The sequence below is a fragment of the Brevundimonas nasdae genome, assembly GCF_016654005.1.
Taxonomy (GTDB): domain Bacteria; phylum Pseudomonadota; class Alphaproteobacteria; order Caulobacterales; family Caulobacteraceae; genus Brevundimonas; species Brevundimonas nasdae.
The window spans coordinates 283,733-338,217 of sequence record NZ_JAEPWN010000003.1 but is presented as its reverse complement, the minus strand read 5'-3'; the positions used below and the strand labels follow the sequence as shown (position 1 = coordinate 338,217).

The 54,485-nt window shown below is 67.4% G+C and carries 57 protein-coding genes and 1 riboswitch (1 of these 58 cut by a window edge); of the genes, 35 read left to right on the top strand and 22 right to left on the bottom strand.

The features are described from left to right. Positions 1-56 precede the first annotated feature (56 nt). Positions 57-1,295 (top strand): argininosuccinate synthase, encoded by a 1,239-nt coding sequence (locus JKF87_RS07300; RefSeq protein WP_201098850.1) that lies wholly within the window; start codon positions 57-59, stop codon positions 1,293-1,295. A 109-nt stretch (positions 1,296-1,404) separates the two neighbouring features. Here the strand turns inward: JKF87_RS07300 and JKF87_RS07295 are convergent, their stop codons facing one another. Beyond that, positions 1,405-2,721, bottom strand: coding sequence for a PQQ-dependent sugar dehydrogenase (locus JKF87_RS07295; RefSeq protein WP_236261177.1), 1,317 nt, complete (start codon positions 2,719-2,721; stop codon positions 1,405-1,407). Positions 2,722-2,852: 131 nt separating this feature from the next. Here JKF87_RS07295 and JKF87_RS07290 point away from each other — a divergent pair, with 131 nt between their 5' ends. The 4 genes from JKF87_RS07290 (at position 2,853) to JKF87_RS07275 (ending at position 5,302) form a co-directional block, all read left to right on the top strand. Continuing rightward, a complete protein-coding gene (locus tag JKF87_RS07290; RefSeq protein WP_201098836.1) occupies positions 2,853-3,311 on the top strand; it encodes a translation initiation factor IF-2 in 459 nt (152 codons plus the stop codon). Between the two features lie 78 nt (positions 3,312-3,389). Next, positions 3,390-3,947, top strand: a complete 558-nt coding sequence (locus JKF87_RS07285; protein ID WP_201098834.1) for a hypothetical protein — start codon at positions 3,390-3,392, stop codon at positions 3,945-3,947. 60 nt (positions 3,948-4,007) lie between these two features. After that, a complete protein-coding gene (locus tag JKF87_RS07280) occupies positions 4,008-4,640 on the top strand; it encodes a LysE family translocator (RefSeq protein ID WP_201098832.1) in 633 nt (210 codons plus the stop codon). Positions 4,641-4,738: 98 nt separating this feature from the next. Then, positions 4,739-5,302 carry a CC0125/CC1285 family lipoprotein gene (locus tag JKF87_RS07275; protein ID WP_201098830.1) on the top strand — a complete coding sequence of 188 codons (564 nt, stop codon included), beginning with the start codon at positions 4,739-4,741 and terminating at the stop codon, positions 5,300-5,302. Between the two features lie 61 nt (positions 5,303-5,363). On the opposite strand, the gene JKF87_RS07270 is transcribed toward JKF87_RS07275, so the two are convergent. Continuing rightward, positions 5,364-6,104 carry a DUF6065 family protein gene (locus JKF87_RS07270; protein ID WP_201098923.1) on the bottom strand — a complete coding sequence of 247 codons (741 nt, stop codon included), beginning with the start codon at positions 6,102-6,104 and terminating at the stop codon, positions 5,364-5,366. A gap of 163 nt (positions 6,105-6,267) precedes the next feature. Between JKF87_RS07270 and JKF87_RS07265 the strand changes: the two genes are divergently transcribed. Beyond that, positions 6,268-6,735, top strand: a complete 468-nt coding sequence (locus JKF87_RS07265) for a prolyl-tRNA synthetase associated domain-containing protein (protein ID WP_236261200.1) — start codon at positions 6,268-6,270, stop codon at positions 6,733-6,735. Between the two features lie 420 nt (positions 6,736-7,155). On the opposite strand, the gene JKF87_RS07260 is transcribed toward JKF87_RS07265, so the two are convergent. Beyond that, positions 7,156-8,559 (bottom strand): alpha/beta hydrolase family protein, encoded by a 1,404-nt coding sequence (locus JKF87_RS07260; protein WP_201098826.1) that lies wholly within the window; start codon positions 8,557-8,559, stop codon positions 7,156-7,158. A 122-nt stretch (positions 8,560-8,681) separates the two neighbouring features. On the opposite strand from JKF87_RS07260, the gene JKF87_RS07255 reads away from it, so the two are divergent. From JKF87_RS07255 to JKF87_RS07220, 8 genes are all read left to right on the top strand, one after another. Continuing rightward, complete coding sequence (locus JKF87_RS07255) at positions 8,682-9,506, top strand: LytTR family DNA-binding domain-containing protein (RefSeq protein ID WP_201098824.1); 825 nt, start codon at positions 8,682-8,684, stop codon at positions 9,504-9,506. Positions 9,507-9,534: 28 nt separating this feature from the next. After that, entirely contained in the window at positions 9,535-10,440 is a 906-nt protein-coding gene (trxA, locus tag JKF87_RS07250) for a thioredoxin (RefSeq protein ID WP_201098822.1), read from the top strand. 14 nt (positions 10,441-10,454) lie between these two features. Beyond that, entirely contained in the window at positions 10,455-11,111 is a 657-nt protein-coding gene (locus JKF87_RS07245) for an LON peptidase substrate-binding domain-containing protein (protein WP_201098820.1), read from the top strand. Between the two features lie 62 nt (positions 11,112-11,173). Further along, positions 11,174-11,368: a Trm112 family protein gene (locus JKF87_RS07240; protein WP_201098812.1), complete on the top strand. Its 195-nt coding sequence runs from the start codon at positions 11,174-11,176 to the stop codon at positions 11,366-11,368. 92 nt (positions 11,369-11,460) lie between these two features. Then, complete coding sequence (gene gshB / locus JKF87_RS07235) at positions 11,461-12,417, top strand: glutathione synthase (protein WP_201098810.1); 957 nt, start codon at positions 11,461-11,463, stop codon at positions 12,415-12,417. Between the two features lie 60 nt (positions 12,418-12,477). Next, a complete protein-coding gene (locus JKF87_RS07230) occupies positions 12,478-14,097 on the top strand; it encodes a YifB family Mg chelatase-like AAA ATPase (protein WP_201098808.1) in 1,620 nt (539 codons plus the stop codon). Between the two features lie 67 nt (positions 14,098-14,164). Then, positions 14,165-15,685, top strand: a complete 1,521-nt coding sequence (locus tag JKF87_RS07225; RefSeq protein ID WP_201098799.1) for a response regulator — start codon at positions 14,165-14,167, stop codon at positions 15,683-15,685. 39 nt (positions 15,686-15,724) lie between these two features. After that, entirely contained in the window at positions 15,725-17,410 is a 1,686-nt protein-coding gene (locus JKF87_RS07220; protein WP_201098797.1) for an AmpG family muropeptide MFS transporter, read from the top strand. Here the strand turns inward: JKF87_RS07220 and JKF87_RS07215 are convergent. After that, complete coding sequence (locus JKF87_RS07215; protein WP_201098795.1) at positions 17,400-17,801, bottom strand: YidB family protein; 402 nt, start codon at positions 17,799-17,801, stop codon at positions 17,400-17,402. The genes JKF87_RS07220 and JKF87_RS07215 overlap by 11 nt on opposite strands. A gap of 103 nt (positions 17,802-17,904) precedes the next feature. Continuing rightward, positions 17,905-18,042 (bottom strand): entericidin A/B family lipoprotein, encoded by a 138-nt coding sequence (locus tag JKF87_RS07210; protein ID WP_201098793.1) that lies wholly within the window; start codon positions 18,040-18,042, stop codon positions 17,905-17,907. A gap of 172 nt (positions 18,043-18,214) precedes the next feature. Here JKF87_RS07210 and JKF87_RS07205 point away from each other — a divergent pair, with 172 nt between their 5' ends. After that, a complete protein-coding gene (locus JKF87_RS07205; RefSeq protein WP_201098791.1) occupies positions 18,215-20,050 on the top strand; it encodes a DUF885 domain-containing protein in 1,836 nt (611 codons plus the stop codon). Positions 20,051-20,098: 48 nt separating this feature from the next. Here the strand turns inward: JKF87_RS07205 and JKF87_RS07200 are convergent, their stop codons facing one another. Next, positions 20,099-20,575 (bottom strand): hypothetical protein, encoded by a 477-nt coding sequence (locus JKF87_RS07200; RefSeq protein ID WP_201098789.1) that lies wholly within the window; start codon positions 20,573-20,575, stop codon positions 20,099-20,101. Between the two features lie 100 nt (positions 20,576-20,675). On the opposite strand from JKF87_RS07200, the gene pgi reads away from it, so the two are divergent. Further along, the gene (gene pgi, locus JKF87_RS07195) at positions 20,676-22,295 is read left to right on the top strand and encodes a glucose-6-phosphate isomerase (protein WP_201098787.1); all 1,620 of its coding nucleotides are present in this window, start codon (positions 20,676-20,678) and stop codon (positions 22,293-22,295) included. A 58-nt stretch (positions 22,296-22,353) separates the two neighbouring features. On the opposite strand, the gene JKF87_RS07190 is transcribed toward pgi, so the two are convergent. After that, entirely contained in the window at positions 22,354-22,815 is a 462-nt protein-coding gene (locus tag JKF87_RS07190; RefSeq protein ID WP_244999526.1) for a hypothetical protein, read from the bottom strand. A 346-nt stretch (positions 22,816-23,161) separates the two neighbouring features. On the opposite strand from JKF87_RS07190, the gene groES reads away from it, so the two are divergent. Both groES and groL read left to right on the top strand, forming a co-directional pair. After that, positions 23,162-23,449, top strand: a complete 288-nt coding sequence (gene groES, locus JKF87_RS07185) for a co-chaperone GroES (protein ID WP_123288102.1) — start codon at positions 23,162-23,164, stop codon at positions 23,447-23,449. A gap of 52 nt (positions 23,450-23,501) precedes the next feature. Next, the gene (gene groL / locus JKF87_RS07180) at positions 23,502-25,148 is read left to right on the top strand and encodes a chaperonin GroEL (RefSeq protein ID WP_201098785.1); all 1,647 of its coding nucleotides are present in this window, start codon (positions 23,502-23,504) and stop codon (positions 25,146-25,148) included. A 65-nt stretch (positions 25,149-25,213) separates the two neighbouring features. On the opposite strand, the gene JKF87_RS07175 is transcribed toward groL, so the two are convergent. Further along, the gene (locus JKF87_RS07175; RefSeq protein ID WP_201098777.1) at positions 25,214-26,158 is read right to left on the bottom strand and encodes a LysR substrate-binding domain-containing protein; all 945 of its coding nucleotides are present in this window, start codon (positions 26,156-26,158) and stop codon (positions 25,214-25,216) included. A 96-nt stretch (positions 26,159-26,254) separates the two neighbouring features. On the opposite strand from JKF87_RS07175, the gene JKF87_RS07170 reads away from it, so the two are divergent. The 5 genes from JKF87_RS07170 (at position 26,255) to JKF87_RS07150 (ending at position 29,650) form a co-directional block, all read left to right on the top strand. After that, a complete protein-coding gene (locus JKF87_RS07170) occupies positions 26,255-26,422 on the top strand; it encodes a hypothetical protein (protein WP_201098775.1) in 168 nt (55 codons plus the stop codon). Positions 26,423-26,503: 81 nt separating this feature from the next. Further along, on the top strand, positions 26,504-27,631 hold the full coding sequence (locus JKF87_RS07165; protein WP_201098773.1) for an acyltransferase family protein: 1,128 nt from the start codon (positions 26,504-26,506) through the stop codon (positions 27,629-27,631). Positions 27,632-27,679: 48 nt separating this feature from the next. Next, positions 27,680-28,228 carry a CHAP domain-containing protein gene (locus JKF87_RS07160; protein ID WP_201098765.1) on the top strand — a complete coding sequence of 183 codons (549 nt, stop codon included), beginning with the start codon at positions 27,680-27,682 and terminating at the stop codon, positions 28,226-28,228. A 42-nt stretch (positions 28,229-28,270) separates the two neighbouring features. Beyond that, a complete protein-coding gene (locus JKF87_RS07155; protein ID WP_201098763.1) occupies positions 28,271-29,068 on the top strand; it encodes a tryptophan 2,3-dioxygenase in 798 nt (265 codons plus the stop codon). A gap of 96 nt (positions 29,069-29,164) precedes the next feature. Beyond that, positions 29,165-29,650 (top strand): PA2169 family four-helix-bundle protein, encoded by a 486-nt coding sequence (locus JKF87_RS07150; RefSeq protein ID WP_201098761.1) that lies wholly within the window; start codon positions 29,165-29,167, stop codon positions 29,648-29,650. A gap of 75 nt (positions 29,651-29,725) precedes the next feature. Here JKF87_RS07150 and rplS read toward each other — a convergent pair whose 3' ends face one another. From rplS to JKF87_RS07120, 6 genes are all read right to left on the bottom strand, one after another. After that, positions 29,726-30,151, bottom strand: coding sequence for a 50S ribosomal protein L19 (rplS, locus tag JKF87_RS07145; RefSeq protein WP_201098759.1), 426 nt, complete (start codon positions 30,149-30,151; stop codon positions 29,726-29,728). Position 30,152: 1 nt separating this feature from the next. Then, entirely contained in the window at positions 30,153-30,893 is a 741-nt protein-coding gene (gene trmD / locus JKF87_RS07140; protein ID WP_201098757.1) for a tRNA (guanosine(37)-N1)-methyltransferase TrmD, read from the bottom strand. Positions 30,894-30,979: 86 nt separating this feature from the next. Further along, on the bottom strand, positions 30,980-31,633 hold the full coding sequence (locus JKF87_RS07135; protein ID WP_201098755.1) for a thioredoxin family protein: 654 nt from the start codon (positions 31,631-31,633) through the stop codon (positions 30,980-30,982). 30 nt (positions 31,634-31,663) lie between these two features. Beyond that, positions 31,664-33,859 (bottom strand): protein-disulfide reductase DsbD family protein, encoded by a 2,196-nt coding sequence (locus JKF87_RS07130; protein ID WP_236261176.1) that lies wholly within the window; start codon positions 33,857-33,859, stop codon positions 31,664-31,666. A gap of 75 nt (positions 33,860-33,934) precedes the next feature. Then, positions 33,935-34,375: an OmpA family protein gene (locus tag JKF87_RS07125; protein ID WP_201098753.1), complete on the bottom strand. Its 441-nt coding sequence runs from the start codon at positions 34,373-34,375 to the stop codon at positions 33,935-33,937. A gap of 97 nt (positions 34,376-34,472) precedes the next feature. Then, positions 34,473-34,826 (bottom strand): YMGG-like glycine zipper-containing protein, encoded by a 354-nt coding sequence (locus JKF87_RS07120; RefSeq protein WP_201098751.1) that lies wholly within the window; start codon positions 34,824-34,826, stop codon positions 34,473-34,475. Between the two features lie 247 nt (positions 34,827-35,073). Between JKF87_RS07120 and JKF87_RS07115 the strand changes: the two genes are divergently transcribed. Beyond that, positions 35,074-36,015, top strand: coding sequence for a diacylglycerol/lipid kinase family protein (locus JKF87_RS07115; RefSeq protein WP_201098749.1), 942 nt, complete (start codon positions 35,074-35,076; stop codon positions 36,013-36,015). Continuing rightward, positions 36,015-36,866 (top strand): metallophosphoesterase family protein, encoded by an 852-nt coding sequence (locus tag JKF87_RS07110; RefSeq protein WP_201098741.1) that lies wholly within the window; start codon positions 36,015-36,017, stop codon positions 36,864-36,866. Before JKF87_RS07115 ends, JKF87_RS07110 begins: the two co-directional genes overlap by 1 nt. Before the next feature lie 87 nt (positions 36,867-36,953). On the opposite strand, the gene JKF87_RS07105 is transcribed toward JKF87_RS07110, so the two are convergent. From JKF87_RS07105 to JKF87_RS07095, 3 genes are all read right to left on the bottom strand, one after another. After that, entirely contained in the window at positions 36,954-37,130 is a 177-nt protein-coding gene (locus tag JKF87_RS07105) for a DUF1328 domain-containing protein (RefSeq protein WP_201098739.1), read from the bottom strand. Positions 37,131-37,243: 113 nt separating this feature from the next. Next, the gene (locus JKF87_RS07100) at positions 37,244-37,654 is read right to left on the bottom strand and encodes a hypothetical protein (protein WP_201098737.1); all 411 of its coding nucleotides are present in this window, start codon (positions 37,652-37,654) and stop codon (positions 37,244-37,246) included. After that, entirely contained in the window at positions 37,654-37,998 is a 345-nt protein-coding gene (locus JKF87_RS07095) for a DUF883 family protein (protein ID WP_201098735.1), read from the bottom strand. The genes JKF87_RS07100 and JKF87_RS07095 overlap by 1 nt, the downstream gene beginning before the upstream one ends. 138 nt (positions 37,999-38,136) lie before the next feature. Between JKF87_RS07095 and JKF87_RS07090 the strand changes: the two genes are divergently transcribed. Then, a complete protein-coding gene (locus JKF87_RS07090; protein WP_201098733.1) occupies positions 38,137-38,790 on the top strand; it encodes a fumarylacetoacetate hydrolase family protein in 654 nt (217 codons plus the stop codon). Beyond that, positions 38,790-39,425 (top strand): maleylacetoacetate isomerase, encoded by a 636-nt coding sequence (maiA, locus tag JKF87_RS07085; RefSeq protein WP_201098731.1) that lies wholly within the window; start codon positions 38,790-38,792, stop codon positions 39,423-39,425. The genes JKF87_RS07090 and maiA overlap by 1 nt, the downstream gene beginning before the upstream one ends. A 68-nt stretch (positions 39,426-39,493) precedes the next feature. Here maiA and JKF87_RS18575 read toward each other — a convergent pair whose 3' ends face one another. Then, entirely contained in the window at positions 39,494-39,637 is a 144-nt protein-coding gene (locus tag JKF87_RS18575; protein ID WP_244999768.1) for a hypothetical protein, read from the bottom strand. Between JKF87_RS18575 and JKF87_RS07080 the strand changes: the two genes are divergently transcribed. After that, the gene (locus tag JKF87_RS07080; RefSeq protein WP_307417616.1) at positions 39,570-40,427 is read left to right on the top strand and encodes an aldo/keto reductase; all 858 of its coding nucleotides are present in this window, start codon (positions 39,570-39,572) and stop codon (positions 40,425-40,427) included. The genes JKF87_RS18575 and JKF87_RS07080 overlap by 68 nt on opposite strands. Here JKF87_RS07080 and JKF87_RS07075 read toward each other — a convergent pair. Then, complete coding sequence (locus JKF87_RS07075) at positions 40,411-42,237, bottom strand: TonB-dependent receptor plug domain-containing protein (protein ID WP_201098727.1); 1,827 nt, start codon at positions 42,235-42,237, stop codon at positions 40,411-40,413. The two genes, JKF87_RS07080 and JKF87_RS07075, sit on opposite strands and share 17 nt — an antisense overlap. A gap of 147 nt (positions 42,238-42,384) precedes the next feature. Further along, positions 42,385-42,573, bottom strand: a riboswitch (cobalamin riboswitch). Between the two features lie 75 nt (positions 42,574-42,648). Here JKF87_RS07075 and mutS point away from each other — a divergent pair. The 6 genes from mutS (at position 42,649) to JKF87_RS07045 (ending at position 52,128) form a co-directional block, all read left to right on the top strand. After that, complete coding sequence (gene mutS, locus JKF87_RS07070; protein WP_201098726.1) at positions 42,649-45,330, top strand: DNA mismatch repair protein MutS; 2,682 nt, start codon at positions 42,649-42,651, stop codon at positions 45,328-45,330. A 43-nt stretch (positions 45,331-45,373) separates the two neighbouring features. After that, positions 45,374-48,082 (top strand): [protein-PII] uridylyltransferase, encoded by a 2,709-nt coding sequence (gene glnD / locus JKF87_RS07065; RefSeq protein WP_201098724.1) that lies wholly within the window; start codon positions 45,374-45,376, stop codon positions 48,080-48,082. A gap of 35 nt (positions 48,083-48,117) precedes the next feature. Continuing rightward, on the top strand, positions 48,118-49,713 hold the full coding sequence (gene murJ / locus JKF87_RS07060; RefSeq protein ID WP_201098722.1) for a murein biosynthesis integral membrane protein MurJ: 1,596 nt from the start codon (positions 48,118-48,120) through the stop codon (positions 49,711-49,713). A gap of 123 nt (positions 49,714-49,836) precedes the next feature. Continuing rightward, on the top strand, positions 49,837-50,883 hold the full coding sequence (gene trpS, locus JKF87_RS07055) for a tryptophan--tRNA ligase (RefSeq protein ID WP_201098720.1): 1,047 nt from the start codon (positions 49,837-49,839) through the stop codon (positions 50,881-50,883). Between the two features lie 75 nt (positions 50,884-50,958). Then, positions 50,959-51,651 (top strand): GNAT family N-acetyltransferase, encoded by a 693-nt coding sequence (locus JKF87_RS07050; protein WP_201098717.1) that lies wholly within the window; start codon positions 50,959-50,961, stop codon positions 51,649-51,651. Between the two features lie 12 nt (positions 51,652-51,663). Beyond that, positions 51,664-52,128, top strand: a complete 465-nt coding sequence (locus tag JKF87_RS07045) for an OsmC family protein (RefSeq protein WP_201098716.1) — start codon at positions 51,664-51,666, stop codon at positions 52,126-52,128. On the opposite strand, the gene JKF87_RS07040 is transcribed toward JKF87_RS07045, so the two are convergent. Genes JKF87_RS07040 through JKF87_RS07030 form a run of 3 tightly spaced genes read right to left on the bottom strand, consistent with a single transcriptional unit; the run spans position 52,125 to position 54,322 of the window. Next, a complete protein-coding gene (locus tag JKF87_RS07040; RefSeq protein WP_236261175.1) occupies positions 52,125-53,057 on the bottom strand; it encodes an NAD(P)/FAD-dependent oxidoreductase in 933 nt (310 codons plus the stop codon). The two genes, JKF87_RS07045 and JKF87_RS07040, sit on opposite strands and share 4 nt — an antisense overlap. Further along, entirely contained in the window at positions 53,035-53,514 is a 480-nt protein-coding gene (locus JKF87_RS07035; RefSeq protein ID WP_201098714.1) for an Rrf2 family transcriptional regulator, read from the bottom strand. Before JKF87_RS07035 ends, JKF87_RS07040 begins: the two co-directional genes overlap by 23 nt. A gap of 58 nt (positions 53,515-53,572) precedes the next feature. Then, the gene (locus JKF87_RS07030) at positions 53,573-54,322 is read right to left on the bottom strand and encodes a dienelactone hydrolase family protein (RefSeq protein ID WP_201098712.1); all 750 of its coding nucleotides are present in this window, start codon (positions 54,320-54,322) and stop codon (positions 53,573-53,575) included. A 109-nt stretch (positions 54,323-54,431) separates the two neighbouring features. Here JKF87_RS07030 and JKF87_RS07025 point away from each other — a divergent pair, with 109 nt between their 5' ends. Next, a protein-coding gene (locus tag JKF87_RS07025) for a PadR family transcriptional regulator (RefSeq protein WP_201098711.1) crosses the window boundary here: on the top strand, positions 54,432-54,485 show its 5' portion. Its footprint extends 567 nt past the window's final position; the window shows 54 of its 621 coding nt (coding positions 1-54); the start codon lies at positions 54,432-54,434; the stop codon falls past the right edge of the window.

Below are 54,485 nucleotides of genomic sequence, written 5' to 3'. Positions count from 1 at the left end.
CGCCCCCCCGGTCTTATGCGCGCGTCAACTTCCCGAACGCTTGCAAAAGAGTTGCCATGTCCGCCCCTGCCGACAAGCCCGTCAAAAAGGTCGTTCTCGCCTATTCGGGCGGTCTCGACACCTCGATCATCCTGAAGTGGCTTCAGACCGAATATAACGCCGAGGTCGTGACCTTCACGGCGGACCTGGGCCAGGGCGAGGAGCTTGGCCCGGCGCGCGAGAAGGCCCTGAAGCTGGGCATCAAGCCCGAGAACATCTTCATCGACGACCTGCGCGAAGAGTTCGTGCGCGACTTCGTCTTCCCGATGTTCCGCGCCAACGCCCTGTATGAAGGCCAGTATCTGCTGGGCACCTCCATCGCCCGCCCGCTGATCGCCAAGCGCCAGATCGAGATCGCCAAACAGGTCGGCGCCGACGCCGTCTGTCACGGCGCCACCGGCAAGGGCAACGACCAGGTGCGGTTCGAGCTGGGCTACTACGCCCTGAACCCCGACATCCACGTCATCGCCCCCTGGCGCGAGTGGGAGTTCCGCAGCCGCGAGGCCCTGCTGGACTTCGCAGAGAAGAACCAGATCCCGATCGCCAAGGACAAGCGCGGCGAGGCTCCCTTCTCGGTCGACGCCAACCTTCTGCACTCCTCGTCCGAGGGCAAGGTGCTGGAAGACCCGGCGGTCGAGGCGCCCGAGTTCGTGCACCAGCGCACCATCTCGCCGGAAGACGCGCCGGATACGCCGACCGTCATCGAGATCGGCTTCGAAAAGGGCGACGCCGTGTCGATCAACGGCGAAGCGATGTCGCCCGCCACCCTGCTGACCGCGCTGAACCAGTACGGCCACGACAACGGCATCGGCCGTCTGGACCTGGTCGAGAACCGCTTCGTCGGCATGAAGTCGCGCGGCGTCTATGAGACCCCCGGCGGCACGATCCTGCTGGCGGCGCACCGCGGCATCGAGTCGATCACCCTGGATCGCGGCGCCATGCACCTGAAGGACGAACTGGCGGTCAAATACGCCCACCTCGTCTATAACGGCTTCTGGTTCTCGCCCGAGCGCGAGATGCTGCAGGCCGCCGTCGACAAGAGCCAGGAAAAGGTCTCCGGCACGGTCAAGGTCAAGCTCTACAAGGGCAACACCACCGTCATCGGCCGCGAAAGCCCCTACAGCCTGTACGATCAGGATCTGGTCACCTTCGAAGAAGGCGTCCAGGCCTATGACCACCACGACGCCGAGGGCTTCATCAAGCTGAACGCCCTGCGCCTGCGCGTCCTCGCCAAGCGCGACGCCCGCAAGGGGTAAGTCCAATCGACATTCGGTTGGCCGACGTTAAGCCGTCATTCCGGGTTCTTCGCTTCGCTCAGCCTCGGAATGACAGCTTCGGACTGAATGTCGACCGAGCCTAGGCCATCTAAGGCCGGGCGATCCTCAGGATCGCCCGGTTCTTGTCGTCGGTCACCCAGATCGACCCGTCCCGCGCCACGGCCATGACCACCGGCGCGCCCTGCGGCTGACGGTCCGCAATCCTGTTCCAGCCCGGCGTCAGCACCCTGCCCCGAATACTGGGCGCCCCCGCCGGATAGGCCAGCGACCCGCGCGGATAGATGGCGTAGCGCCCGCCGCGATCCACCAGCGGCACGCCCTGCCCGTCCGTCTCCGCCGCCACGATGCGTCCGCCCGCCCGGCGATAGCCGTGCCAGGTCATCAGCAGACGCCCGCGCAGCTCCGGGAACATGGTCCCCTCATAATAGATCAGGTCCAGCGGCGCCGCGTGCGGCGGCAGCAGGGCGACGGGGCTGGCGCGCTGGCTGCAGCGTGACTGGGCCGCGCTCCATCCTGGCAGGGGCGTCGCCAGATCCACGCAATAGGGCCAGCCGTAGTCGCCGCCCTGACGTAGCACATTGATCTCGTCATACGGATGATCCGGCGTGGTCAGATCGACCGAGTTCTCGCCCTGCAGGATCGTGCCGGACGGATGCCGCACCAGGGCGATGGAGTTGCGCAGACCAGACGCGAAGACCGTGCTGTCCTCAGACCAGCGCCCGCGTCCCAGATAGGCGTGTCGGCGCACCTGGGCCGTCGCTGCGCTGTCGATGCAGGCGCCGGTGGCGTCGACCAGCGGCTTGCCGGATGGATCGACGCAGCGATCCGTCGGCGCGCCCACATTGACCAGCAGATCGCCGTTGCCGTTGAAGACGAAGCTGGACAGCGGGTGGCGGTTGTCGTGCAGCTGGTTGTCCGGCAGGCCGCCGATCACCGTGCGGACGCTGGCGGCCGGATCAGCGGCGTCGGGGTCCAGGGTCAGGATGCGGTTCATCTCCGACACATAGATGCGTCCGTCCGGCCCGCGTGCCACGGTGTGGGGCATGCTCAGGCCGCGCGCCAGCCGTCGCCAGCTGGCTGCGCCGTCGCTGCCTACGCTCAGCCGCCAGACCGCGCCCCGACCTGCAGTCCAGGCGCCCAGATCGGTCACCAGCCAGTCGCCGTCGGCCAGCTGCATCAGGCCGCGCGGCATCAGCGGTCCGTCGGCGCCCGCCCCCTGCCAGACCAGCCCCAGACAATAGTTCGGGGCCATCCGCACCGTCGTGGCGGGCGTTCCGGCGCACTGGCCCTCGGTCACATACTGACGCCGCGCGGCGGTCTGCGCCTGCGGACTTGAGGCGGCGCCGACGACCCCGGCGAAGGCCAGAGCGGCGGCGAGAAGCGGGGTCAGTTTTCGCATCGTCATGACCGGATTCATGCGACCCCAGGCGGCGCTCTGGCAAGGGCGCCCGCCCCGGAACGAACGAATGCCGCAATACGGGCTTGCCACCGCCGTCATAGGCCTTGAGGTTGTGCGCCTGAAAATTGGAGTTTCAAATGCGCCTTCTGACCCCGCTGGCCGCCGCAGCCGCCCTCGCCTTCGCCGCTCCGGCCTTCGCCCAGAGCACGCCCCCAGCCCCCCCGGCAGCTCAAGTCGTGAGCCCCGAGGAAGCCGCCATCGAAGCCAAGGGGCAGGCCTTCGAGGCGGTCATCAACCAGATGAACGCCGAGCTGGAGGCCATTCTGAAGGACGAGAGCAAGAGCGCCGCAGCGGTCACCGCCGAAACCAACGCCGTGATCGACCGTCGCGCCGCCGACATCAACACCTTCGCCAATGAGGTCGAAGCCTTCATCAAGGCCGAAGCCGCCAAGCCCGAACACGCGGCCCAGAAGGACGAAATGATCGCCGGCGCCGCCCAGACCCAACAAGCCATCGCCAGCATTCCGGACCAGATCCGCGCCGGCGTTCAACAGGCTCTGGCCGCACGCGCCGCCGCTCCGGCCCGGCCCCAGTAAGTCCGCCTTACCGCGATTTCACTTGAGACAGGGCGGCGTTGGGCACAGGTTCGGCGGGTCAACAAAGGGGTTCCTCCCATGATCCGCATGCTCAGCCTGACGGCCGCCCTGGCCCTGCTGCCCCTCTCGTCGGCCCTGGCGCAGGAGGCGACGCCCGCACCCGGTTCCGCCGAAGCCCGCCTTCAGGCCGCCTCCAGCGCCTTTGAGCAGCGGATGGAGCGTTTCGGCCAGCGCGCCGAGGCCCTGTCGCTGGACAACAGTCTTCCCGAACTCGAAAAAACCGCGCGCATGGCCGCCTTGTGGGCCGAGTATGCGCCGGACGTGACCGCCTTCACCGCCGAGGCCACGCGCCAGGCCTCCCAGATCGCCGCCGAGGCGCTGAAGGACATCGACGTCAACGCCCTGGTCGCCGAAGCCCTGAACGATCCTGATGTGCAGGAAGCGATGCAGAGCGGCGCCGCCGCCGGGACCGGCATCGCCCGCAACAGCGCCTGGACCAACCCCAGCCCTGAACAGATCGAGACCTACGGCCTGATCGCCCAGTACGCGCTGGACCAGGCGCAGGACGCCGTCGGCCCCTCGGATCAGGCGGACGAAGACGCCGCCAAGGCCAAGCCCGCCGTCCAGCACCCGTAATCGCGCGCTTTCGCCCTCGGCGAACTTGACGCAGGCGACGCTGCGCCCGACACCGCCCCCATGTCCGCCCTGCCCGTTGATCCGCACCTGTATGTCACCTTCCTGGGCGTCATGGTGGTGATGGCCATAACCCCCGGACCGGCAAACCTTTTTGCAGTCGCATCGGGGGTCGAGAAGGGGCACGCCTCGGCCTTGGTCAGCGTGGTCGGCATGAACACGGCCACCCTGGTCTGGTTCGGCGCGGCGGCCCTGGGCCTGGGCGCTTTGGTCAAGGCCTTTCCCGAGGTCTTCCGCATCATCGCCATCCTCGGCGCTCTCTATGTCGCCTGGCTGGGGCTGAAGGCCCTGATGGGCGCCTTCAAGACCGCCGCCCAACCCGATCAGGTCGTGGTGCGCAAGGATCGCGGCGCCTTCCTCGACGGGTTCGCCGTCCAGATCGCCAACCCCAAGGCCATCCTGTTCTTCACCGCCGTCCTGCCGCCCTTCGTGGATGTGAACCGCCCCGTGGCGCCGCAGCTGATCCTGTTCGCCGTCGCCGTCATCGGCATGGATATGATGTCGATGAGCGCCTACGCCCTGTCGGGCGCCGCGCTGTCACGACGCATGCAGGAGCCGCGTTTCAAACGCGGTTTTGGGCTATTCGTCGGCATCCTGCTGCTCACCGCCGCCGTCCTGATCGTGTTACGCCTCTAGACGCGGCGGAGCTTCATCCCAGATTGGCGTGGAACGGGCCGTTCATGCGTCGTTCAGCCGTCAGCGCGCCCAATTGGGCAACAAGGAGTGTGATCTACATGCGTGCCCTACCTCTGAAGACCTTGGCGGTGACTTTGGCCGCTGGACTCGCGCTGGCCGCCTGCGCCACCGCCACGCCCTATCAGCCCGCAGGCCTCAACGGACAGCGCGGCGGCTATGCCGAACAGCGTCTGGAGAACAACCGCTTCCGCGTCAGCTTCTCCGGCAACTCGGTGACCTCGCGCGATCAGGTCGAGATGTCCCTGCTGCTGCGTTCGGCCGAACTGACGGTCGAGAACGGCTTCGACTGGTTCGCCACCGTCAACCGCGCCACCGACCGCGACACCCGCTTCGTCTCGACGCCGGATCCGTTCTACTCGCGCTACAACAGCTTCTATGGCCCCTACTGGGGTCCGTCGTGGCGCTACTACCGCAGCGGATTCTGGAGCCCGTGGGATCGTTGGGGCGCCAATGACTTCGACGTTCGCCAGGTCGACCGCTACGAAGCCAATGCGGAAATCATCATGGGTCGCGGTCCCAAGCCCGCCAATGATCCGAACGCCTTCGACGCCCGCGAAGTCGTCCAGAACCTGAGCACCCGCGTCACCCGCCCCGGCGCCTGACCCATAAATGCGAAGGGCGGCCTGAGACTTCGGTCCCGGGCCGCCCTTTTTCTTTTTGAACTCAGCCGACGCGCGGCGTCTTCAGGCGCCGCTTGTTGGCGTGCGTCGCCGGGGCGGCGCCCAGGTCCTCCGGGATTTCCCCCTTGAAGTAGAAGCGCTGCCACGCCTCCTTGGCCGCATCGGGATCGCCCGAGGCCAAGCGGGTGTTGAAGTCGGTGCGCGCCCGGTTCCAGGCCTCGAACTGGCCCTTCATCACCGGATTGGATTCCAGGGTGCGGATCACCGGCTGGAACTGCTCGACCTTCTTGTGCTCGACCAGATTGATGAAGCAGAAGGGCTCGCCCTTCTCGAACTTCACCCGGCCTGGACGCGTGAACAGCCAGTTCATCGTGAAGGGGAAAGGCAGCCAGTCCGTCTCGATCAGGCCGACCAGAGGCTGGATGCCGTCCTTCATATGGTTGGGCGAGCCCGAGCAGATCATCCCCCAGCCGGGCGGCGTGCGGAACAGATACTGCGGATGCATGGTCAGAACCCCGCGCGAGAAATGCGAGGTGACGAAATGGTCCAGGTCCGCCTGCGGGCGGTCCGGCGTGATGGTGATGTCGTCCTGGCGTGGGCCGCCGTTCCATTCCGCCGTAAAGCCGAACGGGCACAGGATCTCCCACCCCGTCGTATTGGCCATGTTCAGCGGCAGACAGCGATAGGGGTGGCGGCTGGCGAAGGCGTCCATCCAGTTCCGCGACTGGCGCCCGGGCACCAGATCCGGGGGCCGCGACGACATCGGATAGCATTCCAGTTCCAGCGGGCGGGTGTTCGCGGTATCGACCATGACCCTCTCCTACCGCCCTGTTTGCGACGGCTCAACCATGACTGACCAGCCCGCCCCCGACGCCGCCCCCGACCTCGCCCCCGCCGACCTCCCCGCCGACCTCCCCGCCTACGACCGGGATCGCCTGACTGCCTGGATGGCCGAAAACGACGTGGCCCACGTCACCCACGACCACCCCGCCGTATTCCGCGTCGAGGAGGGGCTGGAGCTGAAGGCGGGCCTGCCCGGCGCCCACACCAAGAACCTGTTCCTTAAGGACCAGAAGGGCCGCCTGTGGCTGATCTCGGCGCGTCAGGACACGGTGATCGACCTGAAGCGCGCGGCGGGCGTGATCGGCGCGGCCAAGCTGTCGTTCGGCAACGAGGCCCTGATGTGGGAGACCCTGGGCGTGCGCCCCGGCTCGGTCACGGCCCTGGGCCTGATCAACGACACGGACCACCGTGTGACCTTCGTGCTGGATCAGCGCCTGTGGGACGCCGACATCGTCAACTTCCACCCCCTGACCAACACCGCCACCACCGCCCTGGATCAGACGGCGTTCCGGCGGGTGCTGGAGCTGTTGGGACGAGCGCCGATCGTGGTGGATTTCGAGACGCTGGGCTGAATTCGAAGCCGTGACGAAGCGGTGTTCATGCAAGCTGAATTTCGGCTTTGCGTGCAGGCGTAAAAACCTGCTTTCGACCCGTTGCGGACAACCTGATCGGACTGCCAATATGAAATCATGAGAGCATGGATAGCGACGGGATTTTCGGCATCGCTTCTCACTGCGTGTGCGCCACACCATCCCCTGTTGGATATCTACCCAGAACTTCGACGTGTGCCGCAAGGCGCATGGTGTGAAGCAAGAGGCGGGAGTCCAACAGAGATTCTTGAGCCTGACGAAACTGGCCGTCTTAGGGTCAAGATTGTCGGTTGCAGCATACTTCCTCATACGTCTGGCGAAAGTCAGAGGCTAAGCATCCGGGATTGGATCGCCGAAAATGACAAGTCCGGCACGAGCCGCTAAACCTCCGCTATCCCACCCTTAGCGGCCCCTCGAACAGCCCGCTCTCTGCTCCCCCGCACAAGCCAGGACCCGCCCGTCGCCGTAGTCCCCGGTCAGGCGTCCAGTGCGCGCCCAATCCAGAACGGCTTGAAAATAGCCCGGCGGATTGCCCAGCGAGGTGCGGGCGCCGTCGGGGGCGGTTTCGAAACGGGTCAGGCCGTGGTCCGTGCCGGGGTATTGCATCACCGTGATCGGACGCCCCTGCGCCGACAGGTCGATCAGCCGCTGGCGGGTGGCCTCGGGCGGGGCCTTGGTGTCCTCGCCCGCCAGAATCCACAGCATGGGCGTGTTCAACCCGCTCAGCACCGGCAGGGGGTCATAGGTCCATGAGGTGCCGACGTCATACTGGGGCAGGATGGCGCGGATCTGGTCGTTGGTGGCGTTCAGCAACATGCCAGTGAAGCCGCCCTTCACGTCCGCGAACCACGGCGCGGCGCCATATCGGGCGCGTACGGCGTCCAGCCCCTCATAGCCGACCGCGCTGTTGGAGGCGACGAAGGCGCCCATGGCGTCGGTGATGTCGCGCGCCTGGGCCAGGACGTCCGGCCCCCAGCCCCTGGCCTTCAGCCCCTGCGCCACCAGGTCGCTTTCCTGCGCCAGGGGCGAATAGGCCAGTCCATAGTCGACGATGACGAAATCGACGGGCGTGCGGCTGGCAGCCAGGGGGGCGACCCACCCGGCCTGACTGCCGCCATGCAGACCCACTCGGCCCGCGCGCCGACCGGCCAGGCGCCGGGCCTCTGTCACAGCGGCGGCGGCATCATCGGCCAGGATGTCGAAATCCTGGGTGTAGTGCCCCTCGGACCCGCCCGAGCCGCGCTTGGCATAGACAAAGACGCCGACGCCGGAGGCCGGGGCGAACCGCTGGAAGACATTGAAGTCCAGCGCATTGGCGCCTTCCGATCCATGCACCTCGACCATGATCGGCGCGGAGCCCGCGCCCGGCGGCAGGATCAGCCGCCCCGCCAGCCGGGTTCCGCCATGACCTGTGAAGACGACGTCCTGAACCTGCTGGCTGATGCGTCGCCCGGCCTGACCGTCAAAGACGATCCGAGCCTCGCCGCAGGCGCCCAGTTGCGGCTGCGGCCCCTCGACGCGGCGCGTCCCGCCCAGGGTGCTGATCCACAGGCCGTCGGCGCTCTGCGTCATCCGTCCGCTCGATCCGTCCAGACGCCGCCAGCGCAGACCCGCCTCCGGCAGGGGCGCGACATCCACCCAGCCGCCGTCCGCCAGACGATAAAGGCCCACATGACAGGCGACGGCGGGATTGGGGCGCAGATTGACATCGTCGCCCGGAACCTGGGCCAGGGCGGGCGAGGTCGCGATTGATGCGGCCAGGATCAGGCCGCTCAAGGTCAGGGAGAATGGCCGGGGTTGCGACACGGGATTTCCAATCGATAGGGGATGCAGGGCGATCTCCATTGTCGGACGCACGGGCGGCCGCTAGGCCTTCTTCGCGAGCGGCGCCGGAACTGCGTGAACGGGACAGGATGGACAGCGGGGTCATGACGACGGCGATGCGGCGCGGGCTGATCGACCTGGCCATATTGTGCGCCATCGGCCTGTTGATGGGGTTCCTGGCGCCCCTGAGCTGGGACCGCGCCCCCGTTCCGATCCGCTATCTGTACTGGATGATCTGCATTCTGGGCGCAGGCGGGCTGGCCATCACCCTCGACGCCTGGCTGAGCCGACGCATCGGCGTCCTGTGGCGGCGGCTGCTGGCGGTTTCGGTTCTGGCGGCGCCGCCGACGGCCCTGCTGGTGCTGACAGCCCAACACCTGCTGATCGGCGAGGCTTACAGCTGGCCCGCCTATCTGAAACTGTCGTGGCAGGCCTGGCCCATACTGCTGGCGGTGATCACGGTTCGGGCGCTTGTCTGGCGACGCCCGTCCCCGCGCATCCAGACCCGCATCCTCATCGCCCCGCCTTTGCCCGAGGCCGAGGCGGCCTTCCGACGGCGGCTGTCGGCCCGACGCCGCGCCGCGCGCCTGATCGCGGTCGAGGCCCACGACCATTATCTGAAGGTCCACACCGATGCGGGCGAGGAGCTGATCACCCTGCGCTTTACCGACGCACTGGACGAACTGTCGGGCGCCCACGGCTGGCGGGTGCATCGGTCCTGGTGGGTGGCGGCGGAGGCGGTCGAGAGCGTGCGCTGGCGGCGCGGCGCGGGCGAAATCACCCTGACGGGCGGCCTGAAGGCTCCTGTCAGCCGGACCCACGCCCCGGCCCTGAAAGACGCGGGCTGGCGGTCGCGGACCCCGCGTCCGGCGCTTTCGGCCAATTCAACGCTTGATGCCGACGCATCCCGACGCCATCTGGACCGTTGAACCTGACAGACCCTGCACGGACCCCGCCATGACCCTCGTTGATCCGACCCTAGACCCGAACCTCGCAGGCGACCTGATCAAGGAAGGCACCGACGCCTCCTTCATGACCGACGTCATCGAGGCCTCGAAGCACCAGCCGGTCATCGTCGACTTCTGGGCCACCTGGTGCGGCCCGTGCCGCACGCTGGGCCCGGCGCTGGAGAAGGCCGTGCGCGCCGCCAAGGGGGCGGTGAAGATGGTCAAGATCGATGTGGACGCCAACCCGGCCTATGCGGGCCAGCTGCGGGTGCAGTCGATCCCGACGGTCTACGCCTTCGTCAACGGCCAGCCGGTCGACGGTTTCCAGGGCGCCATACCGGACAGCCAGATCAAGGCCTTCATCGACAAGCTGACCGGCGGCCAGGGCGGTTCGACCGAGACGGCGCAGCTGCTGGACCTGGGTGAAGAGTCCCTTAGCCTGAACGATCTGGGCGGCGCCGCCCAGGCCTTCGCCCATGTGCTGCAGATCGAGCCTGAGAACGAAAAGGCCATCGCCGGGATGGCGCGGGTCTATCTGGCCGACGGCGACCGCGAACAGGCGCTGCAGACCATCGCCATGGCCCCGCAGGACTCCAAGGAGCCGACGGTCCAGAGCGTGCGCGCTCAACTGGCCCTGGCCGCGAAAGCCCCCGTCGGCGCCTCTGCCGAGCTGGAGAGCAAGGTCGCCGCAGACCCGAACGACCATCAGGCGCGCTTTGACCTGGCCGAGGCCCAGAGCGCGGCGGGCGACTTCAAGGGCGCGGTCGACAATCTGCTGCACATCATCAAGACCGACCGCGAGTGGAACGAACAGGCGGCGCGCAAGCAGCTGCTGGTCATCTTCGAAGCGGCGGGCCTGAGCTCGGACGTGGCCAAGGACGGGCGACGCCGTCTGTCCTCGATCCTCTTTTCGTAACGGGACGGCGGCCCATGCCCCAAAGCTATGTCAGGGCGCTGGACCTGCCGCAGGTGATCCCGGTCTTTCCGCTGGACCGGGTCATTCTGCTGCCGCGCGGCCAGCTGCCGCTGAACATCTTCGAGCCGCGCTATCTGAACATGATCGACGACGCCATGGCCGGGGACCGGATCATCGGCCTGGTCCAGCCGGTCGGCGGAACCCCCGCCCTGCCCGGTCTGTCGCCGGTCGGATGCGCCGGGCGGATCACCAGCTTCGCCGAAACGTCGGACGGCCGCTATCTGATCACCCTGACCGGGGTGTCGCGGTTCCGCATCGCCGCCGAACTACCGTCCAAGGCCCCCTATCGTCAGGTCCGCGCCGCCTTCGACGCCTATGAGGCCGATCTGGCCTCGCCTCCGGAGGAACCTGACTTCGACCGCCACGCCTTCCTGGACGCCCTGCGCAACTATCTGGCGCACCGGTCGCTGGACATCGACTGGGAGACGGCCGAGAGCGCGCCGATGGAGGCCCTGGTCAACAGCCTGTCCATGGCCCTGCCGTTCGAACCGGCCGAGAAACAAGCGTTGCTGGAGGCCGTCAGCCTTCTGCCGCGCTCGGAGGCCCTGATCGCCCTGATGCGGATCGACGCCGCAGACGGCGGTGACGACGCCTCTCCCTCCATGCAGTAGCGCGATGCGACAAGGCCCCCTACAACGGCCTCAAGCAGAGCAAGACGCGATAGGCCCATACAATGAGTGATGCTTTCAACACCCCCGTCTCGGTCGATCCGCGCCTGCTCGAAGTGCTGGTCTGCCCGGTCACGCGCGGCAAGCTGACCTATGACCGCAACGCCAATGAACTGATCTCGGCGGGCGCCAAGCTGGCCTATCCGATCCGCGAAGGCGTGCCGATCATGCTGGCGGAAGAAGCGCGTCAGATCGACTGACCGACGCGCCCAGCCCTTTCTGACATCCACAGGCCCGAGCGCAGCGCGTCGGACGGGCCCCAAGCAGCGCGACGCGCGATAGGCCCCAGCCCATGACTCTCAAGATCGCCATCCAGATGGACCCGATCGAGGCCGTCGACATCTCCTCGGACACCAGCTTCCTGATGGCCGAGACCGCTCAGGCGCGCGGTCACAAGCAATGGGTCTATGACTTCCGCACCCTGGCGCTGGAGGAGGGCCGTCTCTACTGCCGCGCGCGTGCGATCACCGTGCGGCGCGAGGCCGGCAACCACGTCGATTTCGGCGACTGGGAGACGCTGGATCTGGCTGAGGACGTGGACGTCATCCTGATGCGTCAGGACCCGCCGTTCGACATGGCCTATGTCACCGCCACCTATCTGCTGGAGACGGTCCACCCCAAAACCCTTGTGGTCAACGACCCCGCCCAGGTCCGTTCGGCGCCCGAGAAGCTGATGGTCACGGCTTTCCCCGGCCTGCAGCCCCCGACCCTGATCTCCGCCGATCCCGTCGCCCTGACCGCCTTCCACAAGAAGCATGGCGAGGTGGTGCTGAAGCCCCTGCACGGCAACGGCGGATCGGGCGTGGTCAAGCTGCGCGCCGACGATCCCAATCTGGACGCCCTGATCGAGATTCACGCCGCAGGCAGCCGCGATCCCCTGGTGATCCAGAAATTCATTCCCGCCGTAACCAAGGGCGACAAGCGCATCCTGCTGATCGACGGCGAACCGGTCGGCGCCATCAACCGCGTGCCGGCTGCGGGCGCCGTGCGTTCGAACCTGCACGTCGGCGGCACGGCCATGCCGGTCGAACTGACGCCGCGCGATCTTGAGATCTGCAAGGCCATCGGCCCCACGCTGAAGGAACGCGGCCTGATCTTCGTCGGCATCGACGTGATCGGCGACTATCTGACCGAGATCAACGTCACCTCGCCCACCGGCGCCCAGCAGTTGAAGACCTTCACCGGCATCGACGCCACGGCGCTGATGTGGGACGTCATTGAGAAGAAGTGCGCCGCACAGGTTGCGTGACCGCCACTTGAATTAGATTTCAGTTCGTGTTTCGTTCCCCAGCAACAGCGGGGGAGCAGCATGGTCGCGCGGGTTGTCACGGTCGCCTTTGACGGGGTCGAGGCCCGGCGCGTGGACGTTGAGGTCCAACTGATCGGCAACGACGGGCCGACGATCTTCAATATCGTCGGCCTGCCCGACAAGGCGGTCGCCGAAAGCAAGGAGCGGGTGCGCGGCGCCTTTGCGGGCATCGGCCTGGCCCTGCCCGCCAAACGCATCATCGCCAATCTGGCGCCCGCCGACCTGCCCAAGGAAGGCAGCCATTTCGACCTGCCCATCGCCCTGGCCCTGATGGCGGCCATGGGGGTGATCGCGCCCGACGCCCTGGACGGCTGGGCCGCCATCGGCGAACTGGGTCTGGACGGACAGATCGCGCGCGTGGGCGGCGCCCTGCCCGCCGCCGTCTCCGCCGACGCCATGGGCCTGGGTCTGATCTGCCCCGAGGTTTCAGGGCCAGAGGCGGCCTGGGCGGGCGGCGCGCGCATTCTGGCCCCGCGCTCGCTGATCAGCCTGATCAACCATTTCAAGGGAACCCAGGTGCTGCGGGCGCCGGAACCCGGCCCCCTGGCGTCCGGCGGCGTCGTGCCCGATCTGCGCGAGGTCAAGGGTCAGGAAAGCGCCAAGCGCGCGCTGGAGATCGCGGCGGCGGGCGGTCACAATCTGCTGTTCATCGGCCCGCCGGGATCGGGCAAGTCGATGATGGCGCAACGTCTGCCCGGCCTTTTGCCGCCCCTGACCTCGCAGGAACTGCTGGAGACCTCGATGGTCTGGTCCATCGCGGGCCTGATCGAGCGCGGCGCCCTGACGCGGGACCGCCCCTTCCGCAGTCCGCACCACTCCGCCTCGATGGCGGCCCTGACCGGCGGGGGCCTGCGCGCCAAGCCGGGCGAGGCCTCGTTGGCGCACAACGGCGTGCTGTTCCTGGACGAGTTGCCGGAATATTCGGCCCAGGCGCTGGATTCCCTGCGGCAGCCGCTGGAGACGGGCGAGATCGTGGTGGCCCGCGCCAACGCCCATGTCCGCTATCCCGCGCGGTTCCAGTTGGTGGCGGCCATGAACCCCTGCCGCTGCGGCATGGGCGGGGCCGGGCGCGGCGCCTGCGGCAAGGCCCCGCGTTGTCAGCGCGATTACCAAAACCGCATTTCCGGCCCCATGTTCGACCGCATCGACCTGACCGTGGAGACGCCGCCGGTCACCGCCGCCGACATGGCCCTGCCGCCGCCCGCCGAAGGCACGGCCGAGGCCAGGGCCCGTGTCGCCGCCGCCCGCGCCATGCAGGAGGAGCGGGTGCGGGCCGCAGGGCTCGATCCGGCGCAGGGCCTGAACGCCCGCGCATCCGGCGACACCCTGGACCGGTTCGCCACGCCGGACGAGGCGGGACGGATGCTGCTGATGCGCGCGGGCGAGGCGGGGGCGCTGACGGCGCGCGGCTGGACCCGCACCCTGCGGCTGGCGCGCACCATCGCGGATCTGGACGGAGCGACCGGCGTGCTGCGCCGCCATATCGCCGAGGCCCTGATCTATCGTCGCAACACCGTGGGCGCCGAGGCTGATTTCGACCGCCGTGTCGCCGCGCGCAGCGACGCCGGGTTCGGCGTGCGTGAAGACGAAGGGAAACAGACGCCCTTTCTCCACTCATGATGGAGCCATGGGCGCAGACAATCCTTAACCCGCCCCTCCTATCCTCACCGCCCTACGGAGAGCGGCCATGGCGCGACGGACAACAGCGAACCTGATCGAGGACGGCGCAGCGGACGCCGTCGATCCCGCCCAGCAATTCCTGCGGCTGATGAGCCACGAGATGCGCACGCCCCTGAACGGCGTCATCGGCATGATCAATCTGTTGCAGAACACCCCGCTGAACGGCGCCCAGCGCGCCTATGCCGAAACCGCACGCCAATCGGCGGAGCATCTGCTGGGTCTGGTCAACGACCTGCTCGACTATGCCCGGCTGGAGGCCCACGCGCTGGAGTTCGATCTGGCGCCGGTCGATCTTGAGGGGCTGGTGCGCGGCGTCGCCGAATTGCTCAGCCCCCGCGCCCATGACAAGGGGCTGGAGATCGTCTGGTCCGTCGCCGCTGACACGCCGGACATTCTGGCCGACGAAGGGCGTTTGCGTCAGGTCCTGTTCAATCTGGCGGGCAATGCGGTCAAGTTCACTGAAAACGGCGGGGTGCGGATATCGGTCGAATGCGCAGACACCGATCCAAACCGCCCGCGCCTGGCCTTCATCGTCGACGACACCGGGCCGGGCGTCGCCCCTGAAGCCCGCGACCGCATCTTCGAGGAGTTCGGCCATGCCGATTCGTCGGACGCCGTGCGCCATGACGGCGCGGGCCTGGGTCTGGCGGTCGTGCGCAAACTGGCCGCTGCCATGGACGGATCCGTCCAGGTCGAGGATCGGCCCGACGGCCCCGGCGCCCGTTTCCGCTTCATCGCCCCGTTCGATGTCGTCGCTGCGCCTCGCGGCCGTCCGCTTGAGGGCCAGACCGTGGCCGTGCGCTCGCCTCACCCCTTCATCCTGTCGGCCGCCGTCGAACAGATCGCGGCCTCCGGCGGCTTGGTCGCGGCTGACGCGCCGGTCGCCCTGATCGATCACGCCAGCGCGCCAAAAGCTGGGCTGGCGCCCCATCCCGAGACGGGCCGCGCCATCATCCTGCTGAAACCGTCCGAGCGTGACCTGATCGCCCGTTATCGGTCCGCTGGCTTCCACGGCTATCTGATCAAGCCCCTGCGCCGCGCCTCATTGGTCGAGCGGGTCCTGGCCGCCGTCGGCGACGTCGCCAGCGAAGCCGCAGCCCCCGCCCCTTCGCCCGAAGACGACCGCGTCGCCCCGGCCCGCTTCGCCGGCACGCGGGTGCTTTTAGCCGAAGACAATCCGGTCGGCGCCCTTCTGGCCCGCACCCTGCTGCGCCGCGAGGGCTGCGTTGTCGAAACCGCAGCCACGGGCGCCGAGGCGGTCGAGGCCGTCAGCCGCGCCCGTTATGATCTGGTCTTCATGGACATGCGCATGCCGGGCATGGACGGCCCCGCCGCCGCGCGCGCCATCCGGACCGCGGGTGATTCGACGCCCATCCTGGCCCTGACCGCCAACGCCTTCGCCGAGGACCGCCGGGCCTGTCTGGAGGCCGGAATGAACGACCATCTGGTCAAGCCGCTGGACGCCGCCTCGCTCCGCGCCGCTCTGGCCCGCTGGACGAACGCCGACGGACACGCCAAGGTCGGATGAATACAGGCGTCCGCGTTTTGGACGCCGTCGGAGCCGTGCATGAACGACCAGACATCAACGCCCGCTTCTGAGGTCGCGGCGCTTCGACCTCAACCCAAGGGACTGGGCGTTCTGAAAGCCGCTTTCCGCGAGCGGCGCACCCTGGCCATGCTGCTGCTGGGCTTCTCTTCCGGCCTGCCCTTCGCCATGCTGTTCGGCACGTTGAACGCGTGGTTGACGGCGGTGAACGTGTCGGTGGCCACCATCGGCGTCCTGTCGTGGGTCGGCCTGTTCGGCGCCTTCAAGTTTCTGTGGTCCCCGGCTGTCGGTCTGCGTCTGCCGGGCGTCGGGCGATTGGGGCAGAGACGATCCTGGATGATCGTCTGCCAGATCATTCTGGCTCTGACCTTCGTCGTCATCGCCGTGTCCCACCCCGCCAGCAACGCCATCGGCGCCCTGGCCCTGGCTGCCGCCGTCGGCGCCTTCGTCTCGGCGACGCAGGATATCGTCATCGACACCTGGCGGATCGAGGCGGCGGACGACCGCGCGCCGGTGGACCTGCTGTCCGCAGTCTATCAACTGGGCTTCCGCACGGCGGCCCTTGTCGGCGGCGCGGGCGCCTTGATTCTGGCCGATGTGCTGGGCTGGCCTTCGACCTTCCTGATCGGCGCGGGGCTTATGGGCCTTGGCCTGATCGGCGCGTTCATCGCCCCCGAACCCGAGCGCGAGGCCGCTCAGGCGATCGCGCGGGAGCGGGTTGCGACGCCCGGCCTGCGCCGCGCGGCCCTGATCATCACGCTTGCGGCCTGGGGCTGGGCCGCCTTCATGTTGATCCGTTTCATGGTTTCAGCCCTGACGACCACGCCCGCGCCCAGCGCCGGAACCTTCATCCAGACCTGGGGGCCGCTGATCGTCGCCGCCGCCGTTCTGCTGCCTGCTATCCTGGCGGGCGGCCTGGTCTGGCGCGGGCGCAAGACCGTCGCCCCCGCCTCCGCCGCCCACGGCGGCCTGGGCGAGCGGTTCTATGACGCCATTCTGGCGCCCCTGGTCGAGTTGATGGGACGTCTGGGCTGGGGCGCGGTGATCGTGCTGGGCCTGATCCTCAGCTATCGGATCACCGACGGCGTGTGGGGGCCTTTCGCCTATCCCTTCTATATGGGGACAGAGGGCGGCGCCCTGGGCCACACCATGACCGAGGTCGCACTGGCCTCAAAGACCTTCGGCGTCTTCATGACCCTGCTGGGCATCGCGCTGGGCGGATGGGCCCTGCTGGTCATCGGCCGCATGCCCTGCCTGCTGATCGGCGCCGTCATCAGCGCCGCGACCAATCTGCTGATGATGGATCTGGCGATGGGCGCGCCGGTGATCGACCCCTTCATGCGGGCCACCGGCCTCTATGCCCTGTTCGGAACCTTCGGCGTCGGCGAGCCCCTGGCCCGGCTGATGGCCGCCATCGCGGGCGAGAACATCGCGGGCGGCTTTGCGGGCGCGGCCTTCGTCGCCTATCTGTCGGCGCTGTCGAACCGGTTGTTCGGCGCGGTTCAGTTCGCCGTCTTCACCTCTTTGGCCCTGTTGATCGGCACCCTGGGGCGGGCGCCGCTCGGCGAACTGGTGGATCGGGCAGGGTTTGCGCCCATGTTCCAGTTCGCCGCCGCGCTGGGTCTGATCGCCGTGCTGTTCTGCGCGCTGGAATGGATCAGGCTGACGCTGGAAACCCGCAAGGCGGCCAAGTCCATCAGCGCTTGAGGAAGCCGCCGATCATTCCGCCCAGGCCGCCAAGACCGCCCGGCAGTTTGTTCAACAGGTCATCGGCCCCGGCGGTCTGACCGCCCGGCGTCAGCCGGTCGATGGCCTCGGGCAACAGTCCGGCCAGGGTTTCGCTGGCCTGTTGCGGCGAGATGCCCATCTTGGCGGCGATGTCGGCGATAGGGCCATGGCCGATGACGGCCTGGATCTGCTCGGCCGAAATTGCGGCGTTGGCGCCCTTGCCGACCCAGGAGCCGACCACGTCGCCGAGCCCGGCCTGGTTGAATTTCTCCACCAGACCGCCGACGCCGCCCTGCCCTTTCAGCAGATCGCCCAGACCGCCCGCGGCGTCATCGCCCAGACCGTTCAATACGTTGTCGAGAAAGCCCATAGTCCGTCTCCTGTTGAGGTCAGTCCGAGCATAACACCGTCAGATGACGGCGCCGAGAACGACTGTTCCCGCAGGATCGGCCGGTCGGCAGGGCTCGCCTCGACTATTTCTTGGCGCTCTCGGCGGTCGAGCTGACAGCCGAACCCGCCGCCGCCACATCGCGTCCGACGCCGGAAATGGTGTTGCAGGCCGACACGGCCAGGGCGGCGGCGACGACGGACAGAGCGATGATCTTGCGCATGGAGAGAACCCCTTCTTGTATGGTCAAGCTGTCGAAACGCCGATCGCGGTTTCCGGTTGCATGGCCTCGGCGGCGGACAGCGACGGAACACCGCAAGGCCGAAACGGCGCAGGCCATTGCGCCGGGCGCCGATGGCGTCGAAGCTGCCCGCTTCGCTTCTGAGGGGTTGTTGATGCGTCGTTTCCTGATTTCGTCCGTGGCCGTCATGGCCGTCCTGTCCGGTGCGCCGGCCTTGGCCCAGACCACGCCTGTCGCTCCGGCCGCAGCGGCCCAGAGCGAGGACGCCCGGCTGAACGCCTTCTTCGAACAGGCCTTCCAGGCCCGCATCGCCCTCAGTCCCCAGTCAATGACCGCCCTGGGCCTGAAGACCGACTACGACAAGCTGGATGATGTCTCCGACGCCGCCGCCGACCGGGCCCTGGCGCTGCAGGAGGCGCAACTGGCCCAGATGAAGGCCCAGTTCGATCCGGCCAAGCTCAGCCCGCAGGCGAAACTGTCGTGGCGGATGTTCGAATACGGCGTCGAACAGGCGCGCACCTCCAACCAGTGGCGCAACTGGAGCTTCCAGTTCACGGCCATGGGCAATCCGACGACCAGCCTGCCGATCTTCCTGATCAATAATCACCGCGTCGCCAGCGTCTCGGACGCCGAGGCCTATGTGGCCCGTCTGAACGACGCCGAACGCCAGATGGATCAGGTCGCCGCCACCCTGAAGACGCGCGCCGCCGCCGGCGTCGTCTCGCCCCGGTTCGTCTTCCAGCCCTCGCTGGACAGCACCCGCAACGTCATCACCGGCGCCCCGTTCGACACCGGCCCCGACAACCCGGTCTGGGCCGACTTCCAGAAGAAGGTCGCTGCCCTCGACACGGACCAGGCGGCCAAGGACCGGCTGCTGGCCTCGGCCCGCACCGCCCTGACCGGCTCCTACAAGCGCGGGTTCGAGACGGTCCTGACCGCCCTGACCGAGGTTCAGCCCCAAGCCGACAGCGACGCCGGCGTCTGGCGCCTGCCGGACGGCGAGGCCTATTACAACGCCCGCCTCCAGCTCTCGACCACGACCGACCTGACCGCCGACCAGATCCACCAGACGGGCCTGCAGGAGGTCGCCCGCATCCAGCGCGAGATGGAGGCGGTCAAGGCCCAGATCGGCTTCAACGGCTCGCTGCAGGACTTCTTCGTCTTCCTGAAGACCGATCCGCGCTTCCAGTATCCGAACACGCCGGAGGGCAAGGAGCAGTATCTGACCGACGCCCGCGCCTTCATCGCCCAGGTGATGGACGTGGCGCCGCAGTGGTTCTCGACCCTGCCCAAGGCCGCGCTGGAGGTCCGCGCGGTTGAACCCTTCCGCGAGGCGACGGCGGCCATCGCCTTCTATAACGCCCCCGCCCCTGACGGTTCGCGCCCCGGCATCTATTACGTGAACCTGTCGGACATGACCCAGGTCCTGAAGCCCCAGATCGAGGGCATCAGCTATCACGAGGGCGCGCCGGGCCACCATTTCCAGATCGCCTACGCCCAGGAGATCGAAGGCCTGCCGCGCTTCCGCCGTTTCGGCGGATACGGCGCATACGCCGAGGGTTGGGGACTTTATGCAGAGCGTCTGGGCAAGGAGATGGGCTTCTATCAGGACCCCTATTCCGACTTCGGCCGTCTCTCGACCGAGCTGTGGCGAGCGGTGCGTCTGGTGACCGACACGGGCCTGCACGCCAAACGCTGGAGCCGTGAACAGGCGATCGATTATTTCCGCCAGAACTCGCTGCTGTCGGAGCGCGACATCGTCAAGGAAGTCGAGCGCTACATCACCAACCCCGGCCAGGCGACCAGCTACAAGATCGGCGAACTGAAGATCGAGGAACTGCGCGACAAGGCCCGTGCGTCCCTGGGCGACCGCTTCGACATCAAGGACTTCCACGCCGTTGTGCTGGGTTCCGGCTCCGTGCCGCTGGACGTGCTGGAGGATCAGGTCAACGCCTGGATCGCAGCCGGCGGCGGCGCACCGACGAACTGAACGGCCTCTCCCTCCCTTTCGGGGGAGGGAGGCATTTCGACTAGAGCCTCAGACTTCCGGCTGCGGCGGGGCGGTGATGACTTCGACGTTGTCGTTCAGCAGATAGGACAGCTCCGACAGGGCCACGGCGCGCTCGGCGGGGGTGGCTGCGGCCTGGACGGCGGCGATCTTCTTGGGAATGTCCTCGGAGATGCCGCGCAGGATGCATTTCAGGTCGCCGTCGGTGCCGCGCTCCTTCAGGATCAGGTGGCCCTGCATGTCCAGATCGGCCAAGGCGTCGGCCTGGGTCTTGAAGCCGGTGAAGGCCTGGCTGGTGAAGAAGACGGCGTCATCGGCGGCCTTGGAGGCGGACCAGCCGTCGACGACGGACTTCAACGCGCCGGAGCGGGCGATGATGTCGGCGAACAGCGGCTCGCCCGCCACCGAGACGGGCGCGCCGACCGCTGCGGGGGGCTGTTCGGCGGCAAGCGCCACAGCAGGATTGGACATCGCCAGGGCGATTGTGAGAGCAAGGCCGCAGGACATGGGCTGACTTCCTGTTTCATCGTCGGCTAGGACGTTGAACGGGTGTAACCCTGAGCCGTAAACGAGAGTTTACCTTCTTCGCTCCCCAGAGGACTGCCTGATGACGCGCGCCGACGCCTGGACGACCTTCGACCGCACCGCAGCCGAGACGGCGCGCACGCGCATTGTCGATCAGTTCGCCGCCGATCCCGACCGTCTGACGCGAATGTCGGTCGAGGCGGCAGGCCTGTATCTGGACCTGTCGAAACAGAGCTGGACGCGTGAGGCGTTCGACGCCTGCCTCGATCTGGCGCGCGCCAGCGATGTCGAGGGACGGCGCGCGGCCCTGTTCGCGGGTGAGGCGGTCAATCTGACGGAAGGCCGCGCGGTGCTGCATCCGGCCCTGCGCGCGCCGGTCGGGGCGGACTTCAAGGCTCTGGGCGAGCCGGTGTCGGCGGAAGTGGACGCCGTGCGGGCCGAGATGAAAACCTATGCCGAGGCTGTGCGCGCGGGCGCTGAGGCCGGGGCCACGGGCAAGCGGTTTGAGGCCATCGTCCATGTGGGCATCGGCGGATCGGATCTGGGGCCGCGCGTGATCTGGGACGCGCTTCGCCCGCTGGACCCGGCCATCGACCTGAGATTCGTGGCCAATATCGACCCGCGCGACATGGCCGAGGCCCTGACCGGGCTGGACCCCGAGACGACGCTGGTGGTGGTGGTGTCCAAGACCTTCACCACGCAGGAGACCCTGGCCAACGCCGAGGCGGCCAAGGCCTGGCTGGCGGCGGCCCTGCCTGCGGACGGGATGACCAGGCATTTCATCGGCGTGACGGCGGCGCCGGACAAGGCGGCCCAGTTCGGCTGCGGCCGCACATTTGCGTTCCGGGACTGGGTCGGCGGGCGGTATTCGCTGTGGTCGGCGGTCAGCCTGAGCTGCGCCATCGCCCTGGGCTGGGATGTGTTCCAGGGCCTGCTGGACGGCGCGTCGGCGATGGACGACCATTTCGCCTCGGCGCCGCTGGAGAAGAATGCGCCGGTGCTGCTGGCCCTGGCCCAGGTGTTCAATGTCGATGGTCTGAACCGTCCGGCGCGGACGGTTGCGCCCTACGCCCATGCGCTGCGCCGCCTGCCGTCCTTCCTGCAGCAGCTGGAGATGGAATCGAACGGCAAGCGGGTGCATCGCGATGGCACCCCCGTCACGCGCCAGACCTGCCCGGTGGTGTTCGGCGAACCCGGCACCAACGGCCAGCACGCCTTCTTCCAGCAGATCCACCAGGGACCTCAGGTCGTGCCCGCCGAGTTCGTGATCGTGGCCCGCACCCATGAGGACGCGCCGGAATCGCCTTCTGAATCGCCGCTCTGGTCCAACGCCCTGGCTCAGGGCCAGGCCTTGATGGTGGGCAAGACGACCGAGGCCGCCAAGGCCGAAGGTCTGGCGCAGGGCTTGTCGGAAGAAGAGGCGACCCGGCTGTCGACCCACCGCACCTTCACCGGCGACCGCCCCTCGACCGCCATCGTCATGGACCGACTGACGCCGCAGGCGCTGGGCGCCCTGATCGCGCTTTATGAGCACAAGACCTTCGTCGAGGGGCTGATCTGGGACATCAACAGCTTCGACCAGTGGGGCGTCGAACTGGGCAAGGTGCTGGCCAAGGCGATCCTGAAGGACGTCCACGCAGGCGGCCCGTCCGCCGATCTGGACCCGTCCACCGCCGCCCTGATGACCCGTCTGATGAACTAGCAACGAAAAAGGGCGCTCCCTGCGGAGCGCCCTTTCTTCATTCTCGACCTGTCGTCGCTTACCAGCGGCGGTCGTAACGGTAGTCGCGGCGGTTATCGCGGCCATAGTCCCGACGGTCGTAGCGATAGTCGCGGCGGTCGGGGCCGTAGCGGTAGTCGTAGCCGCCGTTGCGGCTGTTGATGCCGTGCTCACGCTCCCAGTGGCCCTGGTTCCGGTAGCACTGGCCGCCGCGGTAATATTCGCAGTTGGAGCCGCGGTTGGAGGCCACGGCGCCCAGGGCCGCGCCGGCCAGGGCGCCGCCTGCGACATAGCTGCCGTCGCCATTGCCGTAGATGGCCCCGGCGATGCCGCCGATGGCGGCGCCCAGCAGGGCGTTGCGGCCTGTGTCGTCGCGGCCGTTATGGCCGTTGTCGCGATAGTCGCGGTAGCGGCTCTGGGCGTCGGCGGGGCTGGCGGCCATGATGGTGACAGCCATGAGCGGAACGAAGGCGGTGGCGGCGATCTTGCTGATGGTCTTCACGGCGCTGTCTCCTCTGAAACGGTGAACCGGTCGAACACGCTGTTCATGACCGATAGTCTGATCTTCTTTTAAGGGGCGCCGTCTGAACGTGCTGCTGAGGCGCACGTTCATCTTCAGTTCATCGCCTGAAAGGGTGTCAGGCGCGGCGGGCGCATCAAATCCGCGTCCCTGGCGTCGGGGTGCGGCGGTTTGTTTGCCGCCATCGTCTTGACGGCGCCACACCGCCCCCCTACTTGCCCGATGCGTTAGCACTCTCGCCGGTCGGCTGCCAAAACGGCGATCGCGAGGGCGCCGCTCACCGTTTCAGAACGCCCCGATTTCGGGGGTTTCATCAGGGAGAAGTCCGATGGCGTTTCGTCCGCTCGGCGACCGCGTGCTGGTCAAGCGCGTTGAAGAAGAATCCAAGACCAAGGGCGGGATCATCATCCCCGACACCGCCAAGGAAAAGCCGCAGGAAGGCGAAGTCGTCTCCGTCGGCCCGGGCGCCCGCGACGACAGCGGCAAGGTCAATGCTCTGGAACTGAAGGCTGGCGACCGCATCCTGTTCGGCAAGTGGTCGGGCACGGAAGTGAAGATCGACGGCGAAGACCTGATCATCATGAAGGAATCCGACGTTCTGGGCGTGCTGTCCTAAGCACCCGCGTCGACGACCTTCTTCAATAAAATCCTAGATAGGAGCAGCCCGCATGGCCGCTAAAATCGTACAGTTCAACACCGACGCGCGCGACAAGATGCTGCGCGGCGTCAACGTCCTGGCCAACGCCGTCAAGGTGACCCTGGGTCCCAAGGGCCGCAACGTCGTGATCCAGAAGTCCTTCGGCGCCCCGCGCTCGACCAAGGACGGCGTTTCGGTCGCCAAAGAGATCGAGCTGGAAGACGCCTTCGAGAACATGGGCGCCCAGATGATCCGCGAAGTCGCTTCGAAGACGAACGACAAGGCGGGCGACGGCACCACCACCGCAACCGTCCTGGCTCAGGCCATCGTGCAAGAGGGCCTGAAGGCCGTCGCCGCCGGCATGAACCCGATGGACCTGAAGCGCGGCATCGACAAGGCCGTCGGCCTGGTGCTGGAAGAGATCAAGTCGAACTCCAAGCCGGTCTCCAACAACTCGGAAATCGCGCAGGTCGGCACCATCTCGGCCAACGGCGACTCGGAAATCGGTGAGCTGATCGCTCAGGCGATGGCCAAGGTCGGCAACGAGGGCGTGATCACCGTCGAAGAAGCCAAGACCGCCGACACCACCGTCGACGTCGTCGAAGGCATGCAGTTCGACCGCGGCTACCTGTCGCCCTACTTCATCACCAACGCAGACAAGATGGAGGCCGTCCTCGAAGAGCCGCTCATCCTGCTGTTCGAGAAGAAGCTGACCTCGCTGCAGGCCATGCTGCCGATCCTGGAAGCCGTGGTGCAGTCGGGTCGTCCGCTGCTGATCATCGCTGAGGACATCGAAGGCGAAGCCCTGGCGACCCTGGTCGTCAACAAGCTGCGCGGCGGCCTGCGCGTCGCCGCCGTCAAGGCTCCGGGCTTCGGCGACCGCCGCAAGGCCATGCTGGAAGACATCGCCATCCTGACGGGCGGCCAGGTCATCTCGGAAGACCTGGGCATCAAGCTTGAGTCGGTCACGCTGGACATGCTCGGCAAGGCCAAGAAGGTCTCGATCACCAAGGAAGACACCACCATCGTCGAAGGCGTTGGCGGCAAGGAAGAGATCGAAGCCCGCGTGGCCCAGATCAAGCGCCAGATCGAAGACACCACGTCCGACTACGACAAGGAAAAGCTGCAGGAACGTCTGGCCAAGCTGGCCGGCGGCGTCGCGGTTCTCCGCGTCGGCGGTTCGACCGAAGTCGAAGTGAAGGAAAAGAAGGATCGCGTCGACGACGCCCTGAACGCCACGCGCGCCGCGGCTGACGAAGGCATCGTTCCCGGCGGCGGCATTGCGCTGCTGAAGGCGTCGAAGATCCTGGCTGACGTCAAGGGCGACAACGCCGACCAGAACGCCGGCATCGCCATCATCCGTCGCGCCCTGCAGGCTCCGATCCGTCAGATCTCGGAAAACGCAGGCGTCGAAGGTTCGATCGTCGTCGGCAAGGTGCTGGAGAACAACGAAGCCTCGTTCGGCTTCAACGCCCAGACCGAAGAATACGGCGATCTGGTCAAGATGGGCGTCATCGACCCCGCCAAGGTCGTCCGCACGGCTCTGCAGGACGCCGCTTCGGTCGCCGGCATCCTGATCACGACGGAAGCCGCTGTCGCTGACGCACCCAAGAAGGGCGGCGGCGCTGCTGCTCCCGACATGGGCGGCATGGGCGGCATGGGCGGCATGGACTTCTAAGTCCAAGCCAACCGTTGCTGAAATGCAGAAGGGCGGGGCCGCAAGGCTCCGCCCTTTTTGTTTGTTCAGCCGCCCGCTTCACCGATCTCACGCCCGGCCAGACGGGCGCCTTCGACCACGCGGGGGTCGTCGCGGGCGGTGGCCAGAATCCAGTCGCGGAAGCGGGCGATCTTGGGCTGAAGGCGGCGGCCGGGCGGGTAGCAGACCCAGTAACCCTCGGCCAGGGCGATGGTCTGGGTGAGGGGGCGCGCCAGAAGGCCCTGCTCGATTTCGCGCGCATAGAGAATGGGCGACCCCAGGGCGACGCCCTGATCGCCCATGGCGGCGGCGACCTCCATCGCCTGATTGTCGGCGGTCAGGCGGGGCGGAGCGGCGGTGTCGGCGGGCGCGACCCCGGCGGCGGCGAACCAGGCGGTCCATTCCGTCGGTTCGCCGATCAGATGGGCGTGTTTGAGGTCTTCAGGCCGCGTCAGCTTCAGCCGGTCGCGCATGGCGGGGGTGCACAGCGGGGTGAAGACGCCCGGCATCAGAAAGCGGCTCTCCAGACCCGGCCAGCGGCCTGAACCGAACCGGATCGCCAGATCCAGCCCGTCGCCGCCCAGGGTGGACAGGGTGGCGCTGGTGTCGACCCGCACCGCCAGATCGGGATTGGCCAGCTGGAAGCCGCCCAGCCGCGTCGCCAGCCACTGGGTCGCCATGGTCTGCAGCGTGGTGATGGCCAGCACGCCCTGATCGGCGTCGGTGACCTCCGTCACCGCGCGGCGCAGCAGGCTGATGGCCTCGGTCGCCGCCGAGCCCAGCCGTTCGCCCTCCGGCGTCAGGGCCACCTGACGGGCGCCGCGCACGAACAGGGCGCGGCCCAGCCGCTCCTCCAGATCACGGATGCGCCAGCTGACGGCGGCCTGGGTCATGCCCAGGGCCTCGGCGGCGCGGGTGAAGCTGAGCAGGCGCGCCGCCGCCTCGAACACGCGCAGGGCGTCCAGGGGAATGCGGGAAAGACTGTCTGACATAGGCTGGCCTTATGTGTCGCCGCCATGGTCTCGTTTGTCAGACCTCCGCGTCAAGCCCAATATGGCGACAGGAAAGGAGATCAAGCCATGGAAGAAATGCACCGCACACATAAGGAACCCGTGTGGGGATGGGTGGACGAGATCGCCCTGATCGCCCGCACGATCCAGCGTCGCCAGCCGCGCCGCCGGATGCGCCCCTTGCCGATCCCCATGGAGGCGTCGCAAGCGGGGCTCGGACGGGTCGAATGTCCCGTCCGCCGCTGATCTGAAGGCCGGGGGCTCGCCTCAGGCACAACCTTTGCGCGCCTTCACGGTTCGAAAAGGCTGTCGTGCCAAGGTGAGACCATGACCCCCGTCCAGACACCTGCTGATCTTCGCCCCATCACAGCCCTGCGCTTCGGCGCGGCGATCTGGGTGGCCATCTACACCTTCTGGGAAAACCTGGCGGGCGCCGAGCGGTCCGGCCTGGTGGACAAGGGCTATCTGGGGGTCGAACTGTTCTTCGTCCTGTCCGGCTTCATTCTCAGCCACGTCTATCTGCAGGCGGCGGGCGAGAAGCAGTTCTCGTATCGCGGCTTCCTGTGGGCGCGGATCGCGCGGGTCTATCCGCTGCATCTGGCGACCCTGATCGGGGTGGGGCTTCTGGCCGCCGCGGCCCTGATCGCGGGCATGAGCGTGGACGGCAATGTGCTGAGCTGGCCCGCGCTGCCGGCCAATCTGCTGATGCTGCACGCCTGGGGGCTGGCGCCGGTGGCGGGGTGGAACCATCCGTCCTGGTCGATTTCGGCGGAATGGTTCGCCTATCTGTGCTTCCCCCTGTTCGCCTTTGTCTTCTGGCGGCTGCGCGACAAGCCGGTGGCGGCGGTCGTGGGGGCGGCGGCCTTCCTGACCGTGCTCTATTTCGTGTTCGAACAGGTTGCGGGCTTCCCCCTGACCGAGGCGACCTTCCGCTGGGGCGCGCTGCGGATCGTGCCTTGCTTCGCCCTGGGCTGCGCCCTGTACCTGGTTTACCGTAAGGCCCCGCTGAAGGCGCCGTGGACGGCGTCGGCGGCCTCCTTCGCCCTGATGATCCTGAGCGCCGCCCTGGGCCTGTGGGACGGGATCACCGTCCTGTTCGCGGGCGCGCTGATCCTGTCATTGGCTTCGCTGCCGAACGAACGGGCCGGGGTGCTGGCGTCCAGACCCGCCGTCTATCTGGGGGAGATCAGCTATTCGGTCTATATGGTCTGCGTGCCGTGGAAGCTGCTGTCGATCAATCTCGCGGCCAAGCTGACGGACGCCCCGGACAAGCAACTTCACATTTTTGTGTGGTTGGCGATTCTGGCGCTTTTGCCGGTCGTGGCGGCGGTGTCCTATCACCTGGTCGAACGCCCGGCCCGCAAGGCTTTGCGAGGGATGGCCGATCGGCGGAAAAAGTCGTCAAGTCAGAAAAAATCCAACGACGATACGCCGGAAAGGGTTTTTCAATCCTGACGTGGTGTGGTGTAACCGCCACAACGACGGGCAGCATACAGTTACAGCATGTTTAAACGGCTCAAAGCCGCTGCGGTTGCAGCGACCCTAGGTTTCGTCACGCTGGGCGCCGTCCCATCCGCCGCGAACGCCAGCGAGCCGTATTGGCAGTGCGTGACCTTCGCGCGCATGTTCTCGGGCATCAACATCTTCGGCGACGCCTGGACCTGGTGGCGTCAGGCCACCTCCAACTTCCGCACCGGCAAGGCGCCTGAAACGGGCTCGGTCCTGGTCTTCCGCCCCGAGGGCCGCATGAGCCGGGGCCACGTCGCCGTCGTCTCCGACATCCTGACCGACCGCGTGGTCCGCGTGACCCACGCTAACTGGGGCGGCAGCCGCGGCAAGGTCGAGGAGAATGTCACCGTCGTCGACGTCTCGCCCGCCAACGACTGGTCGCAGGTCAAGGTCTGGTACAACCCGATCAACGGCCTGGGCACCACCGTCTATCCAACCTACGGCTTCATCTACAAAGGCGCGCGCGACGCCTTCGACGCGGGCCGCCAGATCGCCGCCAATGCGACCGCCCAACCCCAGCCTCAGGCGCCGGGCCAGCACTAAGCCCGACTTGCGCGCCATCCCCTTGCGGGCGATAGGCTAGGCATGACCCAATCCAGCGACATCACCTACGCCGGTTATCTGGCGTTGGACGACCTGCTTTCGGCCCAGCACCCGCTGTCGGACGAACACGACGAGATGCTGTTCGTCGTCATCCACCAGACCAAGGAGCTGTGGCTCAAGCAGATTCTGCACGAGGTGGCCCTGGCCCAGACCATGGTGCGCAGCGGCGATCTGGTGCCCGCCTACAAGAGCCTGGCGCGGGTGTCGCGCATCCAGGCGGTGATGACCCAGAGCTGGGACATCCTGTCGACCATGACCCCGTCGGACTATCTGCGGTTCCGGGGTTCGCTCGGCTCGTCCTCCGGTTTCCAGAGCGACCAGTTCCGCCGGTTCGAGGCCATGCTGGGCCTGAAGGACTCCAGCTTCCTGAAGTTCCACGTCGACCGGCCCCAGGCCCATGAGGCTCTGAAGGCCGCCATCGCCGCGTCCAGCCTGTATGACGACGCCCTGGCCCAACTGGCCATCGCGGGCCTGCCTGTGCCCGTCTCGGTGCTGAACCGCGACGTGACCCAGCCCTATGAGCCGTCAGAGGCGGTCGAGGCGGCCTGGCTGGAGGTTTATCGCGACACCGAACGCTGGTGGCCCCTGTATCAGCTGGCCGAGAAGCTGGTCGATCTGGACGACGCCCTGCTGACCTGGCGGCACAAGCATGTAGTCACGGTCGAGCGGATCATCGGTCGTCGTCGTGGGACGGGCGGGACGGAAGGGGCGGCCTATCTGGCCTCGACCCTGACCAAGCGCTGCTTCCCTGAACTCTGGTCGCTGCGCACCAAGCTGTGACCTTGTTTTGATGGCGTGGGCGGCAACCTTCGCCGCCTCTGTCCATTTCGCCGTTTGACCGCATTTGCGGAAGGCTGAACGCCGAAGGACGACGAGATGAGCAATCCCAACGCCCACGACATCAAGGTATTGAACGGACTGATCGAAACCACGCTGGACAGCGCCGACGGTTATCGCGAAGCCGCCGGGGAAACCCAGGACGCCCATTATCGCGACCTGTTCGAACGCCGCAGCGCTGAACGCGCCAAGGTGGTCGACGACCTGTCCGCCGCCGTGCGCGGCCTGGGCGGTGATCCGGAATCGTCCGGCTCCATTCTGGCCAAGGCGCACCGTGCGTTTCTGGACGTGAAACACGCCCTGCTGCGCAATGATGATTCCGTCGTCGGCTCGATCAACAGCGGCGAGAACTTCATCGCCGACAAGTTCGAGAAGTCGCTGGAGGACGGCGCCATCTCGGCCACCACGCGCGAGATCATTCGCCGCGCCTATGCCGCGATCAAGACCGGGCACGATCAGATGGAGGGGCTGAAACACAGCCTGGAGGGCCAGCGCGACGCCTCCAACCCGCTGTTTCCGAACTAGCGGATCCGCATCGTCCAAAGAAAAAGGCCCCGGCGTGATCGCCGGGGCCTTCGTCTATTCCGTCAGAAGCAGGATTTATGCTTCTTCGCTGGGCTTGTCGGCCGATCCGGTGACCGGAACGACGGCGCCCTTGGCCGGACGAACCGTCTGACGCTCGGCGATGCGCGCCGACTTACCGCGACGGTCGCGCAGGTAGTACAGCTTGGCGCGACGCACGACGCCGCGGCGCTTCACTTCGATCGACTCGACGTTCGGCGACAGGATGGGGAACTTGCGCTCGACGCCTTCGCCGAACGAAATCTTGCGGACCGTGAAGGTCTCGTTCACGCCGCCGCCGTCACGGGCGATGCAGACGCCTTCGAAGGCCTGAACGCGCTCGCGCTCGCCTTCCTTGATCTTCACGTTGACGCGCAGGGTGTCGCCGGGCTGGAAGTCCGGGATCTTGCGGTCGCCCAGAACGCGGGCTTTTTCTTCGGCAGCGATCTGCTGAACGATATTCATTCTATTTCTCCTCGAGCTTTGCGCTCTTTACCTGTGATTTGGCGAGATGGGCCGCCCAGAGGTCTGGACGTCTCTCTCGCGTCGTTAGCTCCCGTTGCGCCTGACGCCATTGGTCGACCTTCTTGTGGTCGCCCGACAGCAGCACTTCGGGAATATCCAGCCCCTCGAACGTCCGCGGCCGCGTGTACTGCGGGTGTTCCAGAAGCCCATCCTCGAAGCTTTCCGACGACAGGCTGTCGCCTGAGCCGAGCACGCCGGGGATCAGTCTTACGCACGCCTCGATCGCGACCATAGCCGCCGCCTCGCCACCGGCGAGAACCGCGTCTCCGACCGAGACCTCCTCGAACCCGCGTGCGTCAAGCACCCGCTGGTCCACCCCCTCGAAACGGCCGCACAGCACGACGATCCCGTCGGCCCCACCCTTTTCAGGTGAGACCCATTCCTTGACGCGCGCCTGGGTCAGGGGCCTGCCCCTGGCGCTCATGTACAAAAGCGGCCGCTTTGGTCCCGACAGGCTATCGACCGCCCGAGCCACAACGTCCGCCTTAAGCACAGCACCTGGCCCGCCACCCGCAGGAGTGTCGTCCAGGAAGCCGCGCGTATCTGTGGAAAAGGCGCGGATGTCAACCGTTTCAAGCGCCCACAGCCCCCTCTCGCGCCAGGCCGTGCCGATCAGCGACACGCCGAGCGGGCCGGGAAAGGCGTCGGGGAACATGGTCAGGACGGTCGCGGTGAAGGGCATGGCGGCGGCTCATACACACAAAGTGGGAAAAATCCGACTCTGTCGACAAACCTCTCCCTCCCCCTGCGGGGAGGGAGAGACTTGGCCTACCCCGTCACCGTCTCCGGGTATTTGATCGCGCAGCCATAGGGCTGGGCGAAGGCGGTGCGGACCGGGCGTTCGGCCTTCACATCCTCCAGCACGGCGCGGACGAAGTTGTTCGCCCCTTCCAGATCCTCGACCTTGCTGGTCGGACGGTCGTCGATGCCGCCTTCGAAGACCAGGCGCCCCTGGGCGTCGATCACCCGCATGTCCGGCGTCGTCTTGGCGCCATACAGTTTGCCGACCTCGCCGGTCGGGTCCAGCAGCAGATGGGCATAGGCCGACTGGTGCTTGGCCTTGTAGGCGCGGGCCGTGTCGCCCTCGACAAAGCCTTGCGTGCCCGGCGCCGACGAGACGATGGTCAGCCAGACCACCCCGTCGGCCTGGGCCTCGCGCTGCAGGGCCTGCATCGCGCCGGTGTAGTGTTTCTGGACATAGGGACAGCCCTCGTTGGTCCATTCCAGAACCACGGTCTTGCCCCGGAAGTCGGCCAGCGAACGCTGAACCCCGTCGGCGTCGACCAGGGTGAAGGCGGGGGCCAGCCCCTCTTGAGCCGCAGCCGGTGCGGATGCGTTTTCAGCGGCGGGCGCCGAGGCCTGCGGCTGGCAGGCGGCTAACAACGCCGCAGAGGCGGCGACAACAAACAGACGGCGTAGCATTCAGACACTCCCCCATGTTCAGGGTCGGCGTCAGCGCGCCGACTTCAGGGAGTCTAACACCACGCCTTCCGTCAGCAGCTGCGGCAATATGCGCGGCTCTCCGCCGCCCGCCGGATACATCAGGTACAGCGGCACGCCCGAGCGCCCGCGCCGCTCCAGCTCATGGGTGATGGCGTCGTCGCGCCGGGTCCAGTCGCCCACCAGATAGACGGCGTTGGCCTGCTCCAGCGCCTGGGCCACGCGTGGCGAAGACAGGGCGGCGCGCTCATTGATCTTGCAGGTCACGCACCAGTCGGCGGTGAAGTTGACCAGAACCGGACGCCCCTGCCCCTGCGCCGCCTCGACCGCCTCGGCGGACCAGGGCTGGGCTGACAGGGCCCGGCCTTCGCTTGAGGCGCTGTCCACCACCGGCGAGCCGCCCGCCAGAACCGCCAGACCCAGGGTCGCGACCAGGACGACGACAGCGGCCAGACCGGCGATCAGGCCTTTGCGGCCATGCGCCCGCTCGGTCTGGGTCAGGCCGAACAGCCACAGGCCCAGCGCCGCCGTCAGGCCCGCGATCAGCAGCAGGCCCAGACCATCGGCTCCGGTCTGGCGCGAGAACACCCAGGCCAGCCACAGGGCCGCCCCATACATGGGGAAGGCCAAGAGGCCCTTGAGCCGGTCCATCCACGGCCCCGGACGCGGGAAGCGCCGCAGCAGGCCGGGCGAGAAGCTGATCGCCACATAGGGAAGGGCCAGACCCAGACCCAGCATCAAGAAGACCAGCAGGGCGGCGGGCCAGGGCATCAGCAATGCCGCACCCAGCGCCGCCGCCATGAAGGGCGCCGTGCAGGGCGCCGCGACCACAACGGCCAGCACGCCCGTGAAGAAGGCTCCCGCTCCGCCCGACAGTCGCGACAGACGCCCCGAACCCGCACCCTGCAGACCCGCGCCGATCTGGAAGACGCCGGACAGGTTCAGACCCACGGCCAGCATCAGCAGGGACAGACCCGCGATGACGGCGGGCGACTGCAGCTGGAAGCCCCAGCCGACGGCCTCGCCGCCCGCACGCAAGGCCAGCAGCAGCCCCGCCAGGATCAGGAAGGTGACCAGCACGCCCAGGCCGAACAGCAGGCCGTCGCGGCGCGCCTCTCTGGCCTGATGGGCGGTGGCGGCCAGGGACGCGGCCTTCATCGCCAGAATGGGGAAGACGCAGGGCATCAGGTTCAGGATCAGCCCGCCGATCAGGGCGAACAGGGCCGCCTGAACTATGGCTGCGGCGTCCAGGGCCGACGACGCCTTGCCGCCGCCCGCCTCGCCGGACAGGGCGCCCTGCCCCGATGCCCCCGCCAGCGCAGGGCCGGGATTGGCGGTGATCTCCCAGGCGCCGATGTCGGTGGCCAGAACGCCCGAGATCGGGCCCTTCAGCCCTGTGGCGCGGATCTCGCCGCCCTGGGCCAGCGACAGGGTCAGGCCGTTGGCGCCGCGCTGGCCGGTCTGGTCGGCCGCATGGTCGATGATCCCGCCTTCGAACGGGAAGAAATGGGCGCGGCCGATCTTGGCGCCCGCCAGCGGTCCGCCCGTGGCGCTCAGGGTCAGGACGCCGTTCGACAGGGAAATGGCGGCGTCTATGCCTGCGGGACGCGGCGCCGCCTCCAGCACCGCCTGAACCGCCGCGCCGTGTTCCGCATCCAGCGGCGGCGTTCCCTCGCGCACCGGCAGGTCCAGCCGCAGTTGCATCGGCACGGGCACGCACATCTGGTCGCTGCACACGAGGAACAGGGCGTCGGCGATCAGCGGCAGGCTGGCTCCCGGCCGGGCCGAGGCCGGGACCTCGATCGTCACCGGCAGATAGACCTCGCCGGAATAGCCATAGTTGATCAGGCTCAGCAGGCGTTGGCGTTCCGGCAGGGGCCAGGTGATCGCGCCCGCCTTCACCCCTTCGGGCAGGGTCCAGTCCAGGGTCGTCGGACCGCCGGAATCACCCGGATTGCGCCAGTAGGTGTGCCAGCCGGGCGCGATCTGCTGACGAACCGCGACCACCACCGTCGAACCGGGCGCGGCCCAGCTCGACAGGGGCACAAGCTCGGCCTCGATATTGTCAGCCTTCTTTGGCCCCGGCGCGACATCAGCGGCGGCGGGGGCTTCGGTTCGGCTGACGATCTGGGCCGCAGCCCTTTCGGGCGCTGCGACGGCAAAAGACAGCAGGGCAAGGGCGGCGAGGAGGACGGCAGGCAGGCGCAAGACAAATATCCGGTCAGCTACCCGTCCAGCCTTAAGCCCTTACGCGCTCGCGATCCATGGCGACGCTGCGTCGCGTCAACGCGGATGGGCGTCGATCACCACCGAAGCCCGGCGGCGCAGCGGCTCGTCCAGCCCCTCGGCCGTCACCGCTCCCGCATCCCCCGCCGCCGTCACGTCAAACGCCGGGGCCGGCAGGCCGCGCGAAACCAGGGCCATGGCCGCCGCCCGCGCCCGCCGCTGCGACAGGGTCAGATTGGCTTCTGGCGCTCCGACATTATCGGCCAGCCCCACGACTTTCACGCTGCGGACGCTGCAGTTGCTGATCTGATTGGCGGCGGCGTCTATCGCCGTGGTCGCCGCGTCCGTCAGCCGCGCCTGATTCTCCACGAAATAGACATCGAAACTGATCGGCGCGCAGCTCGACTCGCCCACCACCAGCGTCGTCCTTTTCGGCGTCGGCGCACAGGCCGCCAGGACCACGCCCGCCAGCATCACCACCTTGAAACCCGTATTCATCCCCACTCCCTATCCCAGCATGAAAAAGGGCGGCCCGCCGTCGACGAGCCGCCCCTGGAATGTCATTCCGACGCGAGCGCCGAAATCGACAGGCCGATCAATAGCGGCGCTGACCGTTATCCCAGTAGCACTCGTCCTGACGGTTGTCGTAGCAGTAGTAGTAGCGGCCTTGGTTGTCGCGGTAGCGCTGTTGGTTGTTGCGGTCCTGGCTGGAGCCGCGGATGGCGCCCGCTGCGCCGCCGACAGCTGCGCCGAGCAGGGCGCCCGTCGCTGCATTGCCGCTGCCGACGTTGTTGCCGATGATGGCGCCGGCGACAGCGCCTAGGCCTGCACCGACGGCGCCCTGACGGACAGCCTGGTTCGGGCCGCTGTTGTTATAGCCGTAAGGGTCGCTGGCGCAGGCCGAAGCCAGCAGACCGGCGCCGGCAATCGCGATGATGGCCTTGTTCATGGTGGAATCCTCTTGTCCCGTTTGTCCGCCCCGAAGGGGGGAACGCTGGATTATGGCTCCGGTTCCCTGACGAGGCGAGTTCAAAAGCCTGTACTATCTTTAATGAAATGCGCTGGCGGACATGAGGTTGCGCGAAAAACGGTGCGCCGCGCGAAGCGGGCGACGGCCATGAAATCTTCGCTGCGACAATCAGTCCTAAAAGCCAAGCTTAGACGGAACGGCAATCTCGGAGAGACGTTCGTCCCGCATGAGCGACACCCTGACACCTGATCCGGCCGCACGCGCGGACGACCGTCCCGCCCTGAGCCCACACGTCGCCCTGAAGCGTGTGGTGATGCTGGTCAATCCCCTGTCCGGCAGCGTGGGGCCGCGGGCCGCCGATGAGGCCAAGGCGATCCTGGCCGACTATGATCTGGACGCCACGGTGCTGACGCTGGACGGCGCAAACTTCGAGCAGTCCATAGATGACGCCTTCGCGGCCAAGCCGGACGCCATTCTGGTGCTGGCGGGTGACGGCACCGCCCGTTCCGTCGCCACCAAGGCCAAGCCGGATGGGCCGATGATCGCCCCCTTGCCCGGCGGCACCATGAACATGCTGCCCAAGGCCCTGTACGGCACGGCTGACTGGAAGGCGGCGTTGAAGCTGGCGCTGGAGGAAGGCGCGTCTCAGCCGGTCTCGGGCGGCGAGGTGCAGGGCGAATATTTCTATTGCGCCGCCATTCTTGGGTCGCCGGCCCTATGGGCGCCTGCGCGCGAGGCCATTCGAACCGGCAAGGTCAAGCTGGCCGTTCAATATGCGCGGCGGGCGTTGAAGCGCGCCTTCTCCGGTCGTCTGCGCTTCAGGCTGGACGGCGGCGAGAAGCGCCGCACCGAGGCCTTGGTCCTGATCAGCCCGATGATCTCCAAGGCGATGGAGGATCCCATCGGCCTGGAAGCCGCCGCCATGGACCCGTCGGACACGTCCCAGGCCTTCCGTCTGGCCGCCACCGCCCTGTTCAGCGACTGGCGTCATGACCCCGCCGTCTCGACCCGGCCCGCCAAGCTGATCGAGGTGCGGGCCCGCTCCAAGATTCCCGCCGTTATTGACGGCGAGCCGATCCTGTTGAAATCAGACGCCGTGATCCGCTTCATTCCCAAAGCCTTCAAGGCGCTGGCCCCCCTGCCCCCGGCGGCTGAGGGCAGCCTCTAGTGGGGCGCATCCTTCAGTTCTCCGACGTTCATTTCGGATGTGAACACAAGCGCGCCTGCGCCGCCGCCCTGGACTACGCCCACGCCACGCCCAATGATCTGGTGCTGATCACCGGCGACATCACGCAAAAGGGTTATCCCGCAGAGTTTGCGGCGGCGCGCGACTGGATGCGCGCCATGCCCGAGCCGCGCTTCGTCATCGTCGGCAATCATGACGTGCCCTATTGGGACGCCATCGCCCGCGTCTTCCATCCCTGGCGGGCGTTCGAGACGGCGACCGGGTTTCCCGCACACGACGGCCAGTTCGCTTCACACGAAGTGATGGTGCGCGGCGTGGTCACGGCGCGCGGTTTTCAGGCGCGACCCAACTGGTCAAAGGGCGTCATCGACCTGGACCAGACCCGGCGCGCGGCCGAGGCCCTGCGTCAGGCGCCGATCGGGGCCCTGCGCATCCTGGCCTGCCACCATCCGCTGATCGAAATGGTCGGCACCCCGATGACGGGCGACGTCAAGCGCGGCGACGAGGCGGCCCTGATTTTTGCCGAGGCGGGGGTGGATCTGATCATGACGGGCCATGTCCATGTGCCCTTCGCCATGCCGATCCCTCTGGCCGACCACTGCTCCTATGCGGTGGGTTGCGGAACCCTGTCCCATCGTGAGCGCGGTTCGCCGCCTGGCTTCAACCAGGTCGATTGGGATGCGACGACCATCACCGTCACCGCCCTGGCCTGGGATGGCGCGGCCTATCATTCGCATCAGGTCTGGCACCTGCCGCGCCGCCAGGACACGCGAAAGGCGGCCACCGCGCCCGACCCGAACGTGCCCGGCGAACTGGAGAAGGCGGTCGTCTGACGACCTGTCATTTTCAGGGATGTCGCAAAGGAAAGGGGCCGGAACTTGCGTTCCGGCCCCTTCGTCTTTCGCCTTGTCGGCGATCCGCTATATTTTGGTACCGCGTCCACGAAGTCCGCCGGCCACAAGGGCGATGACGAACAGGATGATGGCGATCACAGCGATGAATTTGGCGATCTCGAACGAGAAGTTCGCGATGCCGCCGAAGCCGAGAACGGCTGCGACCAAGGCCACGACCAGGAAGATAATTGCCCAACGAAGCATGGCGTTAGCTCTCCTGTGTTAATGTTGCCGACGGCGACTACGAAGCCGGTCATCAGTCATTTCATCAACGTATCGGAGCCAACGCCGTTCCGAAGAAGGACGCAGAATCGCCCTTAACGGCGACGGCGTCTTCCATAGCCGCTGTTGTCGATCTTGCGGTCCGCGACCATGCTGGCAACGATTGCGGCCAGCGCCGGATTACGCAGCAGAAGGAAGGCTGCACCCAGTCCCCCGACGGCTCCGACAATCGGCCGCTCACGGACGATATGCAGCAGCTTGCCGACCAGACCTTCCGGCTCGTCTTCCTCGTCGTCGTCATCATGACCATCGCCCTTCAGGAAGACGAGGGATGTGATCAGGGCCACAAGCGCGAACAGTCCGAAGGTGACGGCTGCGGCACCCAACGGGGTCAGCACCAGGCTCAACCCGTAGAAGATTGCCAGCCCGAGGAAGACCACGGCCAGAAACAGGCTGGCGGCGACCACACTGACCGCCACAAGGCGCTTTACGATGCCCTTGAACATCAGCGACGACGGCCGGCGAGCAGCAGGCCGATCACCACGCCGATGCCCAGGGCGATGGCGGTGGATTGAAGCGGGCGCTCCTGCACGCGCTCAACGACGTAACGCTGGGCTTCGTCCAGACGCTCGGCGGCGTCGTCATAATATTCGCGACCCTGCACGCGGGCCTGCTCGTAATAGCCACGCGCCTGTTCGCGAACTTCGTCGCTCTTGGCGCGCAGGCGGGCTTCCGCCTCTGTTGCCTTCTCGCGCAGGCGCTGGGTTTCCTCGCGCGCGCCGGTCTTCAGATCCTCCTTGAGGGTCTTCAGGTCGTTCTTGATGTCTTCTCGTGCCTTGGTGGTGGCCATGATGCGCGCTCCGATTTCAAGCTTTACAATAGAATAGGGAAGCCCGACTGCCAACGCCACACCGTGGTCAAGGTTCCCGCAACGCAACAAGGCGACTGGCTCTCGTCAGGCGCCAATCGTCGCATTAGAAGACAACGCATGACCAGCTGGCTGTTTCCACCCCAACCGACACCGTCCCTGCCTATCGTCGGCGATGAACGGCGCTTCCCCGTTCGCCGCATCCTGTGTGTGGGTCAGAACTACGCCGCCCATGCGCGCGAGATGGGATCGGATCCGGAAAAACAGACGCCATTCTTCTTCTCCAAGCCCGGCGACGCGGTCGTGTCCGATGGCGCGAACCCGGCCTATGCGACCGCGACCGGAAATCTGCACTATGAGGCCGAACTGGTCGCCGCCATCGGCGAAGGCGGCCAGATCATCGGCTGGGCGGTCGGCTGCGACCTGACGCGTCGCGACCTGCAGGCCGAGGCCAAGAAGGCGGGCCGCCCGTGGGATGCGGCCAAGGGCTTCGACCAGTCGGCCCCCTGCGGCCCCCTAACCCTGGGCGCCCTGCCCGATCCGGCGGGGGCCATCACCCTGACGGTGAACGGCGAGACGAAACAATCCGGCACGCTGGACGACATGATCCTGAACCCCGCCCGCATCGTCGAGGCGGCGGGCAAACTATGGGCGCTTGAGCCCGGCGACCTGATCTTCACCGGCACTCCGTCGGGTGTCGGCCCGGTGGTGAAGGGCGACAAGGTCGTCGTCAGCATCACAGGCCTTGAAACCCTCAACTTCGAGATCGTCTGATGATCCTGCACGGCTATTGGCGTTCCGGCGCCAGCTACCGGGTCCGCATCGGTCTGGCGCTGAAGGGCCTGGACTATGAACTGTCGGCCCATGACCTGCGCAAGGGCGAGCAGAAACAGGCTGACTATCTGGCGCTGAACCCCCAGGGCATGGTTCCGGCTCTTCAGGACGGCGATCTGGTCATCACCCAGAGCCCGGCCATTCTGGAGTGGCTGGAGGAGACGCACCCCGAACCGCCCCTGCTGCCGAACACCGCCAACGACCGCGCCATCGTCCGCGCCATGGCCGCCCTGATCGGCTGCGACATCCACCCGCTGAACAATCTGCGCGTCCTGAAGTCCCTGCGGCACGATTTCAACGCCGATCAGGACGCCGTCGACGCCTGGGCCGCGCGCTGGATCGCGCCGGGCTTCGACGCCCTGGAGACGCTGGTGAGGCAGCACGGGCGCGGCTGGAGCTTCGGCGACGCCCCGAGCCTGGTCGATTGTTATCTGATCCCGCAGCTGTATTCGGCGCGCAGATTCAACATCGATCTGTCGCCCTGGCCGGTTCTTCTGGCGGTCGAGGAGCGTGCGAACGCCCACCCCGCCTTTGTTTCCGCCCACCCGGACCGCCAGCCCGACGCCGACGCCTGAGCGCATATCAGCGGTGGATAAGTAAGGATCGCGTAACGTCTCGCTCAGCGTCCCTTAAGTATTCCGCGTCATTGTCCGAGGGTGACGTATTCTCCCGCCACACCTTCGGCGTCCTCGCCCACCCATCGCCTGGCCCTCGCCGTGGTGACCGAGCCTGCGCGTGCGACGTCCGCCTTCATGACCGCGCCGTCCGGCGCGCGGGAGGAGGCCATGCGTTTCCTGCTGCAGACCGGGGCGGACGCGGGCGTCAAACTGATCGCCACCCGGCCTGAAGGCGACAACGAACGCCTGCTGGGACAGGCCTGGCCCTTCCCCTCGCCCTTCCAGGTCACCGTCCGCACCGTGGCCCTGAGCGAAGGTCTGGACCGGATCGAGGCCCGCGCGCGCCGTTCGCTGGAGCGGATGGGCCTGCCGCGCGGCGAGGTGCTGCTGGTGTCCAACGCCGCCGACCTGGCCGGCGCAGAAGGCCGCGCCCTGTGGGATCGCCTGCAGAAGCTGAAGGACCGGGGTCTTTATCGCAGCATCGGCTTCTGCGCCTCGCTTGAGGATCAGCCCGCCATGCTGGCGCGGCGGCTGAATGCGGATGTCGTGCAACTGCCCTGCAATCTGCTGGACCAGCGCGCCGTTCGCGAGAATGTGCTGGACGCGGTCAAGGACGCCGGCGCGGCCGTGCATCTGTCGTCCGTCTTTGCAGGCGGCCTGTTGTTTGCGGGCGGGGATGATCTTCCGCCGGAGCTGGCCGAACACGCCCAGGCCCTGTCGCGCACGCGTCGGCGTCTGGCCGAACAGCGCTGCGACCCCATGCAGGCGGCCCTGGGTTACGCCCTGTCTCTGAAGGCCGTCGACAAGATCGTCGCCAGCGTGGCCTCCGCCGCCGAACTGCGCGCCATCCTGGCCGCCGCCCACGCGCCCTGCCCCGACCTGGACTGGTCGACGCTGGCGCTGGAGGCGCCGGCGGGTTTCACCGCCGACGCCCGCGCCCGAATCAGTAGCGCAGCCTGATCCCGACATAGCCCGAACGACCGGGCTCGCCGTAACCGAACACCTGCTGATAGTGTTTGTCGGTCAGGTTCTCGATCCGCGCGGTCAGGGTGATGTTGTCCGTCAACACATAGGCCGCGTTCAGATTGCCCGTGACAAAGCCCTTGCGGACCACGGTCGAGAAGCCGCCCGAGTCATCCTGATCGTCTTCTGCACGCACCGTCAGGGCGCCGGACAGACGCTCGCCGGTCCAGCCCAGCGTCGCCGAGGCTGTATTTTCCGGCACGCGCAACAGGCGCGCGCCCGTCGTGCGGTCTGTCGCGTCGGTCCAGGCATAGGCCAGGGTCAGGTCGAAGCCTGCGCCCAGACGCGCGCTGCCCTCCAGTTCAACGCCGTCAGAACGGGTCTTGGCGATGTTGATGTAGCGGCCCGCGACGTAGGAGATCTGGTTTTCGATGTTCAGGCGATAGACCGTCGCACGACCGTCGAAACGACCATCCGGCGAAGCCCAGCCCAGCGCCAGCTCGACGCTGTCGGCGGTTTCAGGCTTCAGTTCCGGCCAGGGCTTGGGCGCATAGCACCAGTCGCACAGGGCCTGGACGACAGTCGGCGCCTTGAAGCCGGTGCCATAGGCGCCCGAGACGGTGAAACCGCCGTTCAGGTGATAGGCGGCCGAAACCCGGCCCGTGGTCTTGGAGCCGAAATCGTCGGTGTCGTCGTAACGCAGGCCGCCCGTCAGGTTCAGTGCGCCCGCATCATATTGCGCCACGCCGAAGACCGAGGTCGTGCCCAGGTCCCGCGACAGGCCCGTGGACAGGTCGCCCTTGGATTCTTCCCGTTCGGCGCCGAAGGCGTAGGCGATGTTCTGGGTCTTGCCGTCCGCCTGCCAGCGATAAACCTGACGGTCGCCGCTGAAGGTCGAACCGGCGCCGCCGCTGTAGGTGGTGCGTTCGATGTCCGAGGCCGAGACGCTGAACTGATGCTTCAGACCAAAGGCCTGGGTGGTGACCCGCGCAAAGCCGGACCACTGCTCGCTGTCCGCCGTGTCGTCCGTATCGGCCAGGCTGTAGTTCGGGGCCGGGAAACCGTCTATCTCGACATGGCTCTTCACCCAGCGGACAGAACCGTCGATCTTGGTCGTGTCGTTGAAGGCGTAGCGACCCTTGGCGCCGACGGTGGTGTTGCGAAGGCCGTCGCGCTCGGTGTTGCCGTCGCGCTCGTCGGCGGCCGAGATGCCGTCGGTTTCAAAGCGCGAGACATAGGCGCCGAATGCGTATTTGTCGTTGGCGACGCCCGCCGACAGGCGGCCGCGCACGGTCGAGAAACTGCCGGCTTCAGCCTCGGCGCGCACGCCCTGGACTTCCTGGGTGGTGAAGGAGATCACGCCGCCGATGGCGTCCGACCCCCACAGCGACGACTGCGGGCCGCTGAGCACTTCGATGCGGTCGATGTCGGCCAGTTCAAAACTGCCGAAGTCAAAGGCGCCATTGATCTCGGCCGGATCATTGACGGGCGCCCCATCCACCAGAACCAGAGTCTTGCCGGGCGCGGCGCCGCGCATGCGGACCTGGGTTAGGCCGCCGAAGGCGCCGGTGCGGGCGATGGACAGGCCTGGCACGGTCGTCAGGATGTCGGCGGCGAAGACTGCGCCATGTTGTTCAATCGTCTGGCTGTCGATGACGCGGGCGCCGGGCGTGTCGGCGACGATGGCGGGCAGGCGGGTGGCGGTGACGACGACGTCGCTGACCTGGACCGCATCCTCGGCCATGGCGGGCGCGGCGATGGCGACGACCGAGAGCGCGGCCGAGGCGAGAAGAATGGAACGCTTCATTGAGCGAAATCCCCGTTGCGGCCCCGCGAATGCGCGCGAGAGACCGATGTGAACGAACCGATCCGCCAGACCCGCTGGGGGCTGGACGGCGCAAGATCGGGTCGCTGCAACGGAAAGAAACCGCGCCTCCGCCTATTCCCGGACAGGGGCGAGCGACAACAGGCGGCCAGGTCTCCTGGCTTGCGGTTCAACAAACATCGCCCTCGCCTTCCCAGTCCTTGGACCAGTGACGCCGGGATCGCGGACCCCGGACGGACGACGTTCTCGCCGCCTACAGTTGCGGGAACAGCCGTGGTGTCTGACCACGTTCCCTAAACCGCCTGTTGGAGGCTATCGCAGGGGGGACAAGCCTGTGCAAGGCTGGCGGAACGGGCTTGAGGCGTCGGTTGCGATCCGTCACCCTAGGGCCACATGAACGCGCCTGTGACCCATCCCCCCGAAATCGCCGCCGCCATCGAAGGCGCGACGCCCTTCATGGCCCAGTATCTGACGGCCAAGGCGGGGCAGACGGACGCCATCCTGTTCTTCCGCATGGGCGACTTCTACGAGCTGTTCTTCAAGGACGCCGAGGTCGCGGCGGCGGCGCTGGGCATCACCCTGACCAAGCGCGGCAAGCATCAGGGCGAGGACATTCCGATGGCCGGGGTGCCGGTCCATGCGCTGGACGGCTATCTGGCCCGTCTGATCCGCATGGGCCACAAGGTCGCCATCTGCGAACAGCTGGAAGACCCCGCCGAGGCCAAGAAGCGGGGCGGCAAGGCCGTGGTCCATCGGGGCGTGGTGCGGGTGGTCACGCCTGGCACCCTGACCGAAGACAGCCTGCTGGACGCGCGCGGCGCCAACCGTCTGGCGGCGGTTGCGGTGCGCAAGGGACGGGCCGCCGTCGCCGTGGTCGAGCTGTCGTCGGGTGCGGTCGACAGCGTCGCCTGTTCGATTGAGGACCTGGGCGCGGCCCTGGCCGCCTTCCGTCCATCCGAGGTTCTGGTCACCGACCGGATGTATTCTGACGAGACGACGCGCGACGCCCTGAACGGCTCGGGCGGCGTGGTCCAGGCCCTGGCCTCGGCCATCGCCGAGCCGCAGGCCGCGCGGACGCGGGTCGAACGCTTGTACGGCGTCGCAGCCCTGGATGGTTTCGGCGCCTTCGAGGAGGCCGAGGTCTCGGCCCTGGGCCTGATCGCCGCCTATCTGGAGACGACCCAGGCGGGCAAGGTTCCGGCCCTGGCCCCGCCGCGCCGACTGGGCGACAGCGGGTTCCTGGCCATCGACCCGGCGACGCGGACCAGTCTGGAGATCGACCGCACCCAGCGCGGCGAGCGGGAGGGGTCGCTTCTGGCCTGCATCGACCGCACCGTCACATCGGGCGGGGCGCGGGCGCTGGCGGAGAGGATCGCCCGGCCCTTGCGTGATCCGCTGGCGATCAACGAACAGCTCGACGCCGTCGAATGGATGCTGGAGCGGCGCGACCTGCGGCGCGACCTGCGCGACGGCCTCAAGGCCTCATCGGACGTGGCCCGCGCCGTCGGGCGTCTGGCGCTGGGACGCGGCGGCCCGCGCGATCTGGCCGCCGTCCGCATCGGTCTGGCGATCGCGGAAGGAATCGCGGGTCTGTTTGTCGGTCAGGTTGATCCTCTGACCGGCCAGCCGCGCCGGATCGCCCTGGCGCTGGACCGGCTGACCCTGTCGGCTGACCTGTCGCGGCTGAAGGCTGATCTGGCCGACGGCCTGATCGACGAGCCGTCGCACCTGGCCCGCGACGGCGGCTTCGTGCGCCCCGACTATCGCCCCGAGCTGGACGCCGCCCGAACCTTGCGCGACGACAGCCGCCGCGTGGTCGCCGATCTGGAGGCCCGCGCCGTCGCCGAATCCGGCGTACCGTTCAAGGTCAAGCACAACGCCGTGCTGGGCTATTTCCTGGAGACCTCGGCCAAGACGGCGGAAGGCCTGCTGCGCGCCGGACCGGACAGCCCCTTCATCCATCGCCAGACCCTGGCCAGTCAGGTCCGCTTCACCACTGTCGAACTGTCAGAGCTGGACGCCAAAATCAGTCAGGCCGGGCATCGCGCCCTGGCCATTGAGGGCGAGATCTTCGAGACCTGGCGGCGCGAGATCGCTCGTCTGGCCCAGCCGCTGCAGGCCGTCGCCGAAGCCCTGGCCGAACTGGACGCCCACGCCGCCCTGGCCGAATGGGCGCAGGAAGTGGGGGCGACCCGACCGACCGTCGACGACACTCTAGTTTTCTCCGTCGAGGCCGGACGCCACCCCGTGGTCGAGGCGGCGGTGAAGGCGCAAGGGTCGCCCTACACGCCCAACAACGCCCGTCTGGACGGATCGGGTCAGGACTGCGCCCGTCTGGCCATCGTCACCGGCCCGAACATGGCGGGTAAGTCGACCTTCCTGCGCCAGAACGCCCTGCTGGTGATCCTGGCCCAGGCGGGGGCCTTCGTGCCTGCGCGTTCGATGCGTCTGGGCGTGGTGGATCGGCTGTTCAGCCGCGTGGGCGCGGGCGATGATCTGGCGCGCGGCCGCTCCACCTTCATGATGGAGATGGTCGAAACCGCCGCCATCCTGACCCAGGCCACGCCGAGAAGCTTCGTCGTGCTGGATGAGATCGGACGCGGCACCGCCACCTATGACGGCCTGGCCATCGCCTGGGCCACCGCCGAGGCCCTGCACGAAACCAACCGCGCCCGCACCCTGTTCGCCACCCATTATCATGAGCTGGCCCAGTTGGAGACGCGGCTGGACCACGTCTGCAACCTGTCGATGGTGGCCAAGGAGTGGAACGGCGACCTGGTCTTCCTGCATGAGGCCGCGCCCGGCGCCGCCGACCGCTCCTACGGCGTTCAGGTGGCCAAGCTGGCGGGGGTGCCGTCCTCGGTCGTCGCCCGCGCCCGGTCGGTGCTGGAGCGGCTGGAAGGCGAAAAGGCGGCGACCGCCCGCCTGGACGACCTGCCCCTGTTCGCGCTCGCCGAGCCGGAGCCGATACGCGGACCTTCGGTCGTGGAGACGACGCTGGCGGACATCGACCCCGACAGCCTGACCCCGCGCGAGGCGCTGGAGGCCCTTTATCGCCTGAGAGGTCTTCTGTAACGGCGCACGAGACGCACGCCCGGCGACTGCCTATGTATCGCCCATGACCGCAGCGACGCCGACATTCGACGATCTTCTGGTGGCCGCCGCGTGCGACGACGATCCGCGCGCCGCCGTCGCCGCCGTGCTGAAGGAAACCTACGCCGCCGCCCGCACGCGCGCCGAACGCCGCCTGTCCGCCGGAGCCAAGGGCCGGGACGTGGCGCGCCTGTACGCCGCCGCCGCTGACGAAATGCTGGGCGCCCTGTGGACGGTGGCGACCAAGGTGTTGTGGCCGGTGTCCGTGGTGGAAAGCGAGCGCCTGTCTCTGGTCGCCGTCGGCGGCTATGGGCGGCGGGTGCTGGCGCCCTATTCGGATCTGGATCTTCTGTTCCTGCGCCCGGCCAAGGCCACGCCGCGCAGCGAGAAGGTGGTGGAGTTCGTCCTCTATGTGCTGTGGGACCTCGGCGTGAAGGTCGGCCAGGCCGTCCGCTCGGTCGAGGAATGTCTGGCCCTGTCGCGCACCGACATGACGGTGCGGACCACGCTTCTGGAGGCGCGCTGGCTGGCGGGCGACGAGGCGCTGGCCCGGCTGATGATCAATCGGTTCCAAGACATGGTGGCCAAGTCCGATCCCCGTCCCTTCATCGCCGCCAAGCTGGAGGAGCGCGCGGTGCGCCACGCCAAGGCCGGGGCCGTCCGCTACAAGGTCGAACCCAACGTCAAGGACGGCAAGGGCGGCCTGCGCGATCTGAACACCCTGTATTGGATCGCACGCTCGCTGGCCCCCGAAAGCCGACTGGGCGCCGCCGTCATGGATCAACTATTGACGGCGCGCGAGCGGCGCATCTCCGACGATGCGTTCGACTTCCTGTGGCGGGTCCGCATCCACCTGCATCTGATCGCCGGGCGGGCCGAGGAGAAGCTGACCTTCGACATGCAGCCCGAGGTGGCGCGCCGCATGGGATGGAGCGGGCGTGGCGACGAACCCGCGGTCGAACGCTTCATGCGCCGCTACTTCCTGATCGCGCGCGATGTGGGCGCCCTGACCCGCGCCATGTCGGCCAAGCTGGAGGCCCGCCATCAGAAGACGGCCCAGGGCCTGTCGCGGCTGATGACGCCTTTCCGCCCCGCGCGGCGCAAGCTGGAGGTCGAAGGCTTCTGGGTCGACCAGGGCCGGTTGTCGATCGAAAGCCAGGAGGTCTTCACCGCCGATCCGGTCAAGCTTCTGACCCTGTTCGCCTGCGCCGACCGGCATGATCTGGACCTGCACCCGGACGCCTTTTCGGCGGTGACCCGGTCGCTGTCGCTGGTGACGCCGAAACTGCGGCGCGATCCGGCGGCGACCCGGGCCTTTCTGGATGTTCTGGCCCATGGCCAGAGGCCCTATCGCAGCCTGACCATCATGAACGAGACGGGCCTGCTGGGGCGATTCCTGCCAGAATGGGGGCGGATCGTCGGCCAGACCCAGTTCAACATGTACCACGCCTATACGGTGGACGAGCATACACTGCAGGCCATCGGCATCATCAATGACATCGCGCGCGGCAAGCTGAAGACCGACCACCCGATGGCGTCCGAGATCGTGCACCTGATTTCGGACATGGAGGCCCTGATGCTGGCCATGCTGCTGCATGATGTCGGCAAGGGCGGCGAGCGGGGCCAGCTGGAGGACGGCGCCATCGCCGCGCGGCGCGCCTGCGAACGTCTGGGCGTCGATCCCCGGCGGATCGAACTGATCGTCTGGCTGGTCCGCAGCCATCTGGCCCTGTCCGACTATGCCCAGAAGCGCGACCTGAGCGACCCGGCGACCATCCGCGCCTTCGCCGAACTGGTCGGCGATCCCGAGCGGCTGCGGATGCTGCTGGTCCTGACCGTGGCCGACATCCGCGCCGTGGGGCCGGGCGTCTGGAACGGCTGGAAGGGACAGTTGATGCGCACCCTCTATGACCGGGTCAACGCCCTGTTCCGGGGCGAAGACGTGGCCAGCGCCGATCCTCTGGCCGACTACGCCGCTCTGGTCGAGCGCGCCCGTTTGACCGGGGCCGCCGCCGAGGCCGTGCCGACGCTGGCGGTCGAGGGCCTGCCGGTCCAGACCACCGAAATCTCCATCGCCGCCGCCGACCGGCCCGGCCTGTTCGCCGACCTGGCCCAGACCATGGCCGCCCTGGGGGCCGACATCACCGACGCCCGCGTGGCCACCAGCGATCAGGGCGTGGTGCTGGACGTCTTCCGCGTGCAGGACGGCGCAGGCCTGCCGTACGGCCAGGCCGAACCGCGAAGGCTCAAGATCCTGGTCGAGGCGCTGGAGAAGGCCGCGCGCGGCGAGGGACGGATCGGCAAGGCGCCCGAACCGGTCGGCAACGCCCGCAAGGCCGCCTTCGAGGTGCGCCCCGTCGTCATGATCGACCACCACGCCAGCGAGACGGCGACGGTGGTCGAGGTGTCGGGCGCCGACCGTCCGGGTCTGCTGGCGGCCCTGTCGCGCGTCTTCAACGACGAGGGGCTGAACATCCGCTCCGCCCATGTCGCCAGCTACGGCGAACGGGCGGTGGACAGCTTCTATGTGGTGGACCGCAAGGGGCGAAAGATCACCTCGGAGCAGCGGATCGACGAACTGAAGACCGCGCTTGAGGCCGTGCTGGACCGCCGCGCCCCCGCCCCCGCCGGACGCAAGGTCGCCTCCGCCCGCGCCAGCGCCCGCGACGTCTCCGAACTGGGCCGCCGCAGCCCATGCGCAAAGCCGGTATCGCCGGACGCCCAGCCGCGCTAAGCGTCCCACGTCTCTCGCCTTTATCGAATGCCCGCATGAGCCTCGCCCGCAACACTCTGGTTCAGTCGTCGCTCACGCTCGGCAGTCGTCTCCTCGGCTTTGTTCGCGACCTGGCCCTTTCGGCCCGCTTCGGCCAGGGGCCGATGATGGACGCCTTCACCACGGCGTTGATGCTGCCCAACATGTTCCGGCGCCTGTTCGCCGAGGGCGCCTTCGCCCAGGCCTTTGTGCCGGTCTATGGCGGGGTCAAGACGCGTGACGGCGACGAGGCGGCGGCGGTGACGGCGTCCGAGGCCCTCAGCTTCATGCTGGCCATGGTGGCGGGCTTCTGCATCCTGCTGCAGGTCGTCATGCCGTGGATCATGCCGTGGCTGCTGTCTGCCTATCGCGACCAGCCCGAGGTGCTGCGCGCCGCCGTGATCGCGACCCAGCTGGCCATGCCCTATCTGGCCTGCATGACGGTGGCCTCGCTGCTGTCGGGGGTGCTGAACACGGGGGGGCGTTTCGCCCTGTCCGCCGCCGTGCCGGTGTTCCTGAACCTGTGCACCCTGGCCGCGCTGGTCCCGCCCATGTTCCTGCCGATCCCGCAGGAGACGGTTCTGCTGATGGTCGCCACGGCGGTGACCGTCTCGGGCGTCATTCAGGCGGTCCTGTTGTGGTGGGGCGTGCAGCGCCTGGGCGTCCGGCTGAAGATCGGCCTGCCCCGCCTGACCCCGAACGTCCGCCATACGCTGGCCCTGGCCGTGCCCGGCGCGCTGGCGGGCGGCGCGCTGCAGGTCAACTCCCTGGTGTCGCAGTTCCTGACCGGGTCGGATGAAGGGGCGCGTTCGGTGCTCTATAACGCCGACCGCCTGTATCAACTGCCGCTGGGTCTGGTGGGCGTCGCCATCGGCCTGGCCCTGGTGCCGCGCCTGACCAAGGCCTTCGTCGCCGGCGACCATGAGGGCGGACAGCGCACGCTGGACGACGGGATCAATCTGGCCATGGCCTTCACCCTGCCCGCCGCCGTCGCCCTGTTCGTCATCCCCTTCTTCATCATCGACGCCACCGTCACGCGCGGCGCCTTCACCTCGGCCGACGCCAGCCGCACCGCCGATGTGCTGCGCCACTTCGCCTGGGGCGTGCCCGCCTTCGTCCTGGCCAAGGTGCTGACCCCGCCCTTCTTCGCGCGTCAGGACACACGCCGCCCGATGATCTTCGCCATCACCAGCGTGGTGATCACCGTGGTCCTGGGGTCGGGTCTGTTCTTCTGGTTCCGCGCTCAGGGCTGGGACGGCGTGCTGGGCCTGGCCATCGCCACCAGCACCTCTGCCTGGGTCAATGTCGCGCTTCTGGGCGGCGTCCTGGTGCGCGAGAACAGCTGGAAGCCCTCTCCCGCCTTCCTGTCGCGCATCAGCCGGGTCTTCGCCGCCAGTCTGGTCATGGCCGCCGCCCTGTTCGCCGCCAGCGTCAACTATGGTCTGCTCAGCCGCATCTTCCTGGCCAAGGAGATCGCCGTGCTGATCGTCTGCGGCGTGGGGGCCGTGCTGTACGGGGCGTGTCTGTTCCTGTTCCGGGCCGTCACCGTGTCGGAGCTGAAGGCGACGCTTCGCCGCGAACCCGGCGCCGCCAATGTGTCTGGTCTGGACTGATCGGCCCCGAACCGATAAGCGCGAGGCCATGACGAACTCGGGTTTCATTTTCGATCTGCGATGGCGCGGCTGAAAAGCCGTTCCCTTCACCACGCCTGACACTGATTTTCCGAGATTCAATCCATGACTGACCAGACCCCGGCCCCCGCAGCCCCGGCCTACACCGGCCCGCGCCGCATCCTGTCCGGCATCCAAGCCTCCGGCGCCCTGCACCTGGGCAACTACCTCGGCGCGCTGAAGCGTTTCGTCGAGCTTCAGGACCAGGGCGCGCCCGTCTTCGTCTTCGTCGCCGACATGCACGCCATCACCGTCTGGCAGGAACCGGCCAAGCTGGTGACGCAACGCCGCGAGATCGCCGCCGCCTATCTGGCCTCGGGTCTGGATCCCAGGAAGACGATCATCTTCCCGCAGTCAGCCGTGCGCGCCCACGCCGAGCTGGCCTGGATTTTCAACTGCGTCGCCCGCCTCGGCTGGCTGGACCGGATGACCCAGTTCAAGGAGAAGTCGGGCAAGCACAAGGAACGCGCCTCGGTCGGCCTCTACACCTATCCGGTGCTGCAGGCGGCGGACATCCTGCTGTACAAGGCGACCGAAGTGCCGGTCGGCGAAGACCAGAAACAGCATCTGGAGCTGACCCGCGACGTCGCCCAGAAGTTCAACAACGATTTCGGCGTGCCCGGCTTCTTCCCCCTGCCCGATCCCGTCATTCAGGGACCGGCGACACGCGTCATGTCCCTGCGCGACGGTTTGGCGAAAATGTCCAAGTCGGACCCGTCCGACAACAGCCGCATCAATCTGACCGACGACGCGGACACCATCGCCGCCAAGATCAAGAAGGCCAAGACCGACCCCGCGCCCCTGCCCGAGACGCTGGACGAGTTGAACGCGCGCCCCGAGGCCAAGAACCTAGTCGCCATCTACGCCGCCCTGGCAGGCCTGACCCGCGAACAGGTGATCGCCGAGTTCGGCGGTCAGGGCTTCGGCGCCTTCAAGCCGGCCCTGGCTGATCTGGCGGTGTCGTCCATGGCCCCGGTCACGGCCGAAATGCGCCGCCTGTTGAACGACCCGGCCGAGATCGACCGCGTCCTGGCCGACGGCGCCCAGCGCGCCGCCGAGGTCGCCGATCCGGTGATCGAAGAGGTCAAGAAGATCGTCGGCTTCTGGTCGTAACGGTCTGGCGATTTTCGGACGCTGCGTCCGGGCGGGCCGTTCCGCCCGGCGCCGTCACCGGCTAGAGGATCGGTCATGAGCCATCCCCTCGACCGCGCCATCTGGAACGCGCTGAACACGCGCCTGTCGCCATTTGCGACACCGGACTCCAACGCCCGCGCCGCCCGCATCGACCCTGAGGTCGGCGTCTTCCTGGCCTGCGCCGACGACGCGCCGGACAGCATCGCGGCCTTGAGCGAACTGGCGCGCGCCTATCCGGACGCGGGCCTGATCGAGGTCGAGGGAACCGCCATCGCGGACGTCCTTCCGGTCGGTGCAGCCGTCGCCAGCCGCATTCCGCTGGTGCAGATGACCGCCCAGGCCCTGACCGCCAGCAGCCGGTCCGTGACCTATGAAACCCTGACTGAGGCCGACGCCCCGGCCATGCTGGCGCTGGCGACCCTGACCAAGCCCGGCCCGTTCCGCTCGTCCACGCGCAAGCTGGGCCCCTTCATCGGCGTGAAACAGGACGGCGAACTGATCGCCATGGCCGGGCGTCGCCTACGTGTCGATGGTTTCACCGAACTGAGCGGCATCTGCACCCACCCCGATCACCGGGGCAAAGGTCTGGCGGCGGCCCTGTCGCGCGCCGTGGTCGCCGAGATTCTGGCGACCGGCGAGACCGCCTTCCTGCACGCCTTTGCCGATCACGACGCGACGATCGCCTTCTACCGCTCGCTGGGCTTCGAGGTTCGGGCCCGGATGACCTATACGGTTCTGGCGGACTAACAGGAGGACGGCATGGGCGTCTATGAGGCCAAGATTACTTGGGAGCGCGGCGATCAGCCCTTCCTGGACAAGCGCTACAGTCGCGCCCACACTTGGACCTTCGACGGCGGCGCCGTCGTGCCGGGATCGTCAGCGCCCTCCAGCGTGCCCCTGCCGATGTCGGACGACGCCGCCGTCGATCCGGAAGAGGCGATGATCGCCTCCCTGTCCAGCTGCCACATGCTGTGGTTCCTGGCCTTCGCCGCCAACGCCGGTCTGGTGATCGACGCCTATACGGATGAGGCGTCGGGAAAGATGGGCAAGGACGAGAACGGCCGCCGCTATCTGGCCGAGGTCACCTTACGTCCCTACACCAGCTTCAGCGGGCGCGAACCGGATCAGCAGGAGATCGACGCCCTGCACCATCAGGCGCACGACCACTGCGAAATGGCCCATTCGGTGCGGGCCAAAATCAGCATAGAGGCGCGGCTGGGTTAGGCGACCTCCTCCTCGACCAATGAGCGGAAGATGGCGTGCGCCGCCGTCATCCCGTCCGAGGTCGCCAGGGTGATGTTCGACGCCGCCCGCGCCAGATCGCCCGCCGCGAAGACGCCGGGCTGGGTGGTCTGCTGCAGACCGTCCACCTTGATGATCCGGCCCATGGGCGTGTCGGTCATCTCGCAGCCCAGCCGTTCCGCAAACGGACTGGCGACACGGACATTGGCGCCGACGAAGATCGCCTTCAGCGGCATGAACCGCCCATCGGCCAGACGCGCGCCCGTCAGGGTCGGGGCCTCGCCTTCCAGCGCGGCGATGGGCGTCGGCTCGATAGTCACGCCCCGGCGATACAGTTTGTGCGCATCCTCGGGCGACAGCGGATTGGACAGGTCCATGAACAGGGTCACCTGGCCCCATTCGGCGACGGTGATCGCGTACTGAACGGCGTACTCGCCCCGCCCCAGAACACCGATGGGGCCTGCCCCCACCTCATAGCCATGACACCAGGGGCAATGCAGCGCGGTGCGGCCCCAGCGCTCCTTGACGCCCGGAATATCGGCCAGAACATCCTCGACCCCATGCGACAGCAGAAGACGCCGTCCGCGGGTCCGCGTGCCGTCGGCGAAAGCGACCGAGAACCCGCCGTCGATCCGTTCGACCTCAACCGCCTCGGCCATGCGGAAGGAAGCCGTCGGATAGGCCGACACCTGGGCGCGGGCGGCAGCGGCGATCTCGGCGCCGGGCTTGCCGTCATTGGCCAGAAAACCATGGGCGCGGGCGGCGAAACGGTTCCTCGGCCTGCCGTCGTCGATGACCAACACCCGGCGGCGCGCCCGCACCAGCTGCATGGCCGCCGACAGACCGGCGTAGGAGCCCCCGATGATCACGGCGTCGTGGGGCATGGGTTCAGGCTTTCCCGTGGTGGGCATGGAGACGATCTCTTTCAGGATGGGCGGCCATCCGGCGCGAGAAATCCGCCGCCAGATCAGCCAGTGTGATGTCGTTCAGTCGTGCGACCAGCAGGGCGCGCGCTGCCGCGTAGGTTTCGGCCAGTGCGTCATTGACCGCCGCCTCGACCAGACAGCCATCGGCTTCGACCGGCGGGGTTTCGGGAAACAGGCCCGGCTCTCCCAATGCCAGATTGACCTGGCCCAGGGTCACCTGATCCAGCGGCCGCGCCAGACGCCAGCCGCCCCCGTGCCCCTTCTCCGACGCCACCAGCCCCTGTTCGCGCAGTCCCGCCATGGTCCGGCGCACCACGACCGGATTGGTCGACAGGCAGGTCGCCAGCATGTCCGACGTCATGGGCGCGCCGTGACGCGTCTCATGCTCGGCCATGTGCAGCAGGGCGTGAAGGATGTTGGAGAGGCGGCTGTCGCGTTTCATGTAACTTCAATTGTTACGTGACTGTTCGAACGTCAAGGCATGACGCCCAGATTCTTTTTCAGTTGTGGGGCGCCACGTCCGTCAGGAAGGCGCCGAAGCGACGCAGCGCCTCCAGCGTCAGTTCCGGGTCATGGCGCATCGGGCCGTTGTTGGTCGGCTCATCAAAGGCGTGGGTGCCGACGGCGATCCAGCTCTCCACCTCGGCCCCGCAGTTGCGGATCATGGCGTTGACCAGTTCGGCGTTGCGCACCGTGGTCAGGTGGTCGCTCTTGCAGGTGACGGCCAGAACCTTGGGGCAATGCCGCCACGGCTTCATCTTGTTGAAGGCGAACGGCCCGATATAGGGGTACATCAGCCAGACCGCCTTGACCCCCGACAGATCCACGTCGCCGGGATTGGCCACGCCCAGCGTATGGGGCGCGCGATCCGCGCTCATCATCTCCATGATCGACCAGCCGCCGTGGCTCCAGCCGCCCAGGGCCAGTTTGGTCTCATCGACATCGGGCCGGGCCGAAACCCCCTGGATCACCGCCAGCACGTCGCCCGCCCGTTCATTGCCCCGCAGCAGCAGGCCGGTGCAGACCGTGGTCAGGGTGAAGGCCCGGCCCCAGCCGCGCGGGCCGTAGGAATCTACAATGAAGGCCCGCCAGCCCGCCGCCTTGGCCGCCTCGGCATAGCGCGGCAGGTGATCACGCAACCCCCCGCAGCCGTGGAACATCAGCACCGCAGGCCGGGGCCTGTCATCGTCCGGGCCGACGACGGTGATGTGCGGTTCAAGTTTGGCCCAGCGGCTGTTCAGGTCGTCCATGCAGGGATTTACGCCGCGTCTTGCGGACGAAAACCAGCCCCTCTTGAACATTTAGACATATCGATATATCTAATCGCTAGTGAATAGATATATCGAAAAGGAAATGACGATGCGATCCAAGGGGATCTTCACTCACCACCGCCGCCACGAGGGCGGCGAACAC

Coding starts and splice junctions, on each gene's coding strand:
- JKF87_RS07300 (WP_201098850.1), top strand. CDS start 57: ATGTCCGCCCCTGCCGACAAGCCCGTCAAAAAGGTCGTTCTCGCCTAT.
- JKF87_RS07295 (WP_236261177.1), bottom strand. CDS start 2,721: ATGACGATGCGAAAACTGACCCCGCTTCTCGCCGCCGCTCTGGCCTTC.
- JKF87_RS07290 (WP_201098836.1), top strand. CDS start 2,853: ATGCGCCTTCTGACCCCGCTGGCCGCCGCAGCCGCCCTCGCCTTCGCC.
- JKF87_RS07285 (WP_201098834.1), top strand. CDS start 3,390: ATGATCCGCATGCTCAGCCTGACGGCCGCCCTGGCCCTGCTGCCCCTC.
- JKF87_RS07280 (WP_201098832.1), top strand. CDS start 4,008: ATGTCCGCCCTGCCCGTTGATCCGCACCTGTATGTCACCTTCCTGGGC.
- JKF87_RS07275 (WP_201098830.1), top strand. CDS start 4,739: ATGCGTGCCCTACCTCTGAAGACCTTGGCGGTGACTTTGGCCGCTGGA.
- JKF87_RS07265 (WP_236261200.1), top strand. CDS start 6,268: ATGGCCGAAAACGACGTGGCCCACGTCACCCACGACCACCCCGCCGTA.
- JKF87_RS07255 (WP_201098824.1), top strand. CDS start 8,682: ATGACGACGGCGATGCGGCGCGGGCTGATCGACCTGGCCATATTGTGC.
- trxA (WP_201098822.1), top strand. CDS start 9,535: ATGACCCTCGTTGATCCGACCCTAGACCCGAACCTCGCAGGCGACCTG.
- JKF87_RS07245 (WP_201098820.1), top strand. CDS start 10,455: ATGCCCCAAAGCTATGTCAGGGCGCTGGACCTGCCGCAGGTGATCCCG.
- JKF87_RS07240 (WP_201098812.1), top strand. CDS start 11,174: ATGAGTGATGCTTTCAACACCCCCGTCTCGGTCGATCCGCGCCTGCTC.
- gshB (WP_201098810.1), top strand. CDS start 11,461: ATGACTCTCAAGATCGCCATCCAGATGGACCCGATCGAGGCCGTCGAC.
- JKF87_RS07230 (WP_201098808.1), top strand. CDS start 12,478: ATGGTCGCGCGGGTTGTCACGGTCGCCTTTGACGGGGTCGAGGCCCGG.
- JKF87_RS07225 (WP_201098799.1), top strand. CDS start 14,165: ATGGCGCGACGGACAACAGCGAACCTGATCGAGGACGGCGCAGCGGAC.
- JKF87_RS07220 (WP_201098797.1), top strand. CDS start 15,725: ATGAACGACCAGACATCAACGCCCGCTTCTGAGGTCGCGGCGCTTCGA.
- JKF87_RS07215 (WP_201098795.1), bottom strand. CDS start 17,801: ATGGGCTTTCTCGACAACGTATTGAACGGTCTGGGCGATGACGCCGCG.
- JKF87_RS07210 (WP_201098793.1), bottom strand. CDS start 18,042: ATGCGCAAGATCATCGCTCTGTCCGTCGTCGCCGCCGCCCTGGCCGTG.
- JKF87_RS07205 (WP_201098791.1), top strand. CDS start 18,215: ATGCGTCGTTTCCTGATTTCGTCCGTGGCCGTCATGGCCGTCCTGTCC.
- JKF87_RS07200 (WP_201098789.1), bottom strand. CDS start 20,575: ATGTCCTGCGGCCTTGCTCTCACAATCGCCCTGGCGATGTCCAATCCT.
- pgi (WP_201098787.1), top strand. CDS start 20,676: ATGACGCGCGCCGACGCCTGGACGACCTTCGACCGCACCGCAGCCGAG.
- groES (WP_123288102.1), top strand. CDS start 23,162: ATGGCGTTTCGTCCGCTCGGCGACCGCGTGCTGGTCAAGCGCGTTGAA.
- groL (WP_201098785.1), top strand. CDS start 23,502: ATGGCCGCTAAAATCGTACAGTTCAACACCGACGCGCGCGACAAGATG.
- JKF87_RS07175 (WP_201098777.1), bottom strand. CDS start 26,158: ATGTCAGACAGTCTTTCCCGCATTCCCCTGGACGCCCTGCGCGTGTTC.
- JKF87_RS07170 (WP_201098775.1), top strand. CDS start 26,255: ATGCACCGCACACATAAGGAACCCGTGTGGGGATGGGTGGACGAGATC.
- JKF87_RS07165 (WP_201098773.1), top strand. CDS start 26,504: ATGACCCCCGTCCAGACACCTGCTGATCTTCGCCCCATCACAGCCCTG.
- JKF87_RS07160 (WP_201098765.1), top strand. CDS start 27,680: ATGTTTAAACGGCTCAAAGCCGCTGCGGTTGCAGCGACCCTAGGTTTC.
- JKF87_RS07155 (WP_201098763.1), top strand. CDS start 28,271: ATGACCCAATCCAGCGACATCACCTACGCCGGTTATCTGGCGTTGGAC.
- JKF87_RS07150 (WP_201098761.1), top strand. CDS start 29,165: ATGAGCAATCCCAACGCCCACGACATCAAGGTATTGAACGGACTGATC.
- rplS (WP_201098759.1), bottom strand. CDS start 30,151: ATGAATATCGTTCAGCAGATCGCTGCCGAAGAAAAAGCCCGCGTTCTG.
- trmD (WP_201098757.1), bottom strand. CDS start 30,893: ATGCCCTTCACCGCGACCGTCCTGACCATGTTCCCCGACGCCTTTCCC.
- JKF87_RS07135 (WP_201098755.1), bottom strand. CDS start 31,633: ATGCTACGCCGTCTGTTTGTTGTCGCCGCCTCTGCGGCGTTGTTAGCC.
- JKF87_RS07125 (WP_201098753.1), bottom strand. CDS start 34,375: ATGAATACGGGTTTCAAGGTGGTGATGCTGGCGGGCGTGGTCCTGGCG.
- JKF87_RS07120 (WP_201098751.1), bottom strand. CDS start 34,826: ATGAACAAGGCCATCATCGCGATTGCCGGCGCCGGTCTGCTGGCTTCG.
- JKF87_RS07115 (WP_201098749.1), top strand. CDS start 35,074: ATGAGCGACACCCTGACACCTGATCCGGCCGCACGCGCGGACGACCGT.
- JKF87_RS07105 (WP_201098739.1), bottom strand. CDS start 37,130: ATGCTTCGTTGGGCAATTATCTTCCTGGTCGTGGCCTTGGTCGCAGCC.
- JKF87_RS07100 (WP_201098737.1), bottom strand. CDS start 37,654: ATGTTCAAGGGCATCGTAAAGCGCCTTGTGGCGGTCAGTGTGGTCGCC.
- JKF87_RS07095 (WP_201098735.1), bottom strand. CDS start 37,998: ATGGCCACCACCAAGGCACGAGAAGACATCAAGAACGACCTGAAGACC.
- JKF87_RS07090 (WP_201098733.1), top strand. CDS start 38,137: ATGACCAGCTGGCTGTTTCCACCCCAACCGACACCGTCCCTGCCTATC.
- maiA (WP_201098731.1), top strand. CDS start 38,790: ATGATCCTGCACGGCTATTGGCGTTCCGGCGCCAGCTACCGGGTCCGC.
- JKF87_RS18575 (WP_244999768.1), bottom strand. CDS start 39,637: ATGGCCTCCTCCCGCGCGCCGGACGGCGCGGTCATGAAGGCGGACGTC.
- JKF87_RS07075 (WP_201098727.1), bottom strand. CDS start 42,237: ATGAAGCGTTCCATTCTTCTCGCCTCGGCCGCGCTCTCGGTCGTCGCC.
- mutS (WP_201098726.1), top strand. CDS start 42,649: ATGAACGCGCCTGTGACCCATCCCCCCGAAATCGCCGCCGCCATCGAA.
- glnD (WP_201098724.1), top strand. CDS start 45,374: ATGACCGCAGCGACGCCGACATTCGACGATCTTCTGGTGGCCGCCGCG.
- murJ (WP_201098722.1), top strand. CDS start 48,118: ATGAGCCTCGCCCGCAACACTCTGGTTCAGTCGTCGCTCACGCTCGGC.
- trpS (WP_201098720.1), top strand. CDS start 49,837: ATGACTGACCAGACCCCGGCCCCCGCAGCCCCGGCCTACACCGGCCCG.
- JKF87_RS07050 (WP_201098717.1), top strand. CDS start 50,959: ATGAGCCATCCCCTCGACCGCGCCATCTGGAACGCGCTGAACACGCGC.
- JKF87_RS07045 (WP_201098716.1), top strand. CDS start 51,664: ATGGGCGTCTATGAGGCCAAGATTACTTGGGAGCGCGGCGATCAGCCC.
- JKF87_RS07040 (WP_236261175.1), bottom strand. CDS start 53,057: ATGCCCACCACGGGAAAGCCTGAACCCATGCCCCACGACGCCGTGATC.
- JKF87_RS07035 (WP_201098714.1), bottom strand. CDS start 53,514: ATGAAACGCGACAGCCGCCTCTCCAACATCCTTCACGCCCTGCTGCAC.
- JKF87_RS07030 (WP_201098712.1), bottom strand. CDS start 54,322: ATGGACGACCTGAACAGCCGCTGGGCCAAACTTGAACCGCACATCACC.